48 protein-coding genes (2 of these 48 running past the window's edge) are annotated in these 57671 nt (G+C 73.3%); 19 read left to right on the top strand and 29 right to left on the bottom strand.

The features are described 5' to 3' along the window. From IE180_RS14510 to IE180_RS14495, 4 genes are all read right to left on the bottom strand, one after another. Nucleotides 1–362, bottom strand: the 5' portion of a protein-coding gene (locus IE180_RS14510; protein ID WP_190157271.1) for a CBS domain-containing protein. It extends 58 nt beyond the left edge of the window; only the first 362 of its 420 coding nucleotides appear in the window; it begins with the start codon at nucleotides 360–362; its stop codon lies off the left edge, out of view. Between the two features lie 123 nt (nucleotides 363–485). Continuing rightward, entirely contained in the window at nucleotides 486–1115 is a 630-nt protein-coding gene (locus IE180_RS14505; RefSeq protein ID WP_190157270.1) for a DUF305 domain-containing protein, read from the bottom strand. Continuing rightward, nucleotides 1112–1789: a thioredoxin-like domain-containing protein gene (locus IE180_RS14500; protein ID WP_190157269.1), complete on the bottom strand. Its 678-nt coding sequence runs from the start codon at nucleotides 1787–1789 to the stop codon at nucleotides 1112–1114. Before IE180_RS14500 ends, IE180_RS14505 begins: the two co-directional genes overlap by 4 nt. Before the next feature lie 90 nt (nucleotides 1790–1879). Further along, the gene (locus IE180_RS14495; RefSeq protein ID WP_229860475.1) at nucleotides 1880–2218 is read right to left on the bottom strand and encodes a hypothetical protein; all 339 of its coding nucleotides are present in this window, start codon (nucleotides 2216–2218) and stop codon (nucleotides 1880–1882) included. A gap of 293 nt (nucleotides 2219–2511) precedes the next feature. Between IE180_RS14495 and glnA2 the strand changes: the two genes are divergently transcribed. Both glnA2 and IE180_RS14485 read left to right on the top strand, forming a co-directional pair. After that, entirely contained in the window at nucleotides 2512–3873 is a 1362-nt protein-coding gene (gene glnA2 / locus IE180_RS14490) for a gamma-glutamylpolyamine synthetase GlnA2 (RefSeq protein ID WP_190157267.1), read from the top strand. Between the two features lie 222 nt (nucleotides 3874–4095). Continuing rightward, nucleotides 4096–4584, top strand: coding sequence for a GNAT family N-acetyltransferase (locus IE180_RS14485; protein ID WP_229860474.1), 489 nt, complete (start codon nucleotides 4096–4098; stop codon nucleotides 4582–4584). 663 nt (nucleotides 4585–5247) lie between these two features. On the opposite strand, the gene IE180_RS14480 is transcribed toward IE180_RS14485, so the two are convergent. Beyond that, the gene (locus IE180_RS14480) at nucleotides 5248–7383 is read right to left on the bottom strand and encodes a PIG-L family deacetylase (protein ID WP_190157266.1); all 2136 of its coding nucleotides are present in this window, start codon (nucleotides 7381–7383) and stop codon (nucleotides 5248–5250) included. Nucleotides 7384–7664: 281 nt separating this feature from the next. On the opposite strand from IE180_RS14480, the gene IE180_RS14475 reads away from it, so the two are divergent. Then, the gene (locus IE180_RS14475) at nucleotides 7665–10652 is read left to right on the top strand and encodes a bifunctional [glutamine synthetase] adenylyltransferase/[glutamine synthetase]-adenylyl-L-tyrosine phosphorylase (RefSeq protein WP_190157265.1); all 2988 of its coding nucleotides are present in this window, start codon (nucleotides 7665–7667) and stop codon (nucleotides 10650–10652) included. Here the strand turns inward: IE180_RS14475 and IE180_RS14470 are convergent. Continuing rightward, entirely contained in the window at nucleotides 10649–11089 is a 441-nt protein-coding gene (locus IE180_RS14470; protein WP_190157264.1) for a MarR family winged helix-turn-helix transcriptional regulator, read from the bottom strand. The two genes, IE180_RS14475 and IE180_RS14470, sit on opposite strands and share 4 nt — an antisense overlap. A 63-nt stretch (nucleotides 11090–11152) precedes the next feature. Between IE180_RS14470 and IE180_RS14465 the strand changes: the two genes are divergently transcribed. Then, entirely contained in the window at nucleotides 11153–11563 is a 411-nt protein-coding gene (locus tag IE180_RS14465; protein ID WP_190157263.1) for a VOC family protein, read from the top strand. 140 nt (nucleotides 11564–11703) lie between these two features. On the opposite strand, the gene IE180_RS14460 is transcribed toward IE180_RS14465, so the two are convergent. Further along, nucleotides 11704–12318 carry a TetR/AcrR family transcriptional regulator gene (locus IE180_RS14460; RefSeq protein ID WP_190157262.1) on the bottom strand — a complete coding sequence of 205 codons (615 nt, stop codon included), beginning with the start codon at nucleotides 12316–12318 and terminating at the stop codon, nucleotides 11704–11706. 112 nt (nucleotides 12319–12430) lie between these two features. Between IE180_RS14460 and IE180_RS14455 the strand changes: the two genes are divergently transcribed. Together IE180_RS14455 and IE180_RS14450 are read left to right on the top strand one after the other, a co-directional pair. Continuing rightward, the gene (locus IE180_RS14455) at nucleotides 12431–13972 is read left to right on the top strand and encodes an APC family permease (protein ID WP_190157261.1); all 1542 of its coding nucleotides are present in this window, start codon (nucleotides 12431–12433) and stop codon (nucleotides 13970–13972) included. Beyond that, the gene (locus IE180_RS14450) at nucleotides 13882–15450 is read left to right on the top strand and encodes an amidohydrolase (RefSeq protein WP_190157260.1); all 1569 of its coding nucleotides are present in this window, start codon (nucleotides 13882–13884) and stop codon (nucleotides 15448–15450) included. Before IE180_RS14455 ends, IE180_RS14450 begins: the two co-directional genes overlap by 91 nt. A 121-nt stretch (nucleotides 15451–15571) precedes the next feature. Here the strand turns inward: IE180_RS14450 and IE180_RS14445 are convergent, their stop codons facing one another. Next, the gene (locus IE180_RS14445) at nucleotides 15572–16480 is read right to left on the bottom strand and encodes a phosphatase PAP2 family protein (protein WP_190157259.1); all 909 of its coding nucleotides are present in this window, start codon (nucleotides 16478–16480) and stop codon (nucleotides 15572–15574) included. 74 nt (nucleotides 16481–16554) lie between these two features. Continuing rightward, a complete protein-coding gene (locus IE180_RS14440; protein ID WP_190157258.1) occupies nucleotides 16555–17589 on the bottom strand; it encodes a LacI family DNA-binding transcriptional regulator in 1035 nt (344 codons plus the stop codon). Between the two features lie 335 nt (nucleotides 17590–17924). Between IE180_RS14440 and IE180_RS14435 the strand changes: the two genes are divergently transcribed. The 7 genes from IE180_RS14435 to pulA all read left to right on the top strand — a co-directional run bounded on the left by IE180_RS14435 (nucleotide 17925) and on the right by pulA (nucleotide 31082). Beyond that, complete coding sequence (locus IE180_RS14435) at nucleotides 17925–19202, top strand: extracellular solute-binding protein (RefSeq protein ID WP_190157383.1); 1278 nt, start codon at nucleotides 17925–17927, stop codon at nucleotides 19200–19202. 19 nt (nucleotides 19203–19221) lie between these two features. Further along, on the top strand, nucleotides 19222–20235 hold the full coding sequence (locus IE180_RS14430; RefSeq protein WP_190157257.1) for a carbohydrate ABC transporter permease: 1014 nt from the start codon (nucleotides 19222–19224) through the stop codon (nucleotides 20233–20235). Then, nucleotides 20229–21101: a sugar ABC transporter permease gene (locus tag IE180_RS14425; protein WP_373302773.1), complete on the top strand. Its 873-nt coding sequence runs from the start codon at nucleotides 20229–20231 to the stop codon at nucleotides 21099–21101. Before IE180_RS14430 ends, IE180_RS14425 begins: the two co-directional genes overlap by 7 nt. A 50-nt stretch (nucleotides 21102–21151) precedes the next feature. Then, entirely contained in the window at nucleotides 21152–22825 is a 1674-nt protein-coding gene (locus IE180_RS14420; protein WP_190157255.1) for a glycoside hydrolase family 13 protein, read from the top strand. After that, nucleotides 22813–23892 (top strand): LacI family DNA-binding transcriptional regulator, encoded by a 1080-nt coding sequence (locus tag IE180_RS14415; protein WP_190157254.1) that lies wholly within the window; start codon nucleotides 22813–22815, stop codon nucleotides 23890–23892. Before IE180_RS14420 ends, IE180_RS14415 begins: the two co-directional genes overlap by 13 nt. Before the next feature lie 122 nt (nucleotides 23893–24014). Beyond that, entirely contained in the window at nucleotides 24015–25700 is a 1686-nt protein-coding gene (locus tag IE180_RS14410; protein ID WP_190157253.1) for a carbohydrate-binding module family 20 domain-containing protein, read from the top strand. An 84-nt stretch (nucleotides 25701–25784) separates the two neighbouring features. Then, nucleotides 25785–31082 (top strand): pullulanase-type alpha-1,6-glucosidase, encoded by a 5298-nt coding sequence (gene pulA, locus IE180_RS14405; RefSeq protein WP_229860473.1) that lies wholly within the window; start codon nucleotides 25785–25787, stop codon nucleotides 31080–31082. Between the two features lie 24 nt (nucleotides 31083–31106). On the opposite strand, the gene IE180_RS14400 is transcribed toward pulA, so the two are convergent. Beyond that, nucleotides 31107–31619, bottom strand: a complete 513-nt coding sequence (locus IE180_RS14400; RefSeq protein ID WP_190157252.1) for a GNAT family N-acetyltransferase — start codon at nucleotides 31617–31619, stop codon at nucleotides 31107–31109. A gap of 56 nt (nucleotides 31620–31675) precedes the next feature. Here IE180_RS14400 and IE180_RS14395 point away from each other — a divergent pair, with 56 nt between their 5' ends. Then, the gene (locus IE180_RS14395; protein WP_190157251.1) at nucleotides 31676–32008 is read left to right on the top strand and encodes a 5-carboxymethyl-2-hydroxymuconate Delta-isomerase; all 333 of its coding nucleotides are present in this window, start codon (nucleotides 31676–31678) and stop codon (nucleotides 32006–32008) included. Here IE180_RS14395 and IE180_RS14390 read toward each other — a convergent pair. Next, nucleotides 31993–32718, bottom strand: a complete 726-nt coding sequence (locus IE180_RS14390; protein WP_190157250.1) for a TetR/AcrR family transcriptional regulator — start codon at nucleotides 32716–32718, stop codon at nucleotides 31993–31995. The genes IE180_RS14395 and IE180_RS14390 overlap by 16 nt on opposite strands. 37 nt (nucleotides 32719–32755) lie before the next feature. Here IE180_RS14390 and IE180_RS14385 point away from each other — a divergent pair, with 37 nt between their 5' ends. Further along, on the top strand, nucleotides 32756–33196 hold the full coding sequence (locus IE180_RS14385; RefSeq protein WP_190157249.1) for a hypothetical protein: 441 nt from the start codon (nucleotides 32756–32758) through the stop codon (nucleotides 33194–33196). Between the two features lie 10 nt (nucleotides 33197–33206). Here the strand turns inward: IE180_RS14385 and IE180_RS14380 are convergent, their stop codons facing one another. The 9 genes from IE180_RS14380 to IE180_RS14340 form a co-directional block, all read right to left on the bottom strand. Continuing rightward, the gene (locus tag IE180_RS14380; protein WP_190157248.1) at nucleotides 33207–34259 is read right to left on the bottom strand and encodes a PDR/VanB family oxidoreductase; all 1053 of its coding nucleotides are present in this window, start codon (nucleotides 34257–34259) and stop codon (nucleotides 33207–33209) included. Then, the gene (locus IE180_RS14375; protein WP_190157247.1) at nucleotides 34259–35143 is read right to left on the bottom strand and encodes a metal-dependent hydrolase; all 885 of its coding nucleotides are present in this window, start codon (nucleotides 35141–35143) and stop codon (nucleotides 34259–34261) included. The genes IE180_RS14380 and IE180_RS14375 overlap by 1 nt, the downstream gene beginning before the upstream one ends. Before the next feature lie 200 nt (nucleotides 35144–35343). Next, entirely contained in the window at nucleotides 35344–37620 is a 2277-nt protein-coding gene (locus IE180_RS14370; protein ID WP_190157246.1) for a hypothetical protein, read from the bottom strand. 56 nt (nucleotides 37621–37676) lie between these two features. Beyond that, nucleotides 37677–38477, bottom strand: coding sequence for a tyrosine-protein phosphatase (locus IE180_RS14365; protein ID WP_190157245.1), 801 nt, complete (start codon nucleotides 38475–38477; stop codon nucleotides 37677–37679). A gap of 583 nt (nucleotides 38478–39060) precedes the next feature. Beyond that, the gene (locus tag IE180_RS14360) at nucleotides 39061–40059 is read right to left on the bottom strand and encodes an NAD-dependent epimerase/dehydratase family protein (RefSeq protein ID WP_190157244.1); all 999 of its coding nucleotides are present in this window, start codon (nucleotides 40057–40059) and stop codon (nucleotides 39061–39063) included. A gap of 93 nt (nucleotides 40060–40152) precedes the next feature. Next, nucleotides 40153–40719 (bottom strand): winged helix-turn-helix domain-containing protein, encoded by a 567-nt coding sequence (locus IE180_RS14355; RefSeq protein WP_190157243.1) that lies wholly within the window; start codon nucleotides 40717–40719, stop codon nucleotides 40153–40155. Nucleotides 40720–41197: 478 nt separating this feature from the next. Continuing rightward, nucleotides 41198–42229, bottom strand: coding sequence for a glutamine synthetase (glnII, locus tag IE180_RS14350; RefSeq protein ID WP_190157242.1), 1032 nt, complete (start codon nucleotides 42227–42229; stop codon nucleotides 41198–41200). 156 nt (nucleotides 42230–42385) lie between these two features. After that, nucleotides 42386–43552, bottom strand: a complete 1167-nt coding sequence (locus tag IE180_RS14345; protein ID WP_190157241.1) for an ARPP-2 domain-containing protein — start codon at nucleotides 43550–43552, stop codon at nucleotides 42386–42388. After that, nucleotides 43549–44931, bottom strand: coding sequence for a hypothetical protein (locus tag IE180_RS14340; RefSeq protein ID WP_229860472.1), 1383 nt, complete (start codon nucleotides 44929–44931; stop codon nucleotides 43549–43551). Before IE180_RS14340 ends, IE180_RS14345 begins: the two co-directional genes overlap by 4 nt. A 432-nt stretch (nucleotides 44932–45363) precedes the next feature. Here IE180_RS14340 and IE180_RS14335 point away from each other — a divergent pair, with 432 nt between their 5' ends. Continuing rightward, entirely contained in the window at nucleotides 45364–46269 is a 906-nt protein-coding gene (locus tag IE180_RS14335; protein ID WP_190157240.1) for a Gfo/Idh/MocA family protein, read from the top strand. Nucleotides 46270–46340: 71 nt separating this feature from the next. Here the strand turns inward: IE180_RS14335 and IE180_RS14330 are convergent, their stop codons facing one another. Next, entirely contained in the window at nucleotides 46341–46700 is a 360-nt protein-coding gene (locus IE180_RS14330; RefSeq protein WP_190157239.1) for an ArsC/Spx/MgsR family protein, read from the bottom strand. A gap of 148 nt (nucleotides 46701–46848) precedes the next feature. On the opposite strand from IE180_RS14330, the gene IE180_RS14325 reads away from it, so the two are divergent. Further along, a complete protein-coding gene (locus IE180_RS14325) occupies nucleotides 46849–47124 on the top strand; it encodes a hypothetical protein (RefSeq protein WP_190157238.1) in 276 nt (91 codons plus the stop codon). Nucleotides 47125–47182: 58 nt separating this feature from the next. Here the strand turns inward: IE180_RS14325 and IE180_RS14320 are convergent, their stop codons facing one another. The 3 genes from IE180_RS14320 to glnA all read right to left on the bottom strand — a co-directional run bounded on the left by IE180_RS14320 (nucleotide 47183) and on the right by glnA (nucleotide 50921). After that, nucleotides 47183–48376 carry a cytochrome P450 gene (locus IE180_RS14320; RefSeq protein ID WP_190157237.1) on the bottom strand — a complete coding sequence of 398 codons (1194 nt, stop codon included), beginning with the start codon at nucleotides 48374–48376 and terminating at the stop codon, nucleotides 47183–47185. After that, nucleotides 48373–49098: a cyclodityrosine synthase gene (locus tag IE180_RS14315; protein WP_190157236.1), complete on the bottom strand. Its 726-nt coding sequence runs from the start codon at nucleotides 49096–49098 to the stop codon at nucleotides 48373–48375. Before IE180_RS14315 ends, IE180_RS14320 begins: the two co-directional genes overlap by 4 nt. 401 nt (nucleotides 49099–49499) lie before the next feature. Beyond that, a complete protein-coding gene (gene glnA, locus IE180_RS14310) occupies nucleotides 49500–50921 on the bottom strand; it encodes a type I glutamate--ammonia ligase (RefSeq protein WP_190157235.1) in 1422 nt (473 codons plus the stop codon). 222 nt (nucleotides 50922–51143) lie between these two features. Between glnA and IE180_RS14305 the strand changes: the two genes are divergently transcribed. Then, nucleotides 51144–51611, top strand: a complete 468-nt coding sequence (locus IE180_RS14305; protein WP_190157234.1) for an RDD family protein — start codon at nucleotides 51144–51146, stop codon at nucleotides 51609–51611. 127 nt (nucleotides 51612–51738) lie between these two features. On the opposite strand, the gene IE180_RS14300 is transcribed toward IE180_RS14305, so the two are convergent. The 4 genes from IE180_RS14300 to lipB form a co-directional block, all read right to left on the bottom strand. Continuing rightward, on the bottom strand, nucleotides 51739–52443 hold the full coding sequence (locus IE180_RS14300) for a DUF4191 domain-containing protein (RefSeq protein WP_190157233.1): 705 nt from the start codon (nucleotides 52441–52443) through the stop codon (nucleotides 51739–51741). Nucleotides 52444–52453: 10 nt separating this feature from the next. Continuing rightward, complete coding sequence (locus tag IE180_RS14295) at nucleotides 52454–52669, bottom strand: SCO2195 family GlnR-regulated protein (protein WP_190157232.1); 216 nt, start codon at nucleotides 52667–52669, stop codon at nucleotides 52454–52456. A gap of 274 nt (nucleotides 52670–52943) precedes the next feature. Then, nucleotides 52944–53912, bottom strand: coding sequence for a lipoyl synthase (gene lipA, locus IE180_RS14290; protein WP_190157231.1), 969 nt, complete (start codon nucleotides 53910–53912; stop codon nucleotides 52944–52946). Nucleotides 53913–54016: 104 nt separating this feature from the next. Continuing rightward, nucleotides 54017–54862 carry a lipoyl(octanoyl) transferase LipB gene (lipB, locus tag IE180_RS14285; RefSeq protein ID WP_190157230.1) on the bottom strand — a complete coding sequence of 282 codons (846 nt, stop codon included), beginning with the start codon at nucleotides 54860–54862 and terminating at the stop codon, nucleotides 54017–54019. Nucleotides 54863–55150: 288 nt separating this feature from the next. Here lipB and IE180_RS14280 point away from each other — a divergent pair, with 288 nt between their 5' ends. Further along, on the top strand, nucleotides 55151–56638 hold the full coding sequence (locus tag IE180_RS14280) for an NsdA family TPR-like regulatory protein (RefSeq protein ID WP_190157229.1): 1488 nt from the start codon (nucleotides 55151–55153) through the stop codon (nucleotides 56636–56638). A gap of 674 nt (nucleotides 56639–57312) precedes the next feature. Here the strand turns inward: IE180_RS14280 and IE180_RS14275 are convergent. Then, nucleotides 57313–57671, bottom strand: partial view of an FAD-dependent oxidoreductase gene (locus tag IE180_RS14275; protein WP_190157228.1) — the 3' portion only. Its footprint extends 1003 nt past the window's final position; the window shows 359 of its 1362 coding nt (coding positions 1004–1362); the start codon falls outside the window, past its right edge; it ends in the stop codon at nucleotides 57313–57315.

Here is a 57671-nt window from a genome sequence, read left to right as displayed (position 1 = left end):
TGGGCCAGATCGGCCTCACTGATCATTCCCACGAGCCGCTTGTCCTCGATGACCGGCAGCCGCCGGATCCGGTGGCTCTGCATCTCCTCCAGGACGACGTCCACGTCCGCGTCCGACTCGACCCAGCGGGGGGTGCCCTTCGCCATGTCGCCGCAGGTGACCCTCGACGGGTCGTGGCCCTCGGCCACACAGCCGACGACGATGTCGCGGTCCGTGATGATGCCGCAGAGCCGTTCGTTCTCGTCGGCGATGGGCAGCGAGCCCACGTTGTGGTCGCGCATCATCTGCGCGGCACGGTCGAGCGTCTCGTGTGCCGGGATCCACTGGGCCCCGGTGTGCATGATGTCCTTCGCCGTGGTCATGGGGTGCGTACCTTTCGTCGAACGTCGCCGTGCGAAGTCCCCGAGCCCCACCCATTGTGGGCGGACGGCACGGCCCCCGCGACCGCAGCGGGTCGCGGGGGCCGCGTGCCGGTCCGGCGGGGCTCAGGCCCCGCGCTTCTTCAGCATGTCCGCCATCAGCGCCATCTCCGACGTCTGCGCGTCGACCATGCCCTGCGCGAGGTTCCGCTCGATCTCCACGCCGCACTTCTGGACACAGCCCTCGGCCATGTGGACCCCGCCCTTGTGGTGCGCGGTCATCAGCTTCAGGTACAGGACCTCGGCGGCCCGGCCGTCGGCCCTCCGCAACTCGTCCAGCTGCGCGTTGGTCGCCATGCCCGGCATCAGGGCCCCGTCCGGATCGCCCGTGCCCCCCATGCCGCCCATGCCCATCCAGGCCATCGGCTCGACACCGGACTCGTTCTTGGGCAGCCCCCACAGGTCGAGCCAGCCGAGCATCATGCCCCGCTGGTTGGCCTGGGTGTTGGCGATGTCGTACGCGAGCCGCCGGACCTCCTCGTCCTTCGTCCGGTCCCGGACGATGAACGACATCTCGACGGCCTGCTGGTGGTGCACGGCCATGTCCCGGGCGAAGCCGGCGTCCGCCGACGAGGAGACCGGGGTGTCCGGCTCCTCGTCACGGTCGGCGGAGGCGACGGTGACCGCGCCCCCGGCGAACAGCAGCGCGAGGACGACGGCGGCGACCGCCGCCCCCTGCGTACGGTCGAGCCTCACTGGCCCATCCCCGTACCGCCCTGGCCGTCCGCGCCGATCCCGCCCGTGCAGGCCGCGCCCGGCTCCGGGGTCTGCGGGCCCTGGACGTACTTCGTGAAGAAGGCGTCGACGCGCGGGTCGTCCGCGCCGTCCACGGTCACCTGCTTGCCCCAGGCGGACAGCATGATCGCGCCGGCCTGGTCGTCCACCGGGCTCATCAGCGAGTACTTGGTCTTGCCGACCTTGTCGGCCAGCTTCTTCACGTCGGCCTGGGAGGCCTTCTTGTTGTACGTCACCCAGACGGCCCCGTGCTCCAGCGAGTGCACGGCGTTCACGTCGGCGATCTTCTTCGTGTAGACCACGCCGTCGCAGTTCTGCCAGACCGGGTTGTGGTCGCCGCCCACCGGCGGCTTCATGTCGTACTTGACGGCCGTCTGGACGTGGTTGCGGCCGAGCTTCTTCGGGTCCCACGACTTCTCGGCCGCGATGGGGGCCTTCGCGGCGGCGTCCTTGGCGTCCTGCTCGTCGGACTTCTTCATCAGCACGAAGGTGCCGAAGCCGACGAGGCCGAGCACGACGACGGCGGAGACGCCGATGGTGACGAAGCGGTTGCGGCGCTCACGGGCCTGCTCGGCGCGGCGCATCTCCTCTATTCGGGCGCGGCGGTCGGCGGTGGCGGAGCGGTTGGCGGCCATGGTGGTGTCGTCCTTCTTCGGGAGTGGGGTGGAGTTCGGGGGTGGACGTGCGGGGGCGGGCCCGCCGCGGAGGCGGGGCGCCCGTCGCCGCTACGTCCGGAGAACTTGAAGGACGTGCAGGTCCGGCGCGCGCGGCCGGGCGCCCGAGCGGCGCGACGGCCCGTCACCGGAGGGCGGCGCGAGGCGCGGCGCCCCGCCGTCCGCGTGCGGCGGGGCGTCGAGCGGGGGCGCGCTGAGCACCGCGGGGGAGAGCGAGGGGAAGAGGGAGCAGCCGCCGCGGTCGTACGGGCAGACGTACTCGCCGGTGGCGGCGACGGCCGTCGGCGTCCGCGGACCCGCCGCGTGAGGGGCGCCGTGCCGCTCCGGCACCGTTCCCTGACAGAGGAAGAGCGCGGCGAGGAGCGTCGCCACGGCACTCGCCAGTGCCATGGGACGCGCGTGTCGGGACGGGCGTACGAGCCGTGTGGCCCCCATGGGCGCAGATCGTAGTGGGCGAAGCGCCTCCGTGGGCCGAACGGGGTACCACCCGGTACCGGCGGGCGGATGCCGGACGGGCGGGGAAGCCTCCCGAATCCGGCCGATCCCCGTTACCCGAGTCACATCCGAGCAGGCAGTATGGGTGTGCAACGTGCGCGAAACCATGTGGTGGGATGCTCAGGTGCCCCCCGATGTACCGGAGGCGGTGGGAGCAGGCGGCCTGACCAGCGAGGATGGGTGTGGAAATGGACAAGCAGCAGGAATTCGTGCTCCGTACGCTCGAGGAGCGCGACATCCGCTTCGTACGCCTGTGGTTCACCGACGTGCTCGGCTTCCTCAAGTCGGTGGCCGTGGCCCCCGCCGAGCTGGAGCAGGCCTTCGACGAGGGCATCGGCTTCGACGGCTCCGCGATCGAGGGTTTCGCCCGCGTCTACGAGTCGGACATGATCGCCAAGCCGGACCCGGGCACCTTCCAGATCCTGCCGTGGCGCGCCGAGGCCCCGGGCACCGCCCGGATGTTCTGCGACATCCTCATGCCGGACGGCTCGCCCTCCTTCGCCGACCCGCGCTACGTCCTCAAGCGGGCCCTGGCCAAGACCTCCGACCTCGGCTTCACCTTCTACACCCACCCCGAGATCGAGTTCTTCCTCCTGAAGGACAAGCCGCTCGACGGCTCCCGGCCCACCCCGGCCGACAACTCGGGCTACTTCGACCACACCCCGCAGAACGTCGGCATGGACTTCCGACGCCAGGCCATCACCATGCTCGAATCGATGGGCATCTCGGTGGAGTTCTCCCACCACGAGGGCGCGCCCGGCCAGCAGGAGATCGACCTCCGCTACGCCGACGCACTGTCCACCGCCGACAACATCATGACCTTCCGCCTGGTCATGAAGCAGGTGGCCCTGGAGCAGGGCGTGCAGGCCACGTTCATGCCGAAGCCGTTCTCGGACTACCCCGGCTCGGGCATGCACACCCACCTGTCCCTCTTCGAGGGCGACCGGAACGCCTTCTACGAGTCGGGCGCCGAGTACCAGCTGTCCAAGGTCGGCCGCTCCTTCATCGCGGGCCTCCTCCGCCACGCGGGCGAGATCTCCGCCGTCACCAACCAGTGGGTCAACTCCTACAAGCGCATCTGGGGCGGCTCCTCCCGCACCGCCGGCTCGGGCGGCGAAGCCCCCTCGTACATCTGCTGGGGCCACAACAACCGCTCCGCGCTCATCCGCGTCCCCATGTACAAGCCGGGCAAGACGGGCTCCTCCCGCGTCGAGGTCCGCTCCATCGACTCGGGCGCCAACCCCTACCTGACCTACGCGGTCCTCCTCGCCGCCGGCCTCAAGGGCATCGAGGAGGGCTACGAACTCCCGGCCGGTGCCGACGACGACGTCTGGGCCCTCTCCGACTCGGAGCGCCGCGCGATGGGCATCGAGCCGCTCCCGCAGAACCTGGGAGAGGCGATCGCCCTGATGGAGAAGAGCGAACTGGTCGCCGAGACGCTGGGCGAGCACGTCTTCGACTTCTTCCTGCGCAACAAGAAGCAGGAGTGGGAGGAGTACCGCTCCGAGGTCACCGCCTTCGAGCTCCGGAAGAACCTGCCGGTGCTGTAGGGGCGGGCGTCCCCCGCCCTGCCGGCGGCACGGAACTCGTGCCCACGACCGCCGACCGGGCGGCCGGCGCGGTGCCCGGTCTCGCGCTCGGCCCCGGCTCCCCCGCCCAGGGGGCGGTGGCCGAGACCGGCCGGCCGGGGGCCGGCAGGGGGCCGGCCGGGGGCGGGCGGCGCGCGGCCAAACCCGTTGCCCGGGGCCCGGCGGGCGGTCCAGACTGCCGCGGTGAAGATCGAACCCGTCGCCACCGCGCGGCTCGTGTTGCATCCGTTGAGCGAGGCCGAGGCCGCGCGCATCGTCGCCCGGCAGGCCGGGGCCGGGGACCGCTGGGGAGAGGAGTACCCCGGCGACGGGGACGTCCGGGCCGCCACCGGCTTCCTGCGCGGGCTCGCCGAGCAGGGGGACCCGGGAGTGTTCCGGCCCTACGAGATACGACTCGACGGCGTCGTCGTCGGCGGCATCGGGTTCCACGGGCCGCCGGACGAGATCGGGGTCGCGACCGTCGGGTACGGGCTGACGCCCGCGGTACGGGGGAACGGATACGCCTCCGAGGCACTGCGCGCGCTCCTCGAAGTCGCCCGGGTGGCGGGCGTCGCCGGGGTGAAGGGCGACGCCGACCTGGACAATCCGGCCTCGCACCGGGTGATGGAGGCGGCGGGGATGCGGTGCGTGGCGGAGGACGACCGGCTCCGCCACTTCTACCGGGGCTTCTGACCGACCGGTCCTCCCCGCCGCCCCTTGCCCTCGCGGGCTGCACCGCCCTCGCCCGAGCACCCGCCGGGGCGGTGCCCCCGCCCGTGCGGGCCCGCGCCCTGCGGGGCGGTGCCCCCGCCGGTGTGGGACCCGCGCCCTGCGGGGCGGTGCCCCCGCCGGTGTGGGACCCGCGCCCTGCGGGGCGGTGCCCTCGCCCGCGTGGGACCCGCGCCCTGCGGGCGGTGCCCCTCCCCGCACCTCCGTGTGGGCAATCGTCCCGCTGGGCGAGGGGGGTCCCCCCTGCTCGAGCGGAGCCGAGAGCTTGGGGGAGGGTGGGCACACGGGACGGCGCCTCTCAGCGGCGCCTCCGCGTTCCGCGCCCCGACCCGCACCACGTCGTGCGGCGCACGTTCGGTGCGGGTTCAGGCGCGGGAGCCTCGGGCGCCGGCAAGGGGCGCCGTCCGTTGTGCCCACCCGTTCCGCCCCAGCGGAACGACTGCCCACAACGGCGGGGCGCCGCCCACAACGGCGGGGCGCCGCCCACAACGGCGGGGCGCCGCCCACAACGGCGGGGCGCCGCCCACAACGGCGGGGCGCCGCCCACAACGGCGGGGCGCCGCCCGCAGCGGCGGGGCGCGAGGGGCGGGCGCCGTCCCGGTGAGCGGCTGCTCGCGGCGGGAGGGGTCAGCGGCCCGCCGGGGTCCAGTGGAGGCGACCGTCCAGGCCGATCGCCGCCACCCCGTCCGTCCCCGCGTCCGGCGCGCCGGAGAACAGGAACTTCTCCAGCGTCCACACCGGGCGCGCCCCGGCCCGGCCGTGCGGGGCGGCCGTCGCCAGGAAGCCGGTGCGGGAGCGGACCGCGAGCACGCCGTCGCCTCCGCTCACCGGGCCGAAGCCCGCGACGCCGGTGCCGGGCAGTTCCGCGACCGGGGAGATCGGACCCGTACCGGAGAAGTCGGCGCTCCGCAGGTCGCCGGAGGCCGGCTTGCGGAACCAGAGGCGCACGCCGTCGCCGTCCGGCGCCGCGCTCGCGCTCAGCGCGAGGGTCGTCGGCGGCAGTCCGGTCGCCGCGGGCCCGGTCAGCGGCCCGCCGGGACCCTGCTCGGCCCAGGCGAGGACGGTGTTCGGGGTGCTGGCGAAGACGTGCCCCCGGCCCTCGGCGTCCGTCGCCGCCACCGGGTCGCCGTACACCTCCGTGCCGCCCAGGGACCGCCAGGGCCCCCAGCCGCCGTCGGGCCGCTGTTCACGGGCCGTCAGCCGGTGGCGGCTGTCGCGCAGGACCAGGGTGGCCCGGCCGTCGGGGGCCACGGTCACGGCGGGCGCGCTGATGTCGGAGGTGCCCTCGGCGTCGTTCCGTTCGGGCGTGCCGAGGGAGTGCCAGGGGCCGAAGCCGGCGCCCGGAGCGGTCTGGACGGTGGTGACCACCTCGCGCCGGTAGGCGGCGGCCTCGCCGCCGAGCGTCGTGCGGGTGCCGAAGACGGCGATGCGGCCGTCGGGCAGGGTCACGGAGGTGATCCCGCTGTCGAGTCCGGTGCCGGGCAGCAGTTCCGGTCCCTGCCAGGCCACGGAGGCCGCCGGCTTCCGCCAGGCGGCGAGGCGTCCGTCGAGGACGGAGAAGGCGTGCAGTCCGCCGGCCGGGTCGCGCTGGACCCAGGAGGTGGAGGTGCCCCGGGCGTACCGGACGGTCTGGGTCCAGCCCCGCCCGGCGGGCCGTGCGGCCACCTTCAGGTCGCCGCAGCCGGCGTCGGGCCCGCAGTCGTGGACGCCGTCCAGCCAGGCGTACGTCTTCAGGGTCCGCAGCTTCGCGTCGGCGGTCTCGGGGTCGAGGGTGTGCGGCAGGGCGCTGGTCGGGTAGCCGAGGTAGTTCTGCACGCCGACGTGGGGGTGGTCGGGCAGTTCCGCGTACCGGGCGAGCGCGGTCTGTACGAACCGCGCCCCGTACAGGTGGTCCTGGTGGTCCCGGAACTTCCCGCTCTTCGGGTACGTGCCGGGGCTCGGGTCCTGCATCCGGACGAAGGTCGGCCGGAACCGCTCCAGGAGTCCGGTCACCGTGGCCACGACCTGCTCCTTGGTGTAGGCGAAGTCGGCGGTGACGGGGGTGCCGGCGGAGCGCTGCGATCCGAGGGCGGTGATCCGGCCGTCCCAGAGGCCGTGGAGGCTGTGCGGCCGGTCGCCGTTGATGGCTCCGGCCTCGCGTATCTGCAGCCACACCAGTCTGATCTGCGGCCGGGCGCGCAGGGTGTCCAGTTCGGCCCATCCGCCGCCGGCCGTGGGTATCGCGGTCCGGTCCCAGGAGCTGGTCCGGCTGCCCGTCGCCATCTCGGCGTAGGCGGCGCGTATGCCGTTCTGCCGGGCCTCGGCGTAGCCGGCCTTGTCGGGCGCGATGGCCTTGGCGTCGCGGGGAAGGGCGTTGACCCCGTCGGACTCGCCGGCGGTGAGGTAGACGGCGGCGAGGGGGCTGCCGGAGCGGAGGGACTGGGAGACGTCCGGGTTCATGAAGAACAGGTCGTCGTCCGGGTGGGCCACGATCTGCATCACGGAGACGGGGGAGGGGGAGCCGGCGCCCCGCGCGGGGCCGGTCCCGGGCTTGTCGCCCTTCCCCGGTCCCTCCTGCTTCCCCTGCTCCCCGGTCTTCCCCCGCGCCTCCGTCGGCGGGACCTTCGTCGGCACGTGCGACGGATCCTCCGCCGCCTGCGGCGCTCCCGTCACCGTGAGGAGCCCGGCGAAGGCGCCGCCCACCAGGGCGGCCGTCACCGCCGTCCTGGCGGTCCTGCGGCGGGACGGGCGGGGGAGGGGGCGGAGGCGGCGGCGGACGGGCATGTCTCGGTGGTGTGCTTTCCCATGAGGTCGGACGAGCGGGATGGTCCCGCGGAAGGCAGGACGAACGTTCAAGGAATACGGTTCATCGGGTCCGAAAAGCCACCGATGTGCGGGACGTCACGTGTGATCCGCCGCGGTCCGCCACGATCCGCCGCGGTCCGCCGAGGGCCCCCGCGCCCCCCTGCGATCCACAACCCCGGACGCCCGGGCTCCGCGCTGCGGATAGGCTCGTTCCCCCGGGTTCGTCCCCGGGGTCGGACCTGTTCGGAGGGAGCGGCGGAATGACGGTGCCGGGACGCAGGAGCAGCACGTTCTCACGTCTGCTGCGGCACGGGTTCACCGATCCCTCGGAGGCCGAACGGCTCCTCGACGTGCCCGAGCTGTCCGCGCTGCGCGGCGATCCCGTCCTGCTCGACGCCCTCGGCGCCACCGCCGATCCCGACCTCGCCCTGCGCGGCCTGGTCCGCCTCGTCGAGGCGCAGGCCGAGACGGAGCGGCAGACCCTCACCACCACGCTGCTCTCCGCGAAGCCGTTCCGGGACCGGCTCCTCGGGGTGCTCGGCGCCTCCGAGGCGCTCGCCGACCACCTGGCCCGGCACCCCCGCGACTGGGAGTCCCTCGTCACGTACGAGGCGGTCGACCTGCACCCGGGGGTCGCCGAGTTCGAGCAGGGGCTCGCCGAGGCCACCGATCCGGTGTCGCTGCGGGTCGCCTACCGCCGCTGCCTCCTCGCCATAGCGGCCCGTGACGTGTGCGGCACCACCGACGTCGCCCAGGCCGCCGCCGAGCTCGCGGACCTGGCGACGGCGACCCTGCGCGCCGCGCTCGCCATCGCCCGTACGGCCGCGCCCGCCGACGCCGCCATGTGCCGGCTCGCGGTGATCGCGATGGGCAAGTGCGGCGGCCACGAGCTGAACTACGTCTCCGACGTGGACGTGATCTTCGTCGGGGAGCCCGCCGAGGGCGCCGACGAGGGGAAGGCGCTCCAGGCCGCGACCCGGCTCGCCTCCCATCTGATGCGGATCTGCTCGGAGGCCACCGTCGAGGGCACCATCTGGCCGGTCGACGCCAATCTGCGCCCCGAGGGCCGCAACGGTCCCCTCGTGCGCACCCTCTCCTCCCACCTCGCCTACTACCAGCGGTGGGCGAAGACCTGGGAGTTCCAGGCGCTGCTCAAGGCGCGCGCGGTGGCGGGCGACCCCGAGCTGGGCGCCCAGTACATCGCCGCCGTCTCCCCGCTCGTCTGGCAGGCCGCCGAGCGCGAGAACTTCGTCCCCGACGTGCAGCAGATGCGCCGCCGCGTCGTCGCCGGCATCCCCGTCGCCCAGGTCGACCGCGAGCTCAAGCTCGGCCCCGGCGGCCTCAGGGACGTCGAGTTCGCCGTCCAGCTCCTCCAGCTGGTGCACGGCCGCAGCGACGCCACCCTGCACAGCGGCACCACCCTCGACGCGCTCGCGGCGCTGGCCGCCGGCGGCTACGTGGGCCGCGCCGACGCCTCCCAGCTCGACGAGGCGTACCGGTTCCTGCGGGCCATGGAGCACCGCATCCAGTTGTACCGGCTGCGCCGCACCCACCTCGTCCCCGAGGACGAGGCCGATCTGCGCCGCCTCGGCCGCTCCCTGGGCATGCGCACCGATCCGGTCGCCGAGCTCAACAAGGAGTGGAAGCGGCACGCCGCCGTCGTGCGACGGCTGCACGAGAAGCTCTTCTACCGGCCGCTGCTCGACGCCGTCGCGCAGCTCGCCCCCGGTGAGATCCGGCTCAGCCCGAAGGCGGCCGGGCAGCGGCTCGAAGCGCTCGGGTACGCGGACCCCGCCGCCGCCCTGCGCCACCTGGAGGCGCTGGCCTCCGGGGTGAGCCGGAAGGCCGCGATCCAGCGGACCCTGCTGCCGGTGCTGCTCGGCTGGTTCGCGGACTCCGCCGATCCGGACGCCGGTCTCCTCGGCTTCCGCAAGGTCTCCGACGCCCTCGGCAAGACCCCCTGGTACCTGCGGCTGCTCCGCGACGAGGGCGCCGCCGCCGAGAACCTCGCCCGGGTCCTGTCCGCCGGGCGCCTCGCCCCCGACCTGCTGCTCCGCGCCCCCGAGGCCGTCGCGATCCTCGGCGACCCGGAGGGCCTGAAGCCGCGCGGCCGGGACCACCTGGAGCAGGAGGTCCTGGCGGCGGTGGGCCGCGCGGGCGGTGCCGAGCAGGCGGTCGCGGCGGCCCGCGGGGTGCGCCGCAGGGAGCTGTTCCGCACCGCCGCGGCCGATCTCATCGGCTCGTACGGCACCGAGGACAGCCCCCGCGAGCCCGATCCGGGCGCGCTCGTGGACCGGGTGGGGGAGGCCGTCACCGACCTCAACGCGGCGACGATCGCGGGCGCCCTGCGGGCCGCCGTGCGCGCCGAGTGGGGCGAGGAGCTGCCGACCCGGTTCGCGGTGATCGGCATGGGCCGCTTCGGCGGCCACGAGCTCGGGTACGGCTCCGACGCCGACGTGCTGTTCGTGCACGAGCCGCGCGAGGGCGTCGACGAGCAGGAGGCGACCCGGGCCGCGAACCGGGTGGTCGCGGAGATGCGGCGGCTGCTCCAACTGCCCACGGCCGACCCGCCGTTGCTGATCGACGCGGATCTGCGTCCGGAGGGCAAGAGCGGTCCCCTGGTGCGCAGCCTGAAGTCGTACGAGGCCTACTACCGCCGCTGGTCGCTCGTCTGGGAGAGCCAGGCGCTGCTGCGCGCCGCGCCGATGGCGGGGGACCTGGAACTGGCGGACCGCTTCATCGGACTCGTCGACCCGCTGCGCTATCCGGCGGAGGGCCTCGGCGAGGACGCGGTCCGCGAGATCCGCCGCCTCAAGGCCCGGATGGAGTCCGAGCGGCTGCCGCGCGGCGCCGACCCGACGCTCCACGCCAAGCTCGGGCGCGGCGGTCTCAGCGACGTCGAGTGGACGGTCCAGCTGCTCCAGATGCGGCACGGCTGGGCCGAACCGGCCCTGCGGACGACCCGCACCCGCGAGGCCCTGGCCGCCGCCCACGCGGCGGGGCTGATCCCGACGGAGGAGGCGCAGACCCTCGACGAGGCCTGGGTCCTGGCCACCCGCGTGCGCAACGCGGTGATGCTGGTCCGCGGCCGTCCCGGCGACACCTTCCCCTCGGAGCCGCGCGAACTCGCCGCGGTGGGGCGGTACCTGGGGTACGAGGCGGGTCACGTCGGGGAGATGGTCGACGACTACCGCCGGATCACCCGCCGGGCCCGCGCGGTGGTGGAGGAGCTGTTCTACGGGGCCTAGAGTCCCTCGTGCACCCGGAGCAACAGGCCCTGGAGCTGGGCCCGTTCCTCCGGGCTCAGCGGTGCGAGCAGGTCGTCCTGGACGGAGCGGGCCTCGGCGTCGAGTTCCGTGAGGAGGTTCCGGCCGGCCGGGGCGAGGGTGACGGAGACCCGCCTGCGGTCCTCGGGGTCGCGCGCCCGCTCGACGTATCCGCCGTTGGCCAGCTGCTCCACCACCTTGGCCATGTCGCTGGGGTCGACGCCGAGGCGGACGACGAGGTCGCGCTGGGCGTGCGGGCCGAAGTCGGCGAGGGCGGCGAGGACCGCCATGTCCCAGAGGCGCAGGCCGCGTTCGGCCAGCCGGTCGGCCAGTCTGCCCCGGGCGGCCTTGCCGATCCTGGAGAGCAGATAGGTGCTCAGGCCGAGCAGGGCGGGCGGGGCGGATCGCGCGGAAGACATGACCGAATTCTAAGGTCCACTCCTATAGTGGGTGCAGACCTACTGTTTTTCGAGGAGTCCGCCGTGCACGCCCCGTACCCCCGATTGCTCGTCGCCCGCTTCGCCGACTGCTTCCGCTTCTACGCGGCCGTCCTGCCGCCGCTGACCGGGGCGGACCTCGACAAGGGCGGGCCGGAGGGGCCGTACGCCAACTGGGAGGTGGACGGCCGGGGCGTCCTGGTGCTGTTCGACCGCGCCGCGATGGCCTCCGTCCTCGGCACCGGAGACCTGCCGGACCGTCAGGAGCCGTTCCAGGACACCGGGATGCTCGTGCTGAGGGTGGACGACGTCGACGAGGCCCTCGCCCTCTGCCTGGGGTCCGGCGGCGCCCCCGTGCTCGGCGCGGCCGACCGCCCGGAGTGGGGTCCCGGCCTGCGCACCGCCCACCTCCGCGACCCCGAGGGGCGGCTCCTCGAGCTCCAGTCCTACAGCTGACCCGTCCTCGCGGCCGGCCCGCCCTCACAGCTGCCCGCCCTCACGGCTGCCCGCCCTCAAGGCTGCCCGCCTCCGCGGCCGACCCGTTCCTCCAGTCGGTCCGGTCCCGCGGCCGATCCGTTCCCGTGGCCGGTCCGGCCCTACGGCCGGTCCGTGTCGAGCAGCGTCCGGACGTGGGTCAGATAGCCGGCGAGGGCCATTTCGAAGGCCCGGTCGGCGCGGCTCCCGGAGACCGCGCCGAGGGCTCGGGCCAGCCGGGGAGTGGCCGTCTCGTCGGCCAGCTCCCACATCATCTCGGGCGCGGCCATGTCGAGGGCCGAGCCGAGCACCAGGTTCTCCAGGCCGATGATCACCGGCATCACGTCCGGGAGCGGGAAGCCCGCCTCCAGGAGGCGGGCGACGGCCTTCTCGTACTGCTGGAGCACCTTGGGCGCGCGCACCGGCGAGGCGGTGAGCAGCGGGATCGTGCGGGGGTGGGCGGCGAAGGCGGCGCGGTACGAGCGGGCCCAGGCGGCCATGGCCGCGTCCCAGGGCGCCAGCTCGAAGGCGTCGTCGTCGATGGCGTCGCAGACCCGCTCGCGCAGCAGCTCCACGATGCCGTCCCGGCCGTCCACATGGTGGTACACCGAGGCCGTCTGCGCCCCGAGCCGGCGGGCGATCTGCGGGACGCTGAACTCGCCCTGCTCGTCGACGAGTTCCAGCGCTGTGGTGGTGATGCGCTCCCGGTCGAGGAGGGGTGTGCGCGGCCGGCCCATGAAGGTTTTCCCCCAGTTCAGGTCTTCCCGAATCGTCGGGCACGAGGCTACATTGCGCCAACCGAAAGGCTTTAGGTTTCCTGCTCCCGCCGCAGAAGGGCCTCCCCACCCCATGTCGTCCAGCACCTCCGACGAGCCGCCCGGGCTCCGCCCCGGCACGCTCACCACCGCCGACATCTCCTTCTTCGTCGTGTCCGCCGCCGCCCCGCTCACCGTCATGGCCGGCGTCGCCCCCATCGCCCTCGTCCTCGGTGGCATCGGCGCCCCGGCCGGATACCTCCTCGCCGGCCTCACCCTCGCCGTCTTCGCCGTCGGCTTCACCACCATGAGCCGCCACGTCCGCAGCGCCGGCGCCTTCTACGCGTACATCGCCCAGGGCCTCGGCAAACCCCTCGGCATCGCCGCCGCCCTCGTCGCGATGGTCGGCTACAACGGCATGGAGATCGGCGTCTACGGGCTCCTCGGCTCCGCCACCGCCGACACCGCCCACGCCCTGTGGGGCGTCGACCTGCCCTGGCTGCCGATCTCCCTCGCCGGACTGGTGATCATCTGGTACGGCGGCTACCGCTCCATCTACTTCGGCGCCAAGGTCCTCGGCGTGCTGCTCGTCGCCGAGACCGGCATCCTCGTGCTCCTCGCCGCCGGCGTCCTGGTCGAGGGGGGCGCCGACGGCCTCTCGCTCGACTCCTTCGCCCCCGGCAACGTGTTCGTCCCCGGCACCGCCGCCGTGCTCGCCTTCGCCTTCTCCGCCTTCACCGGCTTCGAGTCGACCGTCATCTACCGCCGCGAGGCCCGCGACCCGGCCCGCACCGTCCCCCGCGCCACCTACATCGCGGTCGGCTTCCTCGGCCTCTTCTACGCCTTCGTCGTCTGGACCGTCATCCAGGCCTTCGGGGACGACAAGGTCGTCGAGGCCGCCGCGGGCGACACCGGCGGACTCTTCTTCACCGCCATCACCACCTACGTCGGCGGCTGGGCCGCCGACCTGATGCACCTCTTCATCGTGACCAGCATCCTCGCCTCGCTGCTCGCCTTCCACAACGCGATCAACCGCTACGGCCTCGCGCTCGCCGAGGAAGGCGTCCTGCCCGCCGCGCTCGGCCGCGTCCACCCCCGCCACCGCTCCCCGTACCTCGCCGGCGCCGCCCAGACCGTGCTCGGCGCCGTCATCGTGCTCGGCTTCGCCGCCGCCGGCGCCGATCCGTACACCCAGCTGCTGCTCTGGGTGAACACCCCCGGCATGCTCGGCCTCATGGCGCTGATGCTGCTCGCCGCCCTCGCCGTCGTCCGCCACTTCCGGCGCGTCCCCCACCAGGAGGGCGCCCTGCGCACCCTCGTCGCCCCGGCCGCCGCCGCCGTGCTCCTCGCCGTCGCCCTCTGGCTCGTCGCCTCCAAGGTCGACCTGTTCACCGGCGCCTCCCCCGCCGTCAACACCGTCCTCGTCGCCGTCGTCCCCGCCGTCCTCGTCCTCGGGCTCCTCCTCGCGCACCGGCTGCGCCGCAACCGCCCCGAGGTCTACGCCCGCTTCGCCGCAGAGCCGTCCACCGAAGGAGCCGACCCCCAGTGCCCGCACCCGACCTCCTCCTCGTCAACGCCCGCGTCCGCACCCCCGAGCTCTCCCGGCACACCGCTGTCGCCGTCCACGACGGACTGATCACCGCCCTCGGCACCGACGCCGAGGCCCGCGCCTGGGCCGGCCCCGGCACCGAGACGGTCGACCTCGCCGGCGCCACCCTCACCCCCGGCCTCACCGACGCCCACAGCCACCCCGTCTGGGGCCTGGAGATGTTCACCGGCACCGACCTCTCGGCCGTCACCGACCTCGAAGGACTGCGCGCCGCCCTCCGCCGCGCCGAACGCCGCGACGGCTGGGTCCTCGGCCACGGCCTCGACCACAACGTCTTCGGCGGCCTCCCGATCCACCACGACCTCGTCGAGGACGCCCTCGGCGGCGCCCCCGCCCACCTGCGCCTCTACGACGGGCACTCCGTCCTCGTCAGCGGGGCCGCCCTCGAGGCCGCCGGCATCGAAGGCCCCCGCGCCTTCGCCCAGCACTCCGAGATCGTCTGCGACGCCGACGGCCGCCCCACCGGACACCTCGTCGAGCACGCCGCCATGGACCTGATGACCCCGGTCCTGCCCGCCCGGCCGTACGCCGAGCGCCGCGCCCGGCTCGTCGAACTGCTCGGCGCCATGGCCGCCACCGGCCTCACCGCCGCCCACGTCATGGACCTCGGCGGACACGACGTCCCCGGACTCCTCGCCGGCATCGAGGAGGACGGCGACCTGCCGGTCCGCCTCCGCCTCGCCCCCTGGTGCATGCCCGGCGCCACCGCCGAGGAGCTCGACGGATTCGTACGGCTCCAGGAGCGGGCCGGACGCCTGTGGCGGATCGGCGGCGTCAAGTTCTTCATGGACGGCACCGTCGAGGGCGGCACCGCCTGGCTGGAGCACGCCGACTGCCACGGCCGGGGCACCGACGCCTTCTGGCCCGACCCGGCCGCCTACTCCGCCGCCGTGCGCCGGCTCCACCGGGCCGGGGTCGGCACCGCCACCCACGCCATCGGCGACGCCGCCGTCCGGCACGTCCTCGACACCGTGGAGGGGCTCGGTACGGGCGGACCCCGCCACCGGATCGAGCACATCGAGACCGTCCCCGACGACCAGCTCGGCCGCTTCGCCGCACTCGGCGTCGTCGCCTCGATGCAGCCCCCGCACACCGCGTACACCCGCGCCGACCACACCGACGAGTGGTCCAGGCGGCTCGGCGGGGAGCGGGCCGCCCGCGCCTGGCGCTGCCGAGACCTGCGGGACGCCGGGGCGCACCTCGCGCTCGGCTCCGACTGGCCCATCGCCCACTACGACGCCCGCCAGGTCCTCGCCACCGCCCGCGCCCCGCGCGGCGCGGCCTCCGCCCGGCGCGGGCTCACCGGCCCGATGGCCCTGGAGGGGATGACCACGCACGCGGCGCTCGCGGCGGGGGAGGAGAAGGTCGCGGGCCGGATCGCCCCGGGCTTCCGGGCCGACCTCACCGCCTTCGCCCTGGACCCGGTGGAGGCGCCGGCGGACGAGGCCGCCGAGGCACCGGTACGGCTGACGGTCACCGGGGGCGGGATCACCTACAGGGGCTGACCGGGTCCGGGCCGCGCGCCGGGTCCCGTACCGGGGCCGGCACCGGGTCCGGGCCCCGCACCGGGGTGGCAAGCACGCACGGCGACCGGCCGGGCCCCGCGCGGGGCCCGGCCGGTCGGGGTCACTTGCCGGAGGCGACCGGCTCCGCGTCGTCCTCGCGGTCCGTCCCCGTCACCGGGGGCGGACCGCTCCGCCGCGGGGACGAGGCCGCCGGCTCCACCAGCTTCGGCAGGCGATGGGGGCGGGAGCCGTACCAGAAGTAGGAGACGGCGAAGCCGAAGGACAGGCAGAGCACGCCGCCGACCGCGTCCATCCAGAAGTGGTTGGCGGTGGCGACGATGACGACGAGGGTCGCCGTCGGGTAGAGCAGGCCCAGGATCCTCGCCCAGGGCGCCCGGGCGAGCAGGAAGATCGTCATCCCGCACCAGAGCGACCAGCCGATGTGCATCGACGGCATCGCCGCGTACTGGTTCGACACGTGCTTGAGGTTCCCCGAGGCCATCGAGCCCCAGGTGTGGTGGACGAGCACCGTGTCGACGAAGTTCTGGCCGTTCATGAGCCGGGGCGGCGCGAGCGGATACAGGTAGTAGCCGACCAGGGCCACGCCCGTGGTCGCGAACAGGACCGTGCGGAACGCCCCGTAACGGCCCGGATGCCATCGGTACAGCCACACCAGCACGCCGATGGTCACGACGAAGTGCAGCGTGGCGTAGTAGTAGTTCATCGAGACGATCAGCCACGTCACCGAGTTCACGGCGTGGTTGACGGCGTGCTCGAAGGCGAGGCCGAGGGACTCCTCGGCCTTCCAGATCCAGTCGGCGTTCCTGAGCGCCTCGGCCTTCTGCTCCGGCACCGCGTTGCGGACGAGCGAGTACGTCCAGTAGCTCACCGCGATGAGCAGGATCTCGAACCAGATGGTGGGACGGCGTGGTGAGCGCGCGCGCAGCCGCGCGAACCTTCCCTCGTCGGCCACGATGGGTGACGACGGGGTCGTCCGGCTGTCCAAGCTCTTCACGGTCGTTTCACCCATAGCGAGAGAGTCTGCCAGATCCCGCCCCCCGACCGATCATCCCTCGGTCGGGTTCGGGCTGCACCCGCTCCGCCTCAGGAAGGAGTGCGCGCGGGGGAGGGCGCCGACGCGGTCGAACCGCGAACCACCAGTTCAGGCATGAAGACGAACTCGGAGTGCGGAGCCGGGGTGCCCCCCACTTCTTCCAGGAGCGCGCGGACCGCGGCCTGCCCCATCGCCTGCACCGGCTGCCGGATCGTGGTGAGCGGCGGGTCGGTGAACGCTATGAGCGGAGAGTCGTCGAAACCGACGACCGAGACGTCCCGGGGGACGTCCAGCCCCTGCTGCCGGGCCGCCCGGATCGCTCCGAGCGCCATCATGTCGCTCGCGCAGACGACCGCCGTGCAGCCGCGGGAGAGCAGAGCCCCGGCCGCGGCCTGGCCGCCCTCCAGGGTGTAGAGGGAGTGCTGGATCAGCTCCTCGGACTCCTCGGAGGAGAGGCCGAACCGCTCCGCCATGCCCTGCTGGAAGCCCTCTATCTTGCGCAGCACCGGCACGAACCGCTTCGGCCCGACGGCCAGGCCGATCCGCGTGTGCCCGAGCGCGGCCAGGTGCGTCACGGCCAGCCGCATCGCCGCCCGGTCGTCGGGGGAGACGAAGGGCGCCTGGACCTTCGGGGAGAAGCCGTTGAGGAGGACGTACGGGACGCCCTTGCCGCGCAGCTGGTCGTAGCGCGTCATGTCGGCGGTGGTGTCGGCGTGCAGGCCGGAGACGAAGATGATGCCGGCGACGCCGCGCTCCACCAGCATGTCGGTGAGCTCGTCCTCGGTGGACCCGCCGGGGGTCTGGGTGGCGAGGACCGGGGTGTACCCCTGCCGGGTCAGGGCCTGCCCGATGACCTGGGCGAGGGCGGGGAAGATCGGGTTGTCCAGCTCGGGGGTGATGAGGCCGACGAGCCCCGCGCTGCGCTGCCGCAGACGCACGGGCCGTTCGTAGCCGAGCACGTCGAGGGCGGCAAGGACGGATTCGCGGGTGGCGGCGGCCACTCCCGCCTTGCCGTTGAGCACGCGGCTGACTGTGGCCTCACTGACCCCCGCCTGGGCTGCGATGTCGGAGAGCCGCGCGGTCATGAGGAAGGACTGTACCGGTCACGGGGCGTATTGCCCACCGCTACCGCCGGATCGCCCCGGTGCCGTCCTGCTGCAAGGCCTTGCAGTCCTTGCCGTCGCCTTGCGGGGGGCGTTCGGGCGGGAAAGGGGGACGATCGCCCCTGTCAAGCGATCCTTCGGCAACCTTCGGGACACGTGAATGTAACGATCGCCGGAGCTTGCAGAAAGTTCCCGCAAGGTCTTTCGGCGCGTTTTCATCCCTGTTACGTTCCTGGCAACCCGGAGCGCCGCGAGGGAGCGGTCGCATGAGGAAGGTTCAGCCCCTCGTCACCCCCGGGATCATCGAAGGAGTTCACATGCGGCGTGGCATAGCGGCTACCGCGCTGGTCGCGGCCCTGGGCGTGACCCTGGCGGCGTGCGGCGGCAGCGACAGCGGTTCCAACGGCGGCTCGAAGGGCTCGGGCGAGCTCTCCGGCACCGTGACCTGGTGGGACACCTCCACGGTCGGGTCCGAGGACAAGGTCTTCAAGAAGGTCGCCGAGGACTTCACCAAGGCGCACCCCAAGGTCACCGTCAAGTACGTGAACGTGCCCTTCGGCGAGGCCCAGAACAAGTTCAAGAACGCCGCGCAGTCCGGCTCCGGCGCGCCCGACGTCATCCGCTCCGAGGTCGCCTGGACCCCCGAGTTCGCCGACCTCGGCTACCTCGCCCCGCTGGACGGCACCCCGGCCCTCAAGGACCAGGGCGACTTCCTCAAGCAGGCGGCGGCCTCCACCAAGTACAACGGCAAGACCTACGCGGTCCCGCAGGTCATCGACTCCATGGGCATCTTCTACAACAAGAAGATCTTCAAGGACGCCGGCGTCGCGGTCCCCAAGACCATCGACGAGCTCAAGTCCGTCTCCGCCAAGATCAAGCAGAAGACCGGCAAGACCGGCCTGTACCTGCGCGGCGACGACGCCTACTGGTTCCTCTCCTTCCTGTACGGCGAGGGCGGCGACCTGGTCGACGCCGAGAACAAGAAGATCACCGTCGACAACCCGGCCGGCGTGAAGGCCTTCAAGGTCGTCAAGGACCTGGTCGACTCCGGTGCGGCCAAGACGGACGCGACCGACGGCTGGAACAACATGCAGACCGCCTTCAAGGAAGGCAAGGTCGCCATGATGATCAACGGCCCCTGGGCCGTCGCCGACACCTACACCGGCAAGGAGTTCGCCGACAAGGCCAACCTGGGCATCGCCCCGGTCCCGGCCGGCTCGGGCGGCCAGGGCGCCCCGCAGGGCGGCCACAACCTCGCCGTCTACGCCGGTTCGAAGAACCTCGACGCCTCCTACGCCTTCGCCGAGTACATGACCTCGGCCGAGACCCAGGCGAAGGTCTCGAAGGAGCTCAGCCTCCTCCCCACCCGCGAGTCGGTCTACATCAAGCCGGACGTCGCGACCAACGAGATGATCGCCTTCTTCAAGCCGGTCGTCGACAAGGCCGTCGAGCGCCCCTGGATCCCGGAGACCGGCAGCCTCTTCGCGCCGCTCGTCACCGAGTACACCAAGGTCCTGACCGGCCAGACCACCCCGGAGACGGGAGCCAAGACGGTGGGCGACGGCTACCGCAAGCTCCTGAAGGACTGGAAGTAACAGGAAGGCAGGCCGGCTGATGGCTGTGGACACCCCCAGCCAGTCGGTGGTGAAGACCGCGGGCGACTCCGTCGCCCGCGGTCGGAGCCGCGGAACTGGCAGTCACCGGGGCGCGTCGAAGCGCTCCCTCTCCACCCACTGGTACGCCTGGGCGATGGTCGCTCCGGTGACGATCGTGATCGCCGTGATCATCGGCTACCCGCTGGTCCGCGGCATCTACCTGTCGCTGACCGACGCCAACGAGCGGAACGTCGCGCGGTCCATCGGTGTCAACCAGATCCCGGCCAGCTACGAGTTCGTCGGCCTGGACAACTACACCGACGCGATCACCGGGGGCCAGTTCCTCGGGACGCTGGGCTGGACGGTCGTCTGGACCGTGTCCTGCGTGTCGCTGACGTTCGCCCTCGGCCTCGGCCTCGCCAACATCCTGAACCGGAGGATCGCCGGCCGCTCCGCCTACCGGCTGATGCTGATCCTGCCCTGGGCCGTGCCCGGCTTCGTCTCCGTCTTCGCCTGGCGCTTCCTCTACAACCAGGACAACGGCCTGCTCAACAAGGTCCTCGCGGGCGGCGGCATCGACGCCGTCCCGTGGCTCAACGACCCGACCTGGGCCAAGCTCTCGGTCATCGCGACCAACGTCTGGCTCGGCGTCCCGTTCATGATGGTCGCCCTCCTCGGCGGACTCCAGTCCATCCCCGGCGAGCTGTACGAGGCCGCCGAGATGGACGGCGCGAGCGCCTGGCAGCGCTTCCGGCACATCACCATGCCGGGGCTCCGGTCCGTCAGCACCACCGTGGTCCTGCTGAGCACCATCTGGACCTTCAACATGTTCCCGGTGATCTTCCTGCTCACCCGGGGCGGGCCCGGCGAGGCCACCCAGATCCTCGTCACCCAGGCCTACAAGTTCTCCTTCGAGGTCAGCCCGCGCGACTTCGCCCAGTCGTCCACGTGGGGCGTGCTCATCCTGGTCCTCCTGATGGTCTTCGCCGCGTTCTACCAGCGCGTCCTCCGCAAGCAGGGAGAAGTCTGGTGACCACCACGACCCCCACCCCCCAGACCCTGAACGCCCCGGTCCGGGGCCGCCGCTCCCCGCTCGCCTCGGTCGGCCTGCACCTCACGCTGATCGTCGCCTCCGTGATCGCCGTCTTCCCGGTGCTGTGGGTCCTGCTGACCTCGCTGAAGCCGGCGAAGTTCGCGACCACCACGGACTTCTTCAGAGAGACGACGTTCGAGAACTACACGAACCTGCTGAACGACACCCCGTTCCTCACCTGGTTCGGCAACTCGCTGCTCGTCGCCGGCCTCACCACCGTCCTCGGCGTCTTCGTCTCCGCCACCACGGGCTACGCCGTCAGCCGCTTCCGTTTCCCCGGCAAGCGCGGCCTGATGTGGACGCTGCTCGTCACCCAGATGTTCCCGGTCGCCGTCCTGATCGTGCCGATCTACAACATCATGGCGACGATGGGCCTGCTCAACCAGCCGGCCGGCCTGGTCATCACGTACCTGACCATCGCCGTCCCGTTCTGCGCGTGGATGATGAAGGGCTTCTTCGACACCATCCCGCGCGAGATCGACGAGTCCGGCTACGTCGACGGCCTCACCCCGTTCGGCACCTTCTGGCGGCTCATCCTGCCGCTCGCCAAGCCGGGCATCGCGGTCACCGCCTTCTACTCCTTCATCACCGCCTGGGGCGAGGTCGCCTACGCCTCCGCCTTCATGGTCGGCGACGAGAACCTCACGCTCGCCGGCGGACTCCAGAAGTTCGTCAACCAGTACGGCGCCCAGTGGGGCCCGATGTCCGCGGCCTCCGTGCTGATCGCCGTCCCCGCCGCCCTGGTGTTCCTCTTCGCCCAGCGGCACCTGGTCACCGGCATGTCCGCCGGCGCCGTCAAGGGCTGACGGTCCTGAGCGCCCCGCCCGTACCCCCCTCCTTACCTCCCAGGGAAGACATGACCCAGCATCTCGCCACCCCGGCCGACGCCCACACCACCGGCACGCACACGGGCTGGTGGAGAGACGCCGTGATCTACCAGGTCTACCCGCGCAGCTTCGCCGACGGAAACGGCGACGGCATGGGCGACCTGGAGGGCGTCCGCAGCCGGCTGCCGTACCTCAAGGAGCTCGGCGTCGACGCCGTCTGGCTCTCCCCGTTCTACGCCTCGCCGCAGGCCGACGCCGGCTACGACGTCGCCGACTACCGGGCCATCGACCCCATGTTCGGCTCGCTCCTCGACGCCGACGCGCTGATCCGCGAGGCCCACGAACTGGGCCTGCGCATCATCGTCGACCTGGTCCCCAACCACTCCTCCGACCAGCACGAGTGGTTCCAGCGCGCCCTGCGCGAGGGCCCCGGCTCGGTGCTCCGCGAGCGCTACCACTTCCGCCCCGGCAAGGGGAAGAACGGCGAACTCCCGCCCAACGACTGGGAGTCCATCTTCGGCGGCCCCGCCTGGACCCGTACGGAGAACCCGGACGGCACCCCCGGCGAGTGGTACCTCCACCTCTTCGCCCCGGAGCAGCCCGACTTCAACTGGGAGCACCCCGCGGTCCGCGACGAGTTCCGCTCCATCCTGCGGTTCTGGCTCGACATGGGCGTCGACGGCTTCCGCGTCGACGTCGCCCACGGCCTGGTCAAGGCCGCGGGCCTGCCCGACATCGGCGCCCACGACCAGCTGAAGCTGCTCGGCAACGACGTCATGCCCTTCTTCGACCAGGACGGCGTCCACCAGATCTACCGCTCCTGGCGGCAGATCCTCGCCGAGTACGACGGCGAGCGCATCCTCGTCGCCGAGGCGTGGACCCCGACCGTCGCCCGCACCGCGAACTACGTGCGCCCCGACGAGATGCACCAGGCCTTCAACTTCCAGTACCTGGGCACCCACTGGGACGCCGCCGAGCTCCGCGCCGTCATCGACGCCTCGCTCGACGCGATGCGCCCGGTCGGCGCCCCCACCACCTGGGTGCTGTCCAACCACGACGTCACCCGGCACGCCACCCGCTTCGCCAACCCGGCGGGCCTCGGCACCCAGCTCCGCGAGGCCGGCGACCGCGAGCTCGGCCTGCGCCGCGCCCGCGCCGCGACCCTGCTCATGCTGGCCCTGCCCGGCTCCGCCTACGTCTACCAGGGCGAGGAGCTCGGCCTGCCGGACGTCACCGACCTGCCCGACGAGGTCCGGCAGGACCCGTCGTTCTGGCGGGCCAGCGGCCAGGACGGCTTCCGCGACGGCTGCCGGGTGCCGATCCCGTGGACCGTCGAGGGCTCCTCGTACGGCTTCGGCGACGGCGGCTCCTGGCTGCCGCAGCCCGCGACCTGGAGCGCCCTGAGCGTCGAGGCGCAGACCGGCGACCCCGGCTCCACCCTGGAGCTGTACCGCAGCGCGCTCGCCGTCCGGCGCGAGCGCCCCGAACTCGGTGCGGGCGACTCCGTCGAGTGGCTGGAGGCACCCGAGGGTGTGCTCTCCTTCCGCCGCGGCGGATTCGTCTGCACCGCCAACACCACCGGCCGGGCCATCACCGTCCCGCTGCCCGGCCGGTATCTCCTCTCCAACGAGGAGGTGGGCGGCTCCGCCGGGGAGGGGACGGTGGAGCTGCCCGCCGACACCACCGTCTGGTGGGCGGCGTGACGATCCCCCTGCCGCGGGGCGCCGGGAACGGCGCCCCGCGGCTCGCGGACATCGCCGCCCAGTCCGGGGTCAGCGAGGCCACCGTCAGCCGGGTCCTCAACGGCAAGGCGGGGGTGGCCGGCACGACCCGGCACAAGGTCCTGGCGGCGCTCGACGTGCTCGGCTACGAGCGTCCCGTACGGCTCAGACGCCGCAGCGCGGGCCTCGTCGGGCTCGTCGTGCCCGAGCTGACCAACCCGATCTTCCCGGCCTTCGCGCAGGTCGTCGAACAGGTCCTCGCCGGGCACGGCTACACCCCGGTCCTCTGCACCCAGATGCCCGGCGGCGCCACCGAGGACGAACTCGTCGACCAGCTGGTGGAACGCGGGGTGGCCGGCATCGTCTTCCTCTCCGGGCTGCACGCGGACGCCACCGCCGATCCCGCGCGCTACGCCCGGCTGACCGAGCGCGGCGTCCCGTACGTCCTCATCAACGGCTACAACGAGCACATCGACGCCAACTTCGTCTCCCCGGACGACCGGGCCGCGGCCAGGATGGCCGTCCGGCACCTGGTCGAGCTGGGCCACGAGCGGATCGGCCTCGCCGTCGGCCCCACCCGTTACGTGCCCTCGCGCCGCAAGGCCGAGGGCTTCACCGCCGAGCTGTACGAGCTCCTCGGCGTCGAACGGGCCGAGGCCGAACGGTTCATCAGACCCACGCTCTTCGGCGTCGAGGGCGGGCACGCGGCCGCCGACATCCTCCTCCGCGAGGGCTGTACGGGCATCGTCTGCGGCTCCGACCTGATGGCGCTCGGCGTGATCCGCGCGGTGCGCGCCCGCGGCCTCGACGTGCCCGGCGACGTCTCCGTCGTCGGCTTCGACGACTCGCCGCTCATCGCCTTCACCAGCCCCCCGCTCTCCACCGTGCGCCAGCCCGTGCAGGCCATGGCGACGGCGGCCGTCGGCGCGCTCCTGGAGGAGATCGAGGGGAATCCGGTGCAGCGCACGGAGTTCGTCTTCCAGCCGGAGCTGGTGGTGCGCGGTTCCACGGCGCAGCCGCCCGGCCGGCTTCCGCACGTCCTTTCGTAACAAGTTACGTCGAGGTGTCCGGAGGGTTGACCGGGCGCCGGGGCACTCATACGGTCACGGCTGAAAACAGTTGCTGATTTTTTCGGCAACTTCTTGCGACAGTGAAGTCAGCAGGAGGAGACATGGCCAGAAAGACCGTGGCAGCTGCACTCGCCCTCATGGCGGGAGCCGCTGTGGCCGTCACGGGCAACGCCCCGGCGCAGGCCGCCCCGCCCGGCGAGAAGGACGTCACCGCGGTGATGTTCGAATGGAACTTCGCCTCGGTGGCCAAGGCCTGCACCGACCAGCTCGGCCCCGCCGGATACGGATACGTCCAGGTGTCCCCGCCCCAGGAGCGCATCCAGGGCCCCCAGTGGTGGACCGCCTACCAGCCGGTCAGCTACAAGATCGCCGGTCCGCTCGGTGACCGCGCGGCCTTCAAGAGCATGGTCGACACCTGCCACGCCGCCGGTGTGAAGGTCGTCGCCGACAGCGTGATCAACCACATGGCGAACGCCTCGGGCACGGGAACGGGCGGGACCCCGTTCTCCAAGTACGACTACCCGGGCCTCTACTCCGGGGCGGACATGGACGACTGCCGCTCCGCCATCTCCAACTACCAGGACCGCGCCAACGTCCAGAACTGCGAACTGGTCCAGCTCCCCGACCTCGACACCGGCGAGGACTACGTCCGCGGCCGGATAGCCGGGTACATGAACGACCTGCTGTCGCTCGGCGTCGACGGCTTCCGCGTCGACGCCGCCAAGCACATGCCGGCCGCCGACCTCGCGAACATCAAGTCCCGGCTGACGAACCCTTCCGTCTACTGGAAGCAGGAGGCCATCTACGGCGCCGGCGAGGCCGTCTCCCCGAGCGAGTACCTCGGCAACGGCGACGTCCAGGAGTTCCGCTACGCCCGCGACCTCAAGCGGATCCTGCAGAACGAGAAGCTCGCCTACCTCAAGAACTTCGGCGAGGCCTGGGGCTACATGCCCTCCGGCCAGAGCGGCGTCTTCGTCGACAACCACGACACCGAGCGCGGCGGCGACACCCTGAACTACAAGGACGGCGCGAACTACACCCTCGCCTCCGTCTTCATGCTCGCCTGGCCCTACGGCTCCCCCGACGTCCACTCCGGCTACGAGTGGACCGACAAGGACGCCGGCGCCCCCAACAACCACCAGGTGAACGCCTGCTACAGCGACGGCTGGAAGTGCCAGCACGCCTGGCGCGAGATCTCCTCCATGGTGGCCTTCCGCAACACCGCCCGCGGGCAGGCCGTCACGAACTGGTGGGACAACGGCGGCAACGCGATCGCGTTCGGCCGCGGCTCCAAGGCGTACGTGGCGATCAACCACGAGCCCTCCGCCCTCACCAGGACCTTCCAGACCTCCCTGCCCGCCGGCACCTACTGCGACGTGCAGTCGAACACCGCCGTCACGGTCGACTCCTCCGGACAGTTCACGGCCACCCTCGCCGCGAACACCGCCCTCGCCCTGCACACCGGGGCCATGAGCTGCGGCACGCAGCCGGTCGCCGCCGGCGCCTCCTTCAACGTGAACGCCACCACGGTCACCGGCCAGAACGTCTACGTCACCGGCAACCGCGCCGAGCTCGGCAACTGGGCCCCCGCCTCCGCCCTCAAACTCGACCCGGCCGCGTACCCCGTCTGGAAGCTGACGGTGTCCCTGCCCGCCGGAACGTCCTTCGAGTACAAGTACATCCGCAAGGACGCGGCCGGAAACGTCACCTGGGAGTCCGGCGCCAACCGCACCGCGACCGTCCCCGCCTCGGGCCAGCTCGTCCTGAACGACACCTTCCGCAACTAGGGCCCGCCCGACGCTCCTCCCCTCTCCGCAAGGGCCGCCCCGCCGGGGCGGCCCTCTCTTCCCGTACCTCCAGGGAGCACCCCCGTGATACGCAAGAGAACGGCGGTCGCGCTGGCCGCCGCGCTGTGCGCCGCCCTCGTGCCCGCCGTCCCCGCCACGGCCACCGCCGCCGGCAGGGCCCCCGCCCCGCCCTCCGACGAGGCGCTCGCCGCCCAGCCCGCCCGGCACGACCTGACCCGCGAGCAGTTCTACTTCGTCCTGCCCGACCGCTTCGCCAACGGCGACACCGCCAACGACCGGGGCGGCCTCACCGGCAGCCGTACGGAGACCGGCTTCGACCCCACCGACAAGGGCTTCTACCAGGGCGGCGACCTCAAGGGCCTGACCGAGCGGCTCGACTACATCAAGGGCCTGGGCACCACCGCCATCTGGATGGCGCCGATCTTCAAGAACCGGCCCGTCCAGGGCACCGGCAAGGACGCCTCCGCCGGCTACCACGGCTACTGGATCACCGACTTCACCCAGGTCGACCCCCACTTCGGGACCAACGACGACCTGAAGAGGCTGATCGCCGCCGCCCACGCCAAGGGCATGAAGGTCTTCTTCGACGTCATCACCAACCACACCGCCGACACCGTCGACTACGCCGAGAAGAAGTACGGCTACCGCCCCAAGGGCGCCTACCCCTACCTCGACGCCTCCGGCCGCCCCTTCGACGACCGGACCGCGATCGGGAAGGTGGACGCGGACTCGTTCCCGTACACGCCGACGACGACCGGCGGCAAGGTCCCGTCCTGGCTCGACGACCCCACGATGTACCACAACCGGGGCGACTCCACCTGGGCCGGGGAGTCCGCCGAGTACGGCGACTTCGTCGGCCTCGACGACCTGTGGACCGAGCGCCCCGAGGTCGTCGACGGCATGAAGAGGATCTACGAGAAGTGGGTCCGCGACTTCGACATCGACGGGTTCCGCATCGACACCGTCAAGCACGTGGACCTCGACTTCTGGACGCAGTGGGCCACCGCCCTCGACGCGTACGCCAAGAAGCAGGGCCGCGAGGACTTCTTCATGTTCGGCGAGGTGTACTCCGCCGACACCGCCGTCACCTCCCCGTACGTCACCCGGGGCCGGCTCGACGCCACCCTCGACTTCCCCTTCCAGGACGCCGCCCGCGCCTTCGCCTCCCAGGGCGCCGGCGCCGACCGCCTCGCCGAGGTCTTCGCCGAGGACTACCGGTACACCACCGACAAGGCCAACGCCTACGAGCAGGTGACCTTCCTCGGCAACCACGACATGGGCCGCATCGGCACCTTCCTCAAGCAGGACAACCCCGACGCCTCCGACGAGGAACTCGTCCGCCGCGACCGCCTCGCCAACGAGCTGATGTTCCTCTCCCGGGGCAACCCGGTGGTCTACTACGGCGACGAGCAGGGCTTCACCGGCCCCGGCGGCGACAAGGACGCCCGCCAGACCCTCTTCGCCTCGAAGGCCGCCGACTACCTCGACGACGACCAGCTCGGCACCGACCGCACCCACGCCTCCGACGCCTACGACCCCACGCACCCGCTCTACCGCTCGATCGCCGCCCTCGCGAAGCTCACCCGGGAGAACCCGGCCCTCCGCGACGGCGTCCAGCGGGAACGGTACGCCGAGGGCTCCGTCTACGCCTTCACCCGCACCGACCCGAAGACGCGGACCGAGTACCTGGTCGCCGTCAACGGCGCCACCACCGCGAAGACCGTCACCGTCCCCGTCGACTCCACCGGCCTGCGCGCCCTGTACGGGGGCCGGGGCGCCGTCACGGCTTCCCACGGCGAGGTCACCGTCACCGTCCCGGCCCTCTCCTCCCTCGTCCTCAAGGCCGACGCGCCGCTCCCGGCTCCCGCCACGAAGCCCGCCGTCACCCTGAAGGCCCCGGCCGCCGGCTCCACCGGCACCGTCGAACTCTCCGCCGACGTCACCGGCGACGGCCTGAACCGGGTCGTCTTCGCCGCCCAGGTCGGCGACGGCCGCTGGCAGACCCTCGGCACCGCCGACCACGCCCCCTACAAGGTCACCCAGCACGTCACCGCCCCCGCCGGCACCGCCCTGCGCTACAAGGCCGTCGTCGTGGACGGCGCCGGCCGCACCGCGAGCGCCCTCGCCGCCACCACCGCCGGCGCACCCCCGGCCCCCGAGAAGCCGGTCGCCGTCGAGCGCCCCTACGCCGTCGTGCACTACCGGCGCGAGGGCGGGGACTACGACGGCTGGAAGCTGAAGGCCGCCGGCCAGGAGACCGCCTTCACCGGACGCGACGCCTTCGGCGCCTTCGCCTGGGTCAAGGTCCCCGAGGGCGCCTCCACCGTCCCGTACACCGTCGAGAAGGACGGCGCCGCCGACGGGCCGCAGCGCAGCGTCAACCTCGGCCGCACCGGCGAGGTCTGGATCACCCAGGGCGCCGAGGGCCAGTCCGACACCGCCCCGGCCCCCGCCGCCCCCGACAAGACCAAGGCCGTCATCCACTACCAGCGGGCCGACGGGAACTACGACGGCTGGGGCCTCCACACCTGGACCGGCGCCGCCCAGCCCACCGACTGGTCCAAGCCCCTCCTGCCCGTCCGCACCGACGCGTACGGCGCGGTCTACGAGGTCCCGCTCACCGAGGGCGCGAGCTCCCTCTCGTACATCCTCCACAAGGGCGACGAGAAGGACCTGCCCACCGACCAGTCCCTCGACCTCGCCACCTACGGCCACGAGGTCTGGCTGCTCTCCGGGCAGCCGAAGTACCTCCTCCCGACCGTCGGCGGCGCCCCGGACCTCGACCTCGGCAAGGCCGAGGCCCAGTGGATCGACCGGAACACCGTCGTCTGGAAGGTGAAGACCACCGACGCCACCAGCCAGCAGCTGGTCTACGCGAAGGACGGCGGGATCACCGTCACCGACGGCGCCCTGAACACCGAGGGCCAGTGGCTCCGCCTCACCCCGGCCGGTCTCACCGACGCCCAGAAGGCGAAGTACCCCCACCTCAAGGACTACCCGGCCTTCACCGTCGACCCGCGCGACGCCGACCGCGTCCGGGACTCCCTGCGCGGCCAGCTCGTCGCCACCCAGCGCGCCGCCAACGGCGCCCTCCTCGCCGCCACCGGCGTCCAGACCGCCGGCGTCCTCGACGACCTGTACGCGGCGAAGGCCACGAAGGCGGACCTCGGCCCGGTCTTCCACGGCGGCCGCCCCACCCTCTCCCTGTGGGCCCCCACCGCGCGGTCCGTCTCCCTCGAACTCGACGGGAAGACCCTGCCCATGCGGCGCGACCCCGCCTCCGGCGTCTGGTCCGTCACCGGCCCCCGGACCTGGGCGGGCAAGCCCTACCGGTACGTCGTGAAGGTCTGGGCCCCCAGCGCCCGGAAGGTCGTGGAGAACCGGGTCACCGACCCCTACTCCACCGCCCTCACCACCGACTCCGCCCGCAGCCTCGTCGTCGACCTCGCCGACCCGAAGCTCGCCCCCGCCGGCTGGAAGACCCTGAGGAAGCCCGCCGCCGTGCCGCTGCGGGACGCCCAGATCCAGGAACTCCACATCCGGGACTTCTCGATCGCCGACCCCACGGCCGAGGCCGGCCACCGGGGCACCTACCTGGCCTTCACCGACGAGGACAGCAGGGGATCGCGGCACCTCCGCGACCTCGCCGCCTCCGGCACCTCCTACGTCCACCTCCTCCCGGCCTTCGACCTCGGCACGATCCCCGAGAAGAAGTCCGCGCAGACGACCCCCGCCTGCGACCTGAAGGTCTACGCCCCCGACTCCGAGGAGCAGCAGGCCTGCGTCACCGCGGCGGCCGCGAAGGACGCCTACAACTGGGGCTACGACCCCCTGCACTACACCGTTCCCGAGGGCTCCTACGCCACCGACCCCGAGGGCACCCGCCGCACGGTCGAGTTCCGGCAGATGGTCCAGGCCCTCAACGGCGACGGACTGCGCACCGTCATGGACGTCGTCTACAACCACACCGTCGCCGCCGGACAGTCCGACAAGTCCGTCCTCGACCGGATCGTCCCCGGCTACTACCAGCGCCTCCAGGCCGACGGCTCCGTCGCCACCTCCACCTGCTGCGCCAACACCGCGCCCGAGAACGCCATGATGGGCAAGCTCGTCGTCGACTCGGTCGTCACCTGGGCCAAGGAGTACAAGGTCGACGGCTTCCGCTTCGACCTCATGGGCCACCACCCGAAGGCCAACATCCTCGCCGTGCGCAAGGCCCTCGACGCGCTGACCGTCGAGAAGGACGGCGTCGACGGCAAGGCGATCGTCCTCTACGGCGAGGGCTGGAACTTCGGCGAGGTCGCCGACGACGCCCGCTTCGTCCAGGCCACCCAGAAGAACATGGCCGGCACCGGCATCGCCACCTTCTCCGACCGGGCCCGCGACGCCGTGCGCGGCGGCGGCCCCTTCGACGAGGACCCCGGCGTCCAGGGCTTCGCCTCCGGCCTCTACACCGACCCCAACACGTCGAGGGCCAACGGCACCCCGGCCGAGCAGAAGGCCCGCCTCCTGCACTACCAGGACCTCATCAAGGTCGGCCTGACCGGCAACCTCGCCGACTACACCTTCACCGACACCTCGGGCCGTACGGTCAAGGGCAGCCAGGTCGACTACAACGGCGCCCCCGCCGGATACGCCGCCGCCCCCGGCGACGCCCTCGCCTATACCGACGCCCACGACAACGAGTCCCTGTACGACGCGCTCGCCTTCAAGCTGCCGGCGGACACCTCCCCGGCCGACCGCGCCCGCATGCAGGTCCTCGCCATGGCGACGGCCACCCTCTCGCAGGGCCCGGCACTCTCCCAGGCCGGCTCGGACCTGCTGCGCTCCAAGTCCCTGGACCGCAACTCCTTCGACAGCGGCGACTGGTTCAACGCCATCCACTGGGACTGCCGCGACGGCAACGGCTTCGGCCGCGGCCTGCCGCCGGCCGCCGACAACAAGGCCAAGTGGTCCTACGGCAAGCCGCTGCTCGTGAACCCGGCCCTCACGGTCGGCTGCGCGCAGATCGACGGCGCCTCCGCCGCCTACCGGGACCTGCAGAAGATCCGCACCACCGAGCCGGTGTTCTCCCTGGCCACGGCGGACCGCGTCCAGCAGGCCCTGTCCTTCCCGCTCTCCGGCCGCGACGAGACCCCGGGCGTCCTCACCATGCGCCTCGGCGACCTGGTGGTCGTCCTCAACGCGACCCCGAGCGGCACCTCGCAGAAGGTCGCCGACCTGGCCGGAAAGGGCTACCGCCTCCACCCGGTCCAGGCCGGCGGCTCCGACGCCGTGGTGAAGTCGGCCGCCTACGACCGGGCCTCGGGCACCTTCACGGTCCCGGCCCGGACGGTCGCCGTCTTCAAGGCCACCGCCTGACCGGAGGCCCTGGCGCGGCGTCCGTCACGCCAGGGCCTTCTCCATCAGCCGCACCGCGTACCGACGGCCGTCCGCCCCGACCTTCTCCAGGCGCGGGGCGGCGTCCGTGTACCCGGCCCCCTCGTAGTACGTCCCCAGGCGCGGATCGCGCGCCTCGCAGTCGAGACGCGCCAGCGTCCGGCCCGAGGCCGCGATCCGCGCCTCCGCGTGCGCCAGCAGCGCCCGGCCCGCACCGGAGGGCGCCGCCTCCCGGTCGGTCATCAGCCGGTGCACGTACCCGGCCACCGGCGGCCGCGGCCCCCACACCTCCGGGTCCTCCCACCAGAGCTCGTACGCCCCCACGGCCCGCCCGCCGTGCACGGCGATCCACACCTCGCCCTCGGCGATCCGCGTACGGAAGTGCCCGGGCCCCCGGGCCCCCGGTTCCCACTGCTCGATCCCGCTGCGCACCATCCAGCGCGCCACCCCGTCGAACAACCCCACCAGAAGGTCCAGATCGCGTTCGTCCGCCTGCCGGAAGGTCACTTGTGCGTCCATGGCCCTCACCGTAAAGGTGTGGCCACGAACCCGTTCCACCAGGAGTGACCCCCCCCATGCCGCAGATCACCGTCGACTACTCCGCCCCCCTCGACCGGCGCGGCTTCGCGCTCGCCCTGCACCCGCTCGTCGTGGAGGCGGTCGACACGACGCTCGACGCCTGCAAGACCCGGTTCCGGGAGGTCGAGGAGGTGGTCGTCGGCGGCGGAGCGACCGACGACGTCATCGTCCACGTCGAGATCGCCCTGCTGTCCGGCCGTACGGACGACGCCAAGGCACGGCTCTCGGAGGCCGTCCTCGCCCTGCTGCCCGCGTACCTCAAGGCCGGGGAGGGAGTCAGGCTGTCCGTCGAGGTCCGCGACCTCGAAGCGTCCTACCGCAAGGTCTGATCGGGCACGGCGGGCGGGGCCTGCGGCACCAGCGAGACGAGGCGGGCCACCAGGTCCCCGAACGGGCCGTCGGCCGGTTCGTCGGCGAGGATGCCGACCAGGATCCCGGCCATCTCCGCGTCGTACGCGGCGCTCACCGCCGCCAGCGCGGCGAAGTCGTGCACGAGCTGGAGCTCCAGCTCCGCGCGCGGGACCCGGCGGCCGTCCAGCCACAGCAGCGCCGTCGACTCGGCGAGCGACACCCAGGAGCGGACGACCAGTTCGAGCCGGGCGGAGGGCGCCTCGACCGCCAGATGGGCCAGGATCTGCTCGTACGCGGCCTGCCGGACCTCGTCGATCATCGCGTTCGTCGTGGACGAGCCGACCGCGGGCCCGCCGCGCATCAGCGCCGCGAAACCCGGCCCGTGCTCGTCCACGAAGTCGAAGAACCGGCCCATCACCCGCAGCAGCCGCGCCCCGAGCGGCCCGCGCGGCGGCTCCACGAAGCGCGCCGCCAGCTCGTCCGCAGCCCGCCGCAGCGCCGCCTCGTAGAGGCTCTGCTTGCCGGGGAAGTAGTGGTAGACCAGCGGCCGCGAGATGCCCGCGGCCGCGGCGATCTCGTCGATGGAGACCTCATCGGGAGAGCGGTGGCCGAAGAGTTCGAGGGCCACCCCGATCAGCTGCTGCTTGCGCTCCTCGACGCCCATCCTGCGGCGCACCCCGGTCGTCATACGAACAGCCTAACCGCGTCCGTTACGCTCCTGCCCCATGAGCGCTTCCGACCAGGACACCCCGACTGCCGAGACCCCGGAGGCCGACGAGCCCGGGAAGGCCGAAGAGGCCCAGGAGACCACGGAGTCCCCCGAAGTCCGCGAGGAGCCGGAGGAGTCCGGAGGGCCGGACGGGGCGGACGACGACTCCTCGGAGGACGCCGAAGAAGCCGCGCACGGCGGGGGGCTCACCCCGAAGCAGGCGCGGCGGCTGCGCGTCGCCGCCGCGTCCGTGCTCCTGGTCGCCCTGGCCGTGGTGCTCGTCGTCCGGCTCGCGAGCCGCACGTCCGTCCTGGTCGTCGGCGTGTACGGCCTGGCCATGATCCTCTGCGGGATCGTGATCGAGCTCTCCCGCAACGGCCGCACCCGCCTCGGCACCTGGCTCCTCGCGGGCGGCCTCCTCACCGCGCTGGCCCTGGACTGGCTGGTCCTGCCGTAGGGGGCGCGCCTCACAGGTCCAGGACGAGCCGCTTCCCCGCACAGCGCGAGACGCAGATCAGCATCGAGTCGTCCCGCTCGTCGTCGGTGAGCAGTTCGTCCCGGTGGTCGATCTCGCCCTCCAGAACCCGCTGCCGGCAGGTCCCGCAGAAGCCCTGCCGGCAGGAGTACATGAGGCCGGGCAGCTCCGCGCGGACCGCCGACAGGAGCGACTGGTCGGCCGCCACCGTCAACGTGCGCCCGGAGCGCCGCAGTTCGACCTCGAAGGCGGTGCCGCCGGTCGTCGCGGCGGCCGTGAAGCGCTCCAGGCGCGGCGTCCGGCCCTCCGACATCGCCGCGCCCACGGCGTCCATCAGGCCGTCGGGCCCGCAGCAGTACACGGCCGTCCCGACGGGGAGCCGGCCGAGGAACTCCAGTTCGGGGAAGCCGGATTCGTCCTCGGCGACGACGGTGACGCGGTCGCCCCCGAGCCGTTCGACCTCCGCCAGGTACGGCATCGTGGCCCGGCTCCGACCGCAGTACACGAGCCGCCAGTCCGCCCCGGCCGCCTCGGCGGCCCGGACCATCGGCAGGACGGGGGTGATGCCGATGCCGCCGGCGACGAAGACGTACGCGGGGGAGTCGACCAGCGGGAAGCGGTTGCGCGGCCCCCGGATCTCGATCTCCACGCCCTCGTGGAGCTGCTCGTGCACCTCGCGCGAGCCGCCCCGGCCGTCCTCGACGAGACGGGCGGCCACCGTGTACGCCGACGGGTCGCCGGGGTCGCCGCAGAGCGAGTACTGCCGGACGAGCCCGGAGGGCAGGACGAGGTCGATGTGGGCGCCCGGCTGCCAGGCGGGCAGCCCGGCGCCCTCCAGGCGGAGTTCGACGACGCCTTCGGCGGGCGTGCCGCGCCCGGCGACCAGGACCTTGCGCGGGACGGTGCTGCCCCGGCCGTAGCCGGAGACGGGCACGTCGAGGGCGGGCATCGGCCAGAGCGGTGCCGTGGACATGCGGCTGCGGACGGCGCGGCGGACGAGGAGCGCGGCCCCGGCGACGAGGGCGACGGTGGTGAACCGGGGCATCAGCGGCCTCCGTTGGCGCCGGGGGAGGAGGCCAGGTAGGCCACGGCCTGCGCGGTGTCGCCCTCCTGGGAGGGGTGGTAGGCGCGGCTGAGGTAGCGGGGTACGGAGCGCAGCATGGCCGGGGTGGAGGGCAGCACGCCCTGCCGGCCCTTGCGGACGAAGTCCGCGAAGGAGGCCTTCGGGTCGAGCAGCGTGGGGTCGTTCTCCATGAAGAAGCGGATGCCCCGCTGCCAGAGGAAGACCAGCGCGGAGAAGGCGAGCGCCCAGGTGCGGGCGCGGCGCCGGTAGCCGCCGTCGAGGTGCGTGAAGAGCTCGAAGGCGACCGCGCGGTGCTCGACCTCCTCCGCGCCGTGCCAGCGCAGCAGGTCCAGCATGGTCGGGTCGGCGCCGACCCGGTCGAGCGCGTCGGCGTTGAGGACCCAGTCGCCGAGGAAGGCGGTGTAGTGCTCGATGGCGGCGATCAGCGCGACCCGCTCCATCAGCCACCAGCGGCGCGGCCGGCCGGGCGGCAGGGTGCGGTCGCCGAGGAGCTTCTCGAAGAACCAGTCGACCTGCGCGGTGTACGGGGTGGGGTCGAGGCCCAGCTTCCGCAGGTGGGGGAGGACGTCGTCGTGGGCCTGGGAGTGGATGGCCTCCTGGCCGATGAAGCCGATGACGTCCTCGCGCAGCCGGTCGTCGGTGACGTACGGCAGCGCCTGCTCGTAGACGTGGACGAACCAGCGTTCGCCGGCCGGCAGCAGCAGGTGCAGCACGTTGATGGTGTGCGTGGTGAAGGGGTCGCCCGGTACCCAGTGGAGCGGGGTCTCTTCCCAGTCGAAGGAGACCTTGCGGGCCTTGAGCTCGACGTGCTCCGACGCCACCGGTGCAGGCTGCGTATTAGACATGATGTCAATGTACTGAGGGGTAGGGCGCGGCAACAGGCCCGTGCGCCGTCTTTTCGCTCCTGTTTCCTCCGGTCACGACGGGGCGGAGGCCGCCCCGCCGTGACCGCGGACGGCCGCTGCCCCGGCCGCCACGGGGCGGACGTCGCCCGGTCACGGTGGAGCGGACGTCCCCCGGTCACGGTGGAGCGGACGTCGCCCGGTCACCGCAGGGCCGTCCTCCGCGTGCCGTCACCCAGAGTGCCGTTCAGGTCCGCCCGCGCGCCCGCCGTCGCCCGCACGGCCAGGAGCGGCCCGGCAGAACGGCCCTTCACCCCGCCCGAGACCTCCAGGGACGCGAAGTCCCGGCTGCCCGCCGCCAGGACGAACCAGCCGCCGTCCGGCGCCTGCCACAGCACGCCCGCCAGGACCCGGGGATCCCGCACCCCGCAGGCCGGCGAGCCCTCGGAGCGGGCCGCGAGCGCCGCCGGGACGCCGGGCGACGGGACCAGGAACTGGGCGAGGACCCGGCTGCCCGTGCCCCGCCAGGTCTCCGCGCGCGTGCACACCCAGGTGCCGTGCCCGGCGCCCCCCGGCAGCGGCTGCCGCGCGAACCGCCAGGCGTTCACCGACCGCACCCCGCGCCCCCGCACCTCCGCCAACTGGCACGCCGTCCGCGCCCAGGCCTCCCGCGCCTCCGTCCCCGTCGCGTCCACGGGCGCGGCGGGCGGCCCCCACAGCAGCCGGGCGGGGGCCAGTTCGCCCAGATCGGTGAGGAGCCGCGTCCCCGAGCCGTCCCGCACCCGGAGGGCGTTCCACCGGGTACAGGCGCCGCTCCGCGCGGAACCCGGCACGGGATCGGTCACCCCGTCGGCGTCCCGCGCCAGCGGCCGGGGCGCCTTCGCGGGCGCGAGGAGGTCCCGTACGGCCGTCTCCCGCACCCACGGGGCCGTCAGGTAGCGGACGTTGCCCGCCGCACGGGAGACGACCAGTGCCGCCGAACCGACCGCGTCGGCCGCGTCCGTCCGCGCGAAGTCCAGCGCCGCGCCCGCCGTCCCCTCGACCGGCTCCGCGTACCGCACGGCCCGCAGCCCGTCGTGGAAGAGCACCACCCGCATGGCGTCGACCCGCCCCGCGAACAGCAGCTGCGGCGGCCCCATCGGCGGCCCGACGGGCGTCCCGGGCGTCGCGGAGGACCGTACGGAGCCGCCCGGCCGGGCCCACACGGCGAGCGCCCGCCGCAGCAGCGCGCCGTCCCCGGTCAGACCGCCGCGCGCGGGCCACACGGAGAAGTCCTGCCGCGTCGACCCCGGCCAGACCGCCGGGTCCACCCGCTTGACCGCACCGGGGTCGAGAGCGGCCTCGGCGGCGGGGTTGCGGGCGTACGAGGGTGCCGCAGCACCGTTTCTGCCCCAGCCGTCCCCGGGCAGCCCGAGCAGCGCCCCGCACACCACGAGCGCCACGACGGCGACGAACGCGGCCCGGGCGTGCTGCCGCCGCCGCATCAGATCGGTCGGCCGCGCCTGCAGGGCGCACGGATCGAACTCGTCGGACTCGAGCAGCGCCGCACCGCTGAGCCGCCGGGGGAGTCCGGGAGCACCACCGGTACGGGACGAGCCCGAAGGCCTCCCGACCACGGCATCGGCACCTGCCGGTGCCGGGGGGTTCCCGGCGGCGGGGTCGCCGCCTGCCGGGCCCGGAGGCCTTCCGGACGCGGCACCGCCGCCCGGCGGCACCGAGCCGCCGTCGACCCCGGCTCCGGCCCGCCCGCCGCCCCGGCCCGGCCCGCCCTCGCCGGAACGGCCACCGGCCCCGCCCGGACCGGCCTGCTCGCCCACCCGGTCGGAGCGGCCGCCCCGGGGGCCGCCCCCGGACGCCGCACGGGCACCGGCGGCGGGGCCCTCCGACGCGCCCGGGGCGTCCGACGCGTCCGCCGTCGAGTCCACCGCGTCCGCCTCCGCCAGGGCCGCCGCCGGGTCCCCGACGCCCGCCGCCGCCAGGACGCGCAGGACCTCCGGGTCGCCCTGGCGCTCCAGACCGCGGAGCACGTACGCCGCGCGGCCGGGGCCGGAGAGCCGGGACAGCCGCTGGTCCAGGGCGAGCTCGTCGGCGCCGCCCACCCGGGGGAAGAGACGGAGCCCCCACACGTGCGGGAGCAGCGGCGGGAACTGGGCCCGGCGCGGCAGCGCGAGGCGCCGGAGCGGCAACCCGGCGACCAGCGCCTGCCGCAGGACCTCGCCCCGCACGTACGCGTAGCCCGGATCCACCGCGTCCTCGTCCCGTCGCGGACCGGGCACCGCCGGGCCCGGGACCCGGCGGCGGGGCAGCGACCGCTGGACGAGGGCGTGCGCGGTCAGCACCCGGCGGTTGCGGCCGAGCGCCGGCGGCAGGACGAGATAGGCGATGCGGACGAGCCGTGGATACCGCTCGACGAGCGCGGCCTCGGCCTGTTCGACGTCGACGGGACCCACGGGCGAGGGAACGAGATCCTGGGTGCTCACGTTCAGCAGAACGAGCGATTCTTCCGATGGTCACCCCGGGCCCGCACGGGGGAGGTTCAGACCGCCGGGACCGTCAGGCGCTCGCGGATCAGGGCCGTCACCTCGTCCGGGACGCCGAGGCCCTCCCGCACGTACTTCTCCATCGTCCCGTGCCGGACCGCCACTTCGTCGAGCGCCGCGTCCAGGTACTCCGGCAGGACACCGATCAGTTCGAGCGCGAGCTCGGGGTCGCCGCCCTGCGCCGTGAAGCCCTCGATCATGGGCGCGAACGCCAGCCGTACCGCCGGGTTGACCGCCAGGTACTCGGACCGCACGGTCTCCTCGTCCGCTCCGAGCAGGGACAGGACGACCGTCGCCGCCCAGCCCGTACGGTCCTTGCCCGCCGAGCAGTGGAAGAGCAGCGGCCCCGCGCCCGGCGCGCCCAGCTCGTCGAGCAGGGTCCGGTAGGAGGCACGGGCGGAGTCGCCGGAGACGAAGGTCCGGTAGGTCCGGGCGAAGGCCGCCCGGACCCGGCCGCCGCCGAGGTGCTCCTCGGCGAGCGCCGGATCGGCGAGCAGGGTCTTCAGGCGCGCGGCGGGCGGCAGCCCGCTGCCGGCCAGGTGGTCGGCGAGGACGTCCGCGACGAGCAGCCGGGCGCCGGGCGGCAGCCGGTCCGGCCGGTCGGCGCGCTCGGTCGCCGTCCGGAAGTCGACGACGGTACGGATGCCGAGCCCGGCCACGGCGGGTTCGTCGGGGTCGAGCCGGTCGAGCAGCGCGGAACGGAGGACGACGCCGGGCCGGACCGCCCGCCCGTCGCCCAGCGGCAGGCCGCCGAGGTCGCGGAGGTTGGCGACGGAGGTGGCGGGGATGGCGGGCATGGCGTCGATTCCTTCGATTCGTACACGTTCCTGTCGAACGGTAATGGATCGCCCCCCTCCGAGCAGACCCTCACGAAACACCCGGCGCCCCGTTCCGCCGGAACGGCGCCCACTCCGCCCCCCGTCGCGGGCCGCGCCCGCCGGGGCGGTGCCCGCCCCGCGCCCCGCCGCTGCGGGCGGCGTCCCCGCCGTTGTGGGCGGCGCCCCGCCGTTGTGGGCATTCGTTCCGCTGGGGCGGAACGGGTGGGCACAACGGAACGGCGCCCCTGTCGGCGCCCGAGGCTGCTGCGCCCGGACCCGCACCGACGGGCACGGCGCACGCGTGGTGCGGGTCCAGGCCCGGAACGCGGAGGCGCCGCTGGAGGGCGCCGTCCCGTGTGCCCACCCTCCCCCAAGCTCTCGGCTTCGCTCGAGCAGGGGGGACCCCCCTCGCCCCAGCGGGACGATTGCCCACACGGGGGGTGCGGGAGGGGCACCGCCCCGCAGGGCGCGGGTCCCACACGGACCGGGGGGCGCCGCCCAGCCGGGCGCGGCCTCGCACGGGCGGGGCACCGCCCAGCAGGGCCGCGGCCCGTTCGGGGCCTCACCCCTTCGTCAGCGCCGCCCAGACCTCCGCCTCCCGTTCCGGGGAGAGCCCGGCGCCCTGCCGGTCCGGGCGTTGGGGCGCGGCGCCGCCGAGGGACTCCAGCCACGCCCAGGTGTCCGCGACCGTCTCCTCCACCGGCCGGCACCGCAGCCCCGTCGCGAGCGCCCGGGAGACGTCGGCGGTGTGCATCGCGTCGTACGTCTCGCCCGGCGGCAGCCACCCCGGAAGCTCCGTCCAGGGCGCCGCCCCGGCCGCGAGGAGCGCCTCCGGCTCCGTCCAGCGCAGCTCGGCGTCGGACCCGGTCGACCGTACGCAGGCGTCGAGGAGCCCGCCCATGGTGGTGTGGCCGGGCGGCGAGACGAGGTTGTACGGCCCCGAGAGCCCGGCGGCCACCGCGTCCAGCGTCCATGCGGCGAGGTCGCGGACGTCGATGTACTGGATCGGCAGCGTCCGCGGCCCGGGCGCGAGGACGGGACCGCCGCGCGCGATCCGGCCCAGCCACCAGGGGAGCCGGCCCACGTTCTCGTACGGGCCGAGGATCAGGCCCGCCCGGACGAGCAGCGTCCGGTCGGGCCCGAGGGCGGCGGTGGCGGCGAGCTCGCCGCCCCGCTTGGACTCCGGGTAGGGCACGTCCCCGTCGTCGGGGGAGCCCTGCACCAGCGGGCCCTCCTCCGTGAGCCCGGCGGCGGGCGGCCAGGCGTACACGGAACGGCTCGACACGTACGCGTACCGCCCCGCCCGGTCCGCGAGCAGCCGGGCCGCGTCCCGGACCGCCGAGGGCGCGGCCGACCAGGTGTCCACGACGGCGTCCCAGGAACCGGTGGCGAGCGCGGCGAGGCCGCCGGGGGCCGCGCGGTCCCCGATCAGCGACGCGGCCCCCGCCGGAGCCGCGTGCCGGCCGCGGTGGAAGACCGTCACCTCCCAGCCCCGTGCGAGCGCGTCCTCGACGATCGCGCGGCCGACGAACTCCGTGCCTCCGAGCATCAGCAGTCTCATGGTCCGAGCCTGCCCGGCGGGCACGGCCGGAGCCAGGGGGTTCCGCTCCGGGAGGATTCCGCCGGGGGAGGAACGAGGACCCCGGAGGTCCGGTCAGGGGGTGTACTTGTAGCCGACCCGCCGCACCGTCTGGATCGTGTGGCGGTGTTCGGCGCCCAGCTTGCGGCGCAGTCGGGCCACGTGGACGTCGACCGTCCGGCCGTCGCCCACGTGTCCGTACCCCCACACCGTCGTGACCAACTGGTCGCGGGTGTGCACCCGGTGGGGGTGCGCCACCAGGTGGGCGAGCAGCTCGAACTCCAGGTACGTCAGGTCGAGCGCCCGTCCGTCGACGTGGGCGATCCGCTGGACGCCGTCGATGGTCACCGGCCCCTGCTCCTCCGCCGCGCCGGGAGCCGGGACGGAGGCGGGGGCGGCGGGCAGGCGCGGCTGCCGGTCGGCCGGGACGAGGACGAGGTACCCGACCATCGGCGGCCGTCCCGGCAGCGTCGGCAACGCGTGCTGGGGCGCGGGCAGCAGGGTGGCGCCGGGCGGCAGGAAGTCCGCCACCTGGGAGAGGTCCACGACCTCGTCGGGGTCGACGGCGCGCAGTCGGTGCCGGCCGGGGCGGACGGCGGTGAGGGAGGCGGTCTGGAGGGGGGCGGTCTGGGTGTGGGCCATGGCGGGTCAGCTCTTTCGCGCGGGGAACGGACGGAGGGGTCTCGTACGTCGTGCGCGTGGGCCGAAGGCCGGGATCGGACCGTACCGATCGGGGCGTTAGAGGGCCGACGCGTTCCTCACGCGTCGACAGCACCGGTCGAAGTCGTGGTGCTGACGGGAAGGCCAGAACGGCTCGAGGTCGTGGCGACCCGTCGCGGTGTCGTTCTGCATGATGGCCATATCCCTATTAAACCAGGAGGGAAACGAGCTGAGCACCCCCTGTCACGTCACATCCCCGACCGGCCGGGGACCGGCGGCCCGCCCCCTGTGCCGTACGCGCCCGGCCGGGTCCTCCCCGGACGGCCGGACGCGCTTCTCCCCGTTCCCGGTCTCCACCGTGATGCCGGGCACGGCCCCGCCGTCGCGGGCGGCACCGACGACGCCGCAGGGGCGCCCGCCGTGCGAAACGGCGGGCGCCCCTGTCCGGGTGTGCGGGGGATCAGACCTGGCCGGCCTTCTCCAGGGCCTCGCAGCAGGTGTCCACGATGAGGCGGGTCACCACGTACGGGTCCACGTTCGCGTTCGGGCGGCGGTCCTCGATGTAGCCCTTCTGGTCCTGCTCGACCTGCCACGGGATGCGGACCGAGGCGCCGCGGTCCGAGACGCCGTAGGAGTACTCGTCCCACGGGGCGGTCTCGTGAAGGCCCGTCAGGCGCTCGTCGATGCCGGCGCCGTAGTTCTTGACGTGGTCGAGCGGCTTCGAGCCCTCGCCGAGCGCCTCGCACGCGGTGATGATCGCGTCGTAGCCCTCGCGCATCGCCTTGGTGGAGAAGTTGGTGTGCGCGCCCGCGCCGTTCCAGTCGCCCTTCACCGGCTTCGGGTCCAGCGTCGCGGCGACGTTGAAGTCCTCGGCCGTGCGGTAGAGCAGCCAGCGGGCGATCCACAGCTGGTCCGAGACCTCGAGCGGGGCCAGCGGGCCGACCTGGAACTCCCACTGGCCGGGCATGACCTCGGCGTTGATGCCGGAGATGCCGAGACCGGCCTTGAGGCAGTTCTCCAGGTGCGCCTCGACGACCGGGCGGCCGTGGATCTCGTCCACGCCGACGCCGCAGTAGTAACCGCCCTGCGGGGCCGGGAAGCCGTTCACCGGGAAGCCGAGCGGACGGGTGCCGTCGAAGAAGGTGTACTCCTGCTCGATGCCGAAGATCGACTCCTGCGCGGCGTAGCGCCCGGCGACCTCGGCCAGCGCGGCGCGGGTGTTGGAGGAGTGCGGCGTCATGTCCGTGTTGAGGACCTCGCACAGCACCAGGATGTCGTTGCCGCCGCGGATCGGGTCCGGGCAGGAGAAGACCGGCTTGAGGACGCGGTCCGAGGCGTGGCCCTCGGCCTGGTTCGTGCTGGAACCGTCGAAGCCCCAGATCGGCAGCTCCTCCAGGGCGAGGCCCTCACCCGCGATGATCTTCGTCTTGGAGCGAAGCTTCGCGGTCGGCTCGGTGCCGTCGATCCAGATGTACTCAGCCTTGAAGGTCACGGGTCTCATCCTTTGGCGTGCTGCTGCGGGGGTCCGCCGCGGCTCGCGGCACTGCGAGAAGCTGCGGTCACCGCGCCGACTGCGCGGTGTGTGTTCGACCGCAGCTTCGCAACACGGGATTTCCCGTCGGTTGCCCGAATGTGAACCCCGTGTTACTCAGCCTTCCCGGTCCTCGCGCAGCCGCCGCGCCACCACGTGGGCGTCGAGGAGCCCGCCGAGGCCCGCGCCCCGCACCCGCCGGACCAGCTCGGCGTACGAGGTCCCGAGCGCCTCCGCGGTCCGGCCGAGGTGCCAGTCGCAGTCCGCCAGCCGGTTCAGGAGGTACCCCTTCCGGATCTGGTTCTCGGAGAGCCGGAAGGTCTTCAGGTACGCCGCCCGCCCCTTCCGGTCGGTGATCACCTCGCCGATGTGCTGCTCCCGCCCGCCCCGTTCGAACGGCGGGAGGAACCGGTACAGGCCGAACCCGTCCATCCGGTGGACCCGCTCGAAGGAGTACGGCGTCTCCAGCAGGTCGCGCGCCATCAGCCCGTCGTGCGCCGTCGCCCAGGACCGCTCCTGCTCCCGCGCCGCCGCCCGCAGGTCGGCGAGGTCCCGGATGCCGCCGGCCGCGTCCCGGATCCGCGCCGTGAACTCGGGCACCGGGGCGCCGTAGTGGGCGTACTGGTGGACCAGCTCCCCGTACAGGTCCTCGACCAGCGTCGGGTGCAGCAGCCGGTAGTCGTCCGGGTGCGGCACCACGAACGCCGCCGCCGGCGCGTCCGCCACGTACAGGAGCAGCCCGCACTGGCCCGGATGCAGCTCGAAGACCCGCAGCGCCTCCGCGAGGCCCGGCACCGCCCACCCCGCGTACGCCGCCTCCGCGCGCGGCGAGAGACCGCGCCGCAGCGCCTCCCGGGACCAGTCGTCCCAGACCACGGACGGCCCCCCGAAGTGCAGCGCGAGGTACCCCTCCAGGGCCAGGTGCAGCGGCAGGAACCGCAGCCGCCGTTCGGCGCGCCCGTCCTTGCCGCGCCGGCGCCCGGCCATCCGGTGGATCCGCCGCAGGGGCACGCACCCCGGCACCGCCTCGCCCCCGAGCCGCGACCCGTACACGGCGGACTCCGCCCCCGCCCCCGTCCAGTCGGCGACGAAACCGTGCGGGACGTACGAGGTGTACGAGGTGCGGTCGCCCAGCTCCACGGAGGCCCCGCCCCACCCCTCGTACACCTCCCTGCGCAGCCGCAGCCCCGGCACCGGCTCGTCCCGCACCAGCGGCACGAGCCGCACCCCGCCCCACACCTGCGCGGGCCGCACGTCGAGTCCGGTCAGATCGATCCGCGTCACCCCTCCGCCCCCTCCAGGAACAGCTCCACCCTCCGGTCCAGATAGGCCCGCAGCTCCGCGAAGCCCGTCCGCCCCTCCGCGAACTGCGCGATCTCCACCAGGGCCGCCAGGTCCTCCGCGTCCCGGATCCCGGCCGTCGGCACGCTCGGGGCGAGCCGGCGCACGTCGAAGCCCTCGGCGTCGTATACGGGGTTGAGGTGCACCACGCTCGTGTGCCGCTCCGGATCGAGGCGCGTGCGCCACACCCGCAGCACCTCGCCCGCGAGCCCCGGCGGGGCGTTGTCCCAGCCGTCCGAGACGACCACCAGACGCTCGGGACCGGTCTCCAGGGCGTCCAGGACCCGCAGGCCCAGCGGGGTCGGCCCGTAGGGGTGGACGAGCAGGGGGTCGTCACGGCCCGACGTCCACAGCGGGGCGTACGCCCCCGGGGCCGCCAGGGCCTCCAGGAGGAAGTGACAGCCGAGGGCCACGGCCAGCGGCCGGCGCCGCTTCACCGCCGAACCGGAGGAGGAGAAACTGTCGTCGAGGACGGCCGCCACCCGCCCCCAGCTCCCGGCGTACGGCCCCGCCGCGCGCCGGGCGGCGGCGCGCAGCGCGTCCGTCAGCTCGGCCCGGCGCGCCACCCGCTCGCCGAACGGCAGGGCGAGGACGTACAGGGCGAGCCGGGTGAGCGGCATGACCGACAGGTCGGCCGCCCGGTCCGCGCGCAGCCGTTCCAGACGGGTCATCCGGGGCGCGATCCGCTCCAGGAACACCGCACGGGGCACCCCGTGCTTCGCGGCGAAGCCCTCGGCGACCGTGAACGGCAGCTCGTACAGCGCGTTCTGTTCGTAGTGCGCCCGGCGGTGCGCGTCGAGCGTGGCGTTCTCGTACCGGGTGCGGCGGCCCGGCGCGAAGAGGAAGTCGCCCGTCTCGGCGTCGGCGGGCCGCGCGTGGACGTGCCGGAGGGCGGTCTTCAGACCACTCCGGTACTTCACCGCGTCCAGCGCCGGATCGGGGCGGGCCGCGAGCCACGCGCGCACGATCGCGCGCGTGCGGCGGTTGTTGACCCTGGCGGCGCGGAGCGCGCCGAACAGGCGGTAGACCCGCTGCGGCGGCAGCAGCGCGAGGCGCGCGGCGATCAGCCGGCCCTCGCCCTCCTCCGCCTCCTTCGGCGTGCGGAGCAGGTGCTCGATGACGAGCGCGGCGTTGTGGTCGTTGACGTCGAGCGCGAGGGCGGCGGCGTACACGGGCCGGTAGTTCACGCGCACGTACTCGTGGAGGAACGCGAGCGAGAAGCGCTGCTCGGCGGCGGAGGAGCGGAACTCGCGCTGTCCGGTGGCGGTCACGGCGGCGTTGACGAAGAGGAGCACGTCCTCGGCGGCGACGAGTTCGGACACGGTGCTCTCCTTCCAGCGCGCGGGTGCCGGCCGGGGAATGAGGGCGCGAACAGCGAAGACGTTGCTTCAGAGGCAGGTTCCGGAAGTCGCACCGGAGTCCCGCGGCCGGCGCCGGAACGCTAACACCGGGCGGGGGGAGGTCCGCCAGCGGATTAGGGGCGGGGAGGCGGGGCCGGGGCGCGCGGTCGGACCACGGGCGGCGGGACGGCCGCCGGACGACCGGTCGCGGGGCGGTCGGGTCGGGCCGCGCGGGGAGGGGCGGCCGTGGTCCGGCCGGCCGCGGACCCCGGGCCGGACCACGGGCGGCGGGGCGGTCGTGGACGACCGGTCGCGGGGCGGTCGTGGACGACTGCCGCGGAGCCCCCGGTCGGACCACGGGCGCGGGGTGGCCCCGCCCGGACCGTTGTCGGTGCCGCCCGGCAGACTGGGGGCATGGCGAAGCACCTGGGCGCGAAGCCCCGCATCGGACTGCTCGGCACCGGCCCGTGGGCCGCGCGGACGCACGCGCCCGCGCTCGCCGGGCACCCGGGCGTCGAGTTCAGCGGGGTGTGGGGCAGACGTCCCGAGGCGGCGGCCGAGCTCGCCGCCGCGTCCGGCACCCGGGCGTACGAGGACGTGGACGCCCTCCTCGCCGCGAGCGACGCCGTCGCCCTGGCCCTCCCGCCCGACGTCCAGGCGTCCCTCGCGGTGCGGGCTGCGGAGGCCGGCTGCCACGTCCTGCTCGACAAGCCGGTCGCGACGACGGTGACGCTCGCCCGCCGGGTGGCCGAGGCCGTGGAGGCGGCCGGGGTCGCCTCGGTGGTCTTCTGCACCCTGCGGTTCGCGGAGCCGACGGCCCGCTGGATCGACGAGCAGGCGGCGGCGGGCGGCTGGTTCCTGGGCGAGGCCCACTGGCTGGGCTCGCTCTACGGCCCCGGCTCCGTCAGCGCCTACGCGGCCTCGCCGTGGCGGCGGGAGAAGGGCGGCCTCTGGGACGTCGGCCCGCACGTCCTCTCCGTCTACCTGCCGGTCCTCGGAGACGTCACCGACATCACCGCCGTCCCGGGCCCCGACGGCACCCACCACCTGGTGCTGCGGCACGGCTCGGGAGCGAGCAGCACGGCCACGCTCACCCTGAGCGCGCCCCCGGAGGCGGCGGAGGCGGCCCTCACCCTGCACGGCAGCCGGGGCCGGGTCGAGATGCCCCGCTGGGACGGCGCGGTGGGGGCCTTCGCCGCGGCCGTGGACGCCCTCGTCACCGCGGCCCGCACCGGCGAGCCCCATCCCTGCGACGCCCGCTTCGGCCTGCGCGTCACGGAGATCCTGGAGGAGGCGGAGCACCGGGCGGCCCGCGTCTGAGGGCGGCGGACGGCCCCGGCGCCGGGGTCCGGAGACGGACCCGTCCCGGGCTCCCGGCCCCGTCCTCGCGCTCAGCGGGAGAGCGCGTCCCGCACGGCCTCCTCGGTGCGGCCGACGACGGCCGTGCCGTCCTCCGCCGTGATGATGGGCCGCTGGATCAGCTCGGGGTGGGCGGAGAGCGCCCCGATCCACTTCTCCCGGGCGGTCCCGTCCCGGGGCCACTCCTTCACGCCGAGCTCCTCGGCGACGTCCTCGCCGGTCCGCGTGATGTCCCAGGGTTCGAGCCCGAGCCGGTCGAGCACCGCCCGGATCTCCTCGGGCGAGGGGACGTCCTCCAGATAGCGGCGCACGGTGTAGTCGGCACCCTCCGCGTCGAGGAGGGTGAGGGCGCCGCGGCACTTGGAACAGGCGGGATTGATCCAGATCTCCATGGCCCGTACGGTACCCCCCACGGTTCTCTGGAACACCCCCCAAACCCCACCTGGCCAGCAGCGATTGTCAGTGGGGGTCTCTAAAATGGGGGGTGAAGGTGAGGGTCCCGAGGAGGGCCCGCGCCTACCGTTCGCCAGGAGGTAGCCCATGGCTCTCGCCGTGATCCGGACGCCGTCCCTCGAACCCTGGAAGCCGCTCGAGAAGAAGCCGCTCCCCGCGGGCCGCCCCCGTGAGTGGTACGTGTCCCACAACCGCCGTCTGAAGGCCATGCGCCTCGCGATCGCGCTGCTCGACGCCGGCGTCTACGTCCCGTCGAAGGCGACGAACGCGGCGATAAGCGCGACGGCCGCCGACATCGGCATCCGCCCGCCTTCCGACACCACGTGCCGCATGGTCCGCGCCCTGATCCGCTACGGCCGCTGACACCGGCGATGGCGCTGCCCGGGCGGGGCCGGGCAGCGCCGTCGCCGGACCCCGTCCGCTACCAGGCCGCCGGCAGCCGCTCGGGGAGCCGCTTCATGAAGTTGGTGCGCCACACCAGCTGCTCGACCGGGACCGCGAGCCGCAGCCCCGGCAGCCGGCCGAGGAGCGTCTCCAGGGCGATCTCGGCGTGCCGCTTGCCGAGCGCCGTCGCCGGGCAGTAGTGCCGCCCGCCGCCGAAGGAGAGGTGCTCGGCGGCGTTCTCCCGGTCGGGCCGGAAGGCCAGCGGGTCCGGGAAGCGCTCCGGATCGTGGTTCGCGGCCTCCACGAGCACCAGGACGAGCTCGCCGGCCCGCACCTCGGCCTCGCCCAGCCGTACGTCCTCCAGGGCGAGGCGCGGCAGCCCGTCGCCGATCGACAGGTTGACCCGCAGCAGCTCGTCCATCGCCCCGGCGACCCCGCGCCCGCCGTCGGCGGTCAGCGCCTCCCGCACGTCCGGCCGGGTCAGCACCGACACCAGCGCCATCGTCAGGAACCCGGCGGTGGAGATCACCCCGGCCCCGAACAGCGTCACGCCCACCGTCGCCAGCATCTCGTCCGGCAGATGGGCGTACTCCGGGTCCTCGCGCAGCGCCGCGAGCTCCGCCATCAGGCCGCCCGTCGCCGGATCGTCGAGCCGCTCCGTCATGTACGCGATGTCCCGGTCCCAGTGGAGCCGGGCCGCCTCGATCTCGCGCGGCGCGTTCATGAAGGCCACGTCCAGACTGCGCAGCAGCCGCGGCCCGTCCTCCTCCGGGATGCCCAGCATCCGGCAGTGCAGCCCTGCCGAGTACGGATCGGCGTAGGCGCCCCGCAGCTCCCCGGGCGCCCCCTCGGCGACCAGCGCGTCCACCAGGGCCCCGGCCCGTTCCCGCAGCCACTCCTCCAGGCCGGGCGCCTTCGGGTTGATCGCCTTCATGACGGCCTTGCGCAGCCCGGCTCCGGTGATGTTGCCCATGTTGTTCACCACGTGCGGCGGGATCGTCAGCGCGTACTGCCGGGGCGCCCCCGGCGCCGAGGTGTCCTTCAGGCTGAACCTCGGGTCCTCCAGGACCTGCCGGCACAGCTCGTACGAGGAGACCAGCCAGGCCTCGGCCCCGGCGATCGTGCGGACCTTCCGCACCGGCTCGGCGCGCAGCGCGTCGACCTCGGCGGGCAGCCGGGTCCCGTCCCAGTCGAAGGGGAAGGCGGGCAGGTTCTCGACGGCGACGCTCATCGCGCGGCTCCTTCGACGGTGTTCTCGACGGGGGTGAGGATGCCGTGGCCCTGGTTGCGCGAGGCCCGGAGCCCGGACCCCCGCCCGTACAGCAGATCGGCCAGGGGCAGGGCCTGGTGGTAGCAGTTGAGCGAGGACGGCACGCCGAGGATCGCGGGCGTGTCCAGGAACAGCGGCACCTCGGCGCAGATGTACGCCCGGCACACCTCCCGCTGCCGTTCGTCCGTCCGCTGCCCCGGCGCCAGCTTCCCGGCCAGGAAGATCCCGGTCAGCGCATCGCAGGTCTCCCGCACCACGGGGTCCGCGGCCACCGCGTCGAGCACCGTGCGGTGCAGCTCGCGGTAGGCCGGGACGTCCCCGAACTCCGACATCCCGCGGGCCCGTACCCGCACCCCCGTGGGATCGGCCTCCGCCACGGCCGCGCCGACCTTCGCCCGCACCCCCCGCAGGTTCTTGACGGCCTTCCGCCGCGCCTCGTCGGCCCCGTACCCCAGCGCCTCGTACATGTCGGCGACATGCAGATCGGTGTAGACGAGATCGACCTGATCGAAGTGGTCCGAGCCCCAGCGCGTCAGCTCGCGCAGCCGCTGGGCGGTGAAATAACTGTTTCCCGGGGAGACGCCGATGACCACGTGCGCGCCCTCGTCGGCGATGACGCGGCAGTGATCGGTGTACGGCTGGAGTCGGAGCGTCTCGGCAGGGGCGAAAGCCGCCTGTGTCACGTAGGCAGTCCTCATCGCGCCAGCTAGTCCCAGCGGAGCCCTGTGCTCCGGGTGTGGCGGCAGCGACGACGACACGCTATCGGTCAGTCGCGGAGAGTGAAGACCCTACCGGCAGGTACAGACAGGAGTTCGTCAGCTGTTCGCACATTCGTAGTGCTTCACTCCTCCGCACCCCCGCCCTCCGGCTCGTCGAGCAGCGCCCGCCCTGTGCCGCGCCAGGCATCGAGGACCAGGCCGACCGCTGCCGCGCTCAGCAGCACCTCCGGGTCGTCCACGGCGAGGCCGAAGTGTGCGAGGACGGCCCGGGAGCCACGGGAGAGGGGCGCCGGAAACGGCCGTCGGCCGTGTCCCTCCCCGGAGGGAGGGACACGGCCGACGGCTTCGGGCGGTGGCCCCGCGGTTTAGAGGTCGAAGTAGAGCTCGAACTCGTGCGGGTGCGGGCGCAGCTGGATCGGGGCGATCTCGTGGGTGCGCTTGTAGTCGATCCAGGTCTCGATCAGGTCGGAGGTGAAGACGCCACCGGCCTGGAGGTACTCGTTGTCGTCCTCGAGGGCCCTGAGGACGGCCTCCAGGTTGGTCGGGACCTGCTGGACGTTGGCGTGCTCCTCGGGAGCGAGCTCGTACAGGTCCTTGTCGATCGGCTCCGCGGGCTCGATCTTGTTCTTGATGCCGTCGAGGCCCGCGAGGAGCAGCGCCGAGAAGGCGAGGTACGGGTTCGAGGACGGGTCCGGCGCGCGGAACTCGACGCGCTTGGCCTTCGGGTTCGAGCCCGTGATCGGGATGCGCATGGCGGCGGAGCGGTTGCGCTGCGAGTACACCATGTTGACCGGGGCCTCGAAGCCCGGCACCAGGCGGTGGTACGAGTTCACCGTCGGGTTGGTGAAGGCGAGCAGCGACGGGGCGTGCTTGAGGATGCCGCCGATGTAGTAGCGGGCGGTGTCCGAGAGGCCCGCGTAGCCCGTCTCGTCGTAGAACAGCGGCTCGCCGTTCGACCACAGCGACTGGTGGACGTGCATGCCCGAGCCGTTGTCGCCGAAGATCGGCTTCGGCATGAAGGTCGCGGTCTTGCCGTTGCGCCAGGCGACGTTCTTGATGATGTACTTGAACAGCATCAGGTCGTCGGCCGAGGCGAGCAGCGTGTTGAACTTGTAGTTGATCTCGGCCTGGCCGGCGGTGCCGACCTCGTGGTGCTGGCGCTCGACCTGGAGGCCGACGTTCTCCAGCTCCAGGGACATCTCCGAGCGCAGGTCGGCGAAGTGGTCGACCGGCGGGGCCGGGAAGTAGCCGCCCTTGTAGCGGACCTTGTAACCGCGGTTGTTCTCCTCCGCACCGGTGTTCCAGGCGCCGGCCTCGGAGTCGATGTGGTAGAAGCCCTGGTTCGCCGAGGTCTCGAAGCGCACCGAGTCGAAGACGTAGAACTCCGCCTCGGGGCCGAAGTAGGCGGTGTCGGCGATGCCGGTGGAGGCGAGGTACGCCTCGGCCTTCTTCGCGATGTTCCGCGGGTCGCGGCTGTAGGCCTCGCCCGTGATCGGGTCGTGGATGAAGAAGTTGATGTTCAGCGTCTTGTCGCGGCGGAAGGGGTCCACGCGGGCCGTCGACAGGTCGGCGCGGAGCGCCATGTCGGACTCGTGGATGGCCTGGAAGCCGCGGATCGACGAGCCGTCGAAGGCGAGCTCGTCCGCCGGGTCGAAGGCGGTCGCCGGGATCGTGAAGTGCTGCATCACGCCCGGAAGGTCACAGAATCGGACGTCGACCATCTTGACGTCGTTGTCCTTGATGAACTTCTGGACTTCGTCGGCGTTCTGGAAGCCGTTCTGGGACATCCAACTCCTCCTACTCCCGGCCCGGGGAGGGGCGGGGTTGCAGCTCGGTCGTGCGGCCAGTGCGGTGGCACACGCTGGACCCGACCATAGGCAGACGGGATTTCTCAAGCATGACCCATTTGTTTCGTCGAAGTTAACCGGGCCGGGTGTCGCTCCGCCTCCCCGGCCCCGTACGCCCACCCGCGCCGAAGTGATCGAAAACGGGCACAGTACCGTGGTCGGGTGGACAACAGGCAAGCACTCGGATCTTGGCTCTCCGGCCCCCGCGCGGCGGCCGAGGACGCAGGCGTCGACTTCGGCTACCGCGGTGAGCAGCTCGGGCTGCCCGAGGAGGGTCCCGGCTCGATCGCCCGCCCCGGGCGGCGCCTGGGCGCCCTCGCCGTCGACTGGGCCCTCTGCATCCTGATCGCATACGGCCTGATCACCGACGGCTACAACCAGGCGACGGGCAACTGGGCCCTGCTCATCCTGTTCGTCCTGGCCGTCCTGACCGTCGGCACCGTCGGCTCGACGCCCGGCAAGCGCCTCTTCGGCCTGCGCGTCGTCTCCGTGAACGGCGGCCGCCTCGGCCTCTTCCGGGTCGCGATCCGCTCCCTGCTCGTCTGCCTCGCGATCCCGGCCCTCATCTGGGACCGCGACGGACGCGGCCTCCACGACCGCCTCTCCGGCGCCGTCCAGGTCCGGATCTGAGACCAGGAGTCTCCGGATCCGAGATCAGGAGTCTCCGGATCCGAGATCAGGAGTCTCCGGATCGGGGATCAGGAGACGGGAAAGGCCCCGGACCGCTCGGTCCGGGGCCTTTCCGTCAGGTCGGGTGTCAGCGCGTCTTTCCGCCGCGCGGCATCCGCATGCCCTTCGGCATCGGGCCCTTCGGCAGCGGCATGTTGCTCATCAGGTCGCCCATCGCCCGCAGCCGGTCGTTGGCCGCGGTCACCTGCGGGCCGGTGAGCACGCGGGGCATCTTGAGCATGGTCGTGCGGATCTTCTTCAGGGGCACCTGGCCCTCGCCGTCGCCGACGATGATGTCGTGCACCGGCACGTCGATCACGACGCGGTTCATCCGCTTCTTCTCGGCCGCGAGCAGGGTCTTGACCCGGTTCGGGTTGCCCTCGGCCACCAGCACGATGCCGGCCCGGCCGACCGCGCGGTGCACGACGTCCTGGCTGCGGTTCATCGCGACCGCGGGGGTCGTCGTCCAGCCGCGTCCGACGTTCTGCAGCACCGCCGCCGCCGCGCCCGGCTGGCCCTCCATCTGCCCGAAGGCCGCGCGCTCGGCGCGTCGCCCGAAGACGATGGCCGCGGCCAGGAGGGCCAGGACGAAGCCCAGGATGCCCAGATAGACCGGATGACCGATGAGGAAGCCGATCGCGAGGAGGACACCGAGTACGCCGATGCCCACGCCCGCGACGACCAGACCGACCTTGGGGTCGGCCTTCCGGGTCATCTGGTACGTGAGGGCGATCTGCTTCAGTCGCCCGGGGTTCGCAGCGTCAGCGCTGCTCGTGTTTGCCTTCCTCGCCATGTCCAGAAGTTTACGTGGCCCGGGAAGCCCGGCCCGACGCGGCCTCCATCACGTGCTGGGCCTCCACCCGGTCCTTGGCGCGGCGGCGGTCCTCCAGGACGGAGTTCCAGGCGTTCCGCCGGGCGGTGCGCTGGCCGGCGCCCAGGAGCAGCGACTCCACGGCCTTCAGGGCGTCGGTGACGGACGGGATCGCGGTGACGCGGACGTGCGTCGATGCGGCCGGCATGTCGGGGTCCTCCCTCGATTGCGGGTGAGACGAGGCGGGGGTGTGAGCGGGGGGTGGCGGTGAGTGAAACCAGGCTCACAGGTCGGTGTTACCAGGGCGTGACCCGGTGGTCAAACACTGATGAAACGTTGATGCGGCCAGGTGGAGGACCGGACGGACACCGAAGCGGCCCGGACGCCCCCGCTGAGCTGCGGGAGCGTCCGGGCCGCGCCGGATCCGGCCAGTACCGACCGGTAACTACTTGTGCGCCGATTCACACGGCCTCGCGGACGGCTCAGACCGCCTGCGTCGCGTTGTCGACCGCGCCGCGCTTCTCGATCGCCTGCTGGTAGAGCCGGCCCGCGCGGTACGAGGAGCGGACCAGCGGGCCCGACATCACGCCGGAGAAGCCGATCTCGTCGGCCTCCTCCTTCAGCTCCACGAACTCCTGCGGCTTGACCCAGCGCTCCACGGGGTGGTGCCGGACCGAGGGGCGCAGGTACTGCGTGATCGTGATGAGCTCGCACCCCGCGTCGTGCAGCTGCCGGAGCGCCTCGCTGATCTCCTCGCGGGTCTCGCCCATGCCGAGGATCAGGTTCGACTTCGTGACCAGACCGTAGTCGCGGGCCCGGGTGATGACGTCCAGGGAGCGCTCGTAACGGAAGCCCGGACGGATCCGCTTGAAGATCCGCGGGACGGTCTCGACGTTGTGCGCGAAGACCTCCGGGCGGGAGTCGAAGACCTCCTTCAGGAGCTCCGGCACCGCGTTGAAGTCGGGGGCCAGCAGCTCGACCTTGGTGCGGCCCTCGGCGCGCTCCGCCGTCTGCCGGTGGATCTGGCGCACGGTCTCCGCGTACAGCCAGGCGCCGCCGTCCTCCAGGTCGTCGCGCGCGACGCCCGTGATGGTGGCGTAGTTCAGGTCCATCGTGACGACCGACTCGCCCACGCGGCGCGGCTCGTCGCGGTCCAGCGCCTCGGGCTTGCCCGTGTCGATCTGGCAGAAGTCGCAGCGCCGGGTGCACTGGTCACCGCCGATGAGGAAGGTCGCCTCGCGGTCCTCCCAGCACTCGAAGATGTTGGGACAGCCCGCCTCCTGGCAGACCGTGTGCAGGCCCTCGCTCTTCACGAGGCCCTGCATCTTCGTGTACTCCGGACCCATCTTCGCGCGGGTCTTGATCCACTCGGGCTTGCGCTCGATGGGGGTCTGGGCGTTCCGGACCTCCAGGCGCAGCATCTTGCGTCCGTCGGGGGCGACTGCGGACACATCGGCTCCTGTAGCTTCGATTCTTCGGCGCACACCAGGGTACGCCCGTTGCTTCCATGCCTTGCTCTACGCCTGGCCAACCCGTGGCCAGAGCTCGGCATTCCTCAGACCGAAGCCGGGGCCGAGGCCCGCTCCGTCTCGCGCGCGCCTTCGCCCGCGCTCTCGCGCTCGATCTCCCGCGGCTTCGGTTCCGCGTTCTCCAGCACGTCCCGCAGGTGCTTCTCCACCACCGGCAGCACCTCCTCGATCGTGACGTCACGGCCCAGCTCGTCGGCGAGCGAGGCCACGCCCGCGTCGCGGATGCCGCACGGGATGATCCGGTCGAACCAGGTGTTGTCCGGGTTCACGTTGAGGGCGAAGCCGTGCATGGTGACGCCCTTGGCGACCCGGATGCCGATCGCGGCGAGCTTCCGGTCCTCGCGGCGCTGGCCGGCGTTGGACGGGGCGTACTCGGGACCGTTCAGACGCGGGTCGAACTCCTCGTCCGTCAGCCGCGGGTCGAAATCGAGGGACAGCCCGCCGACCGACGGCCGCTGCTCGACCGGATCGCCCAGGACCCACACGCCGCTGCGGCCCTCGACCCGGGAGGTCTCCACGCCGAACTCGGCGGCCGTACGGATCAGGGCCTCCTCCAGGCGGCGCACGTGCGCGACGACGTCCACCGGGCGGGGCAGCTTCATGATCGGATAGCCGACCAGCTGGCCCGGACCGTGCCAGGTGATCTTGCCGCCCCGGTCCACGTCCACCACCGGCGTCCCGTCCAGGGGGCGCTCGTTCTCCTGCGTGCGCCGACCGGCCGTGTAGACCGGCGGGTGCTCCACCAGCAGACAGGTGTCGTCGATCTCGTCGGCGAACCGCGCGGCGTGCACCTCGCGCTGCTTGTCCCAGGCCACCTGGTAGTCGACGGATTCCTCGCCGAAGCCAAGGCGGACGAATCGCAGCTCACTCACGGCCATGCCTCCTCCTGGGTACCGGAAGCCGGGGACCGGGGATCATCCCGGGCCGGTGCGGCACCATGCGTCATTCGCGCCCATGCCACTGTACGGCGGTGCCGGGGACGGTCCTCCGGCAGGTGGACGGGGGCACCTACGTCAGCGGTGCCGTCAATCCTCACACGATCGGATGAATGTGGGGCGAAGGTGGCGGTACGGGCCGTGGAGACCGCTAAATTCACGCCGTTCCATGAGGGTCCGACGGGGCTGCCGCCCGGACCCGGAAGGCAGGAGACCGCACAGCTGATGACGGAACGACCACCGCAGCGCATCCCGAACCGCCAGCTCGCCGCGCTCATCGCCGAAGCCGGGTTCTCCAACGCGGGACTCGCCAGACGGGTCGACCAGCTCGGTCTGGAACACGGGCTCGACCTGCGGTACGACAAGACCTCCGTGACCCGCTGGCTCCGCGGTCAACAGCCGCGCGGCACCACCCCCGCCCTCATCGCCGAGGTCTTCACCCGCCGCCTCGGCCGCCGCCTCTCCGCCCAGGACCTCGGCCTCGACGCCTGCGCGCCCGTCTACGCGGGCCTGGAGTTCGCCGCCACCCCCGAGGAGGCCGTCGACATCGTCAGCGGCCTGTGGCGCAAGGACTCCGGCAGCCACGCCGAACTCCGCAAGATCGCCTTCACCCCGGCCGGCCTCGTCGTCCCCAGCCGCGACTGGCTGATCGGACGCGCCGACGACCGGGTCGCCCGCGGCGAACCCGCCCCCGGCCCGGCCGCCCGCCCACCGGGCGCCCCCGCCGGAGCGCCCCCGCACGAACACCGGGTGCCGTCCCAGGGCCGCTTCTCCGTCCCCCGCCAGCGCGGCACGGACAGGGGCCCCGGCCAGCGGGTCTCCAGCGGCGACATCGCCGCCCTCCGCTCCGTCGGCGAGCTCTTCCGCGCCCTCGACCACGCCTACGGCGGCGGCCACGCCCGCCAGGCCCTCGTCCGCTACCTGGAGCACGAGGCCGAGCCCATGCTGCGCGGCACCTACGGGGAGTCCACCGGCCGCCGCCTCTTCGCCGCCGCCGCCGACCTCACCCGGCTCGCCGGCTGGACCTCGTACGACATCGCCGCCCACGGCCTCGCCCAGCGGTACTTCGTCCAGGCGCTGCGCCTCGCCCAGGCGGCCGGGGACCGGGCCTACGGCTCGTACGTGCTCCTCACCATGAGCTGCCAGGCCGTCTACCTCGGCCACGGCCGCGAGGCCGTCCAGCTCGCCCGCGTCGCCCAGCAGGGCGTCGGCCCCGCCGCCCCGCCCGTCGTCCAGGCGATGCTGCACGCGATCGAGGCCCGCGGACACGCCGTCCTCGGCGACGCGCGGGTCTGCAGCGCCTCCCTGGCCCGGGCGGAACGGGCCCTGGAAGCGGCCCGGCCCGGCGACGAGGTCCCCTACTGGGCGCGTCACTTCGACGAGGCGCAGCTCGCCGACGAACTCGGGCACTGCCACCGGGACCTCCAGCAGTACCGGACCGCCGCGCAGCACGCCGAGCGCGCGCTCCAGCTCCGCGCGCCCGGTTTCGCCCGCAGCCGGCTCTTCTGCCGGGTCGTCCTCGCCACCTCGCGCCTGGCCCTCGGCGAGCTCGACCAGGCGTGCGCGCTGGGCGCGGAGGCGGCGCAGCAGGCCTCCGAGATGCGGTCCGCCCGCGCGCTCGAATACGTCCGCGACTTCGAGCGCCGGCTCGAACCGTACCGTGACGCGGCGGCGGCCCGCGGCTACCGCGACCGGGTGGCCACCCTGGGCTGACCCCCGGCCCCCGGCCCGCCCGGGCCCACGGCGCCCCGCCCACCACGCGGACCCGGTGCCGCTTCAGCCACCCGCCCGTACGGGCCCGCGCCCGGCGGGGTGCTGCCTGTGTGGACCCGCGCCCGGCGGGGCGGCGCCCCTGCCCGTGCGAGGCCGCGCCCTGCGGGGCGGTGCCCTCGCCCGTGTGGGGCCCGTGCCCTGCGGGGTGGTGCCCCTCCCCGCACCCCGCCCGTGTGGGCAATCGTCCCGCTGGGCGGGACGGGTGGGCACACGGGACGGCGCCCATAGCGGCGCCTCCGCGTTCCGGGCCTGGACCCGCACCCGTGTGCGCCGTGCACGGGGTGCGGGTTCAGGCGCGGGAGCCTCGGGCGCCGGCAAGGGGCGCCGTCCGTTGTGCCCACCCGTTCCGCCCCAGCGGAACGATTGCCCACAACAGGGCGGGCGCAGCCCACAACGGGGCGGGCGCAGCCCGCGACGGGGCGCGGGGACGGGCACCGCCCCGTGAGCGCAACCCACACCGGCGGGGGCGCGGGACGGGCGCAGCCCGTGACGGGGGTGAGGGCGGCGTCCCAGCGGGCGCCCACCACGGGGGACGCCACCCCGGCGGGTGCGCCCGCGAGGGGGCGGCGGGCGCACCCAGGGGGTACGGCGGGCGGGCGTCCGTGGCGGGGCGGTCAGGCCGCTCTGTCGTCCGCCGGGGCCGGGCGGTGGACCTTCAGGTCCGTCAGGAGGGCCTCCGTCGCCCGGTGGGCCGAGGAGAGCGCGCCCTGGGGCGTGCCGGCGTCCCGGTGGTCCCCGCACACGTACAGCCCGGCCAGCAGCCGGACCGGGCGCCGGGCGTCGTGCGGCGGCGGCATCGAGGGGACCGCCGCCGGGGTGTGGTGGAGGGCCAGCAGCTCCCAGTCGTCCGTGGACGTGCCGTACAGCGTGGCCAGGTGCTTGCGCACCCGCCGTTCCGTGTCGTCCGGCGGTGCCCCGAGCACCGTCGAGCTGATGAGGGTCCGGCCGGCCGGTGCCCGGGACGGGTCGACCG

This window comes from Streptomyces litmocidini, assembly GCF_014649755.1.
Taxonomy (GTDB): domain Bacteria; phylum Actinomycetota; class Actinomycetes; order Streptomycetales; family Streptomycetaceae; genus Streptomyces; species Streptomyces litmocidini.
The sequence above is the reverse complement of the archived record's forward strand: the minus strand, read 5'-3'. Positions and strand labels throughout refer to the sequence as shown.

Coding starts and splice junctions, on each gene's coding strand:
- IE180_RS14500 (WP_190157269.1), bottom strand. CDS start 1,789: ATGGCCGCCAACCGCTCCGCCACCGCCGACCGCCGCGCCCGAATAGAG.
- IE180_RS14495 (WP_229860475.1), bottom strand. CDS start 2,218: ATGGCACTGGCGAGTGCCGTGGCGACGCTCCTCGCCGCGCTCTTCCTC.
- glnA2 (WP_190157267.1), top strand. CDS start 2,512: ATGGACAAGCAGCAGGAATTCGTGCTCCGTACGCTCGAGGAGCGCGAC.
- IE180_RS14480 (WP_190157266.1), bottom strand. CDS start 7,383: ATGCCCGTCCGCCGCCGCCTCCGCCCCCTCCCCCGCCCGTCCCGCCGC.
- IE180_RS14475 (WP_190157265.1), top strand. CDS start 7,665: ATGACGGTGCCGGGACGCAGGAGCAGCACGTTCTCACGTCTGCTGCGG.
- IE180_RS14470 (WP_190157264.1), bottom strand. CDS start 11,089: ATGTCTTCCGCGCGATCCGCCCCGCCCGCCCTGCTCGGCCTGAGCACC.
- IE180_RS14460 (WP_190157262.1), bottom strand. CDS start 12,318: ATGGGCCGGCCGCGCACACCCCTCCTCGACCGGGAGCGCATCACCACC.
- IE180_RS14455 (WP_190157261.1), top strand. CDS start 12,431: ATGTCGTCCAGCACCTCCGACGAGCCGCCCGGGCTCCGCCCCGGCACG.
- IE180_RS14445 (WP_190157259.1), bottom strand. CDS start 16,480: ATGGGTGAAACGACCGTGAAGAGCTTGGACAGCCGGACGACCCCGTCG.
- IE180_RS14440 (WP_190157258.1), bottom strand. CDS start 17,589: ATGACCGCGCGGCTCTCCGACATCGCAGCCCAGGCGGGGGTCAGTGAG.
- IE180_RS14435 (WP_190157383.1), top strand. CDS start 17,925: ATGCGGCGTGGCATAGCGGCTACCGCGCTGGTCGCGGCCCTGGGCGTG.
- IE180_RS14430 (WP_190157257.1), top strand. CDS start 19,222: ATGGCTGTGGACACCCCCAGCCAGTCGGTGGTGAAGACCGCGGGCGAC.
- IE180_RS14420 (WP_190157255.1), top strand. CDS start 21,152: ATGACCCAGCATCTCGCCACCCCGGCCGACGCCCACACCACCGGCACG.
- IE180_RS14410 (WP_190157253.1), top strand. CDS start 24,015: ATGGCCAGAAAGACCGTGGCAGCTGCACTCGCCCTCATGGCGGGAGCC.
- IE180_RS14400 (WP_190157252.1), bottom strand. CDS start 31,619: ATGGACGCACAAGTGACCTTCCGGCAGGCGGACGAACGCGATCTGGAC.
- IE180_RS14395 (WP_190157251.1), top strand. CDS start 31,676: ATGCCGCAGATCACCGTCGACTACTCCGCCCCCCTCGACCGGCGCGGC.
- IE180_RS14390 (WP_190157250.1), bottom strand. CDS start 32,718: ATGACGACCGGGGTGCGCCGCAGGATGGGCGTCGAGGAGCGCAAGCAG.
- IE180_RS14385 (WP_190157249.1), top strand. CDS start 32,756: ATGAGCGCTTCCGACCAGGACACCCCGACTGCCGAGACCCCGGAGGCC.
- IE180_RS14380 (WP_190157248.1), bottom strand. CDS start 34,259: ATGCCCCGGTTCACCACCGTCGCCCTCGTCGCCGGGGCCGCGCTCCTC.
- IE180_RS14375 (WP_190157247.1), bottom strand. CDS start 35,143: ATGTCTAATACGCAGCCTGCACCGGTGGCGTCGGAGCACGTCGAGCTC.
- IE180_RS14365 (WP_190157245.1), bottom strand. CDS start 38,477: ATGCCCGCCATCCCCGCCACCTCCGTCGCCAACCTCCGCGACCTCGGC.
- IE180_RS14360 (WP_190157244.1), bottom strand. CDS start 40,059: ATGAGACTGCTGATGCTCGGAGGCACGGAGTTCGTCGGCCGCGCGATC.
- IE180_RS14355 (WP_190157243.1), bottom strand. CDS start 40,719: ATGGCCCACACCCAGACCGCCCCCCTCCAGACCGCCTCCCTCACCGCC.
- IE180_RS14335 (WP_190157240.1), top strand. CDS start 45,364: ATGGCGAAGCACCTGGGCGCGAAGCCCCGCATCGGACTGCTCGGCACC.
- IE180_RS14330 (WP_190157239.1), bottom strand. CDS start 46,700: ATGGAGATCTGGATCAATCCCGCCTGTTCCAAGTGCCGCGGCGCCCTC.
- IE180_RS14325 (WP_190157238.1), top strand. CDS start 46,849: ATGGCTCTCGCCGTGATCCGGACGCCGTCCCTCGAACCCTGGAAGCCG.
- IE180_RS14320 (WP_190157237.1), bottom strand. CDS start 48,376: ATGAGCGTCGCCGTCGAGAACCTGCCCGCCTTCCCCTTCGACTGGGAC.
- glnA (WP_190157235.1), bottom strand. CDS start 50,921: ATGTCCCAGAACGGCTTCCAGAACGCCGACGAAGTCCAGAAGTTCATC.
- IE180_RS14300 (WP_190157233.1), bottom strand. CDS start 52,443: ATGGCGAGGAAGGCAAACACGAGCAGCGCTGACGCTGCGAACCCCGGG.
- IE180_RS14295 (WP_190157232.1), bottom strand. CDS start 52,669: ATGCCGGCCGCATCGACGCACGTCCGCGTCACCGCGATCCCGTCCGTC.
- IE180_RS14280 (WP_190157229.1), top strand. CDS start 55,151: ATGACGGAACGACCACCGCAGCGCATCCCGAACCGCCAGCTCGCCGCG.